This window comes from Lysobacter sp. yr284 (assembly GCF_900107375.1).
GTDB lineage: Bacteria > Pseudomonadota > Gammaproteobacteria > Xanthomonadales > Xanthomonadaceae > Lysobacter.
Window position 1 is genome coordinate 228,492 of the sequence record NZ_FNPT01000006.1, and the last position, 56,446, is coordinate 284,937.

Annotated in this window: 48 protein-coding genes (2 of these 48 only partly in view); 30 read left to right on the forward strand and 18 right to left on the reverse strand. The window is 71.9% G+C overall.

What is annotated here, in order from left to right; translation table 11 throughout:
• From BLV01_RS12475 to BLV01_RS12505, 7 genes are all read left to right on the forward strand, one after another.
• Nucleotides 1–1,164, forward strand: partial view of a CoA-acylating methylmalonate-semialdehyde dehydrogenase gene (locus tag BLV01_RS12475; RefSeq protein WP_091800026.1) — the 3' portion only. The gene continues 351 nt to the left of window position 1, outside the view; 1,164 of the gene's 1,515 nt are visible here — the last part of the coding sequence; the start codon falls outside the window, past its left edge; its stop codon occupies nucleotides 1,162–1,164.
• Nucleotides 1,164–2,354: an acyl-CoA dehydrogenase family protein gene (locus tag BLV01_RS12480; RefSeq protein ID WP_091799685.1), complete on the forward strand. Its 1,191-nt coding sequence runs from the start codon at nucleotides 1,164–1,166 to the stop codon at nucleotides 2,352–2,354. Before BLV01_RS12475 ends, BLV01_RS12480 begins: the two co-directional genes overlap by 1 nt.
• Entirely contained in the window at nucleotides 2,351–3,145 is a 795-nt protein-coding gene (locus BLV01_RS12485) for an enoyl-CoA hydratase (protein WP_091799688.1), read from the forward strand. Before BLV01_RS12480 ends, BLV01_RS12485 begins: the two co-directional genes overlap by 4 nt.
• Entirely contained in the window at nucleotides 3,142–4,347 is a 1,206-nt protein-coding gene (locus BLV01_RS12490; RefSeq protein WP_091800029.1) for an enoyl-CoA hydratase/isomerase family protein, read from the forward strand. Before BLV01_RS12485 ends, BLV01_RS12490 begins: the two co-directional genes overlap by 4 nt.
• Complete coding sequence (gene mmsB / locus BLV01_RS12495; protein WP_091799695.1) at nucleotides 4,344–5,243, forward strand: 3-hydroxyisobutyrate dehydrogenase; 900 nt, start codon at nucleotides 4,344–4,346, stop codon at nucleotides 5,241–5,243. Before BLV01_RS12490 ends, mmsB begins: the two co-directional genes overlap by 4 nt.
• A complete protein-coding gene (locus BLV01_RS12500) occupies nucleotides 5,240–5,932 on the forward strand; it encodes an epoxyqueuosine reductase QueH (protein ID WP_091799698.1) in 693 nt (230 codons plus the stop codon). The genes mmsB and BLV01_RS12500 overlap by 4 nt, the downstream gene beginning before the upstream one ends.
• Before the next feature lie 89 nt (nucleotides 5,933–6,021).
• Nucleotides 6,022–6,555 (forward strand): GrpB family protein, encoded by a 534-nt coding sequence (locus BLV01_RS12505; RefSeq protein WP_091799701.1) that lies wholly within the window; start codon nucleotides 6,022–6,024, stop codon nucleotides 6,553–6,555.
• A gap of 91 nt (nucleotides 6,556–6,646) precedes the next feature.
• Here the strand turns inward: BLV01_RS12505 and BLV01_RS12510 are convergent, their stop codons facing one another.
• Both BLV01_RS12510 and BLV01_RS25445 read right to left on the reverse strand, forming a co-directional pair.
• Nucleotides 6,647–7,072 (reverse strand): hypothetical protein, encoded by a 426-nt coding sequence (locus BLV01_RS12510; protein ID WP_139178655.1) that lies wholly within the window; start codon nucleotides 7,070–7,072, stop codon nucleotides 6,647–6,649.
• Between the two features lie 111 nt (nucleotides 7,073–7,183).
• Nucleotides 7,184–7,543, reverse strand: a complete 360-nt coding sequence (locus BLV01_RS25445) for a hypothetical protein (RefSeq protein ID WP_139178656.1) — start codon at nucleotides 7,541–7,543, stop codon at nucleotides 7,184–7,186.
• A 266-nt stretch (nucleotides 7,544–7,809) separates the two neighbouring features.
• Between BLV01_RS25445 and BLV01_RS12515 the strand changes: the two genes are divergently transcribed.
• A complete protein-coding gene (locus tag BLV01_RS12515) occupies nucleotides 7,810–8,289 on the forward strand; it encodes a hypothetical protein (RefSeq protein WP_139178657.1) in 480 nt (159 codons plus the stop codon).
• A 130-nt stretch (nucleotides 8,290–8,419) separates the two neighbouring features.
• Nucleotides 8,420–9,607 (forward strand): hypothetical protein, encoded by a 1,188-nt coding sequence (locus BLV01_RS12520; RefSeq protein WP_139178658.1) that lies wholly within the window; start codon nucleotides 8,420–8,422, stop codon nucleotides 9,605–9,607.
• 104 nt (nucleotides 9,608–9,711) lie between these two features.
• On the opposite strand, the gene BLV01_RS12525 is transcribed toward BLV01_RS12520, so the two are convergent.
• From BLV01_RS12525 to BLV01_RS12550, 6 genes are all read right to left on the reverse strand, one after another.
• On the reverse strand, nucleotides 9,712–10,647 hold the full coding sequence (locus tag BLV01_RS12525) for a lysylphosphatidylglycerol synthase domain-containing protein (protein ID WP_091799713.1): 936 nt from the start codon (nucleotides 10,645–10,647) through the stop codon (nucleotides 9,712–9,714).
• Complete coding sequence (locus BLV01_RS12530; RefSeq protein ID WP_254782639.1) at nucleotides 10,634–11,842, reverse strand: glycosyltransferase family 4 protein; 1,209 nt, start codon at nucleotides 11,840–11,842, stop codon at nucleotides 10,634–10,636. The genes BLV01_RS12525 and BLV01_RS12530 overlap by 14 nt, the downstream gene beginning before the upstream one ends.
• A gap of 5 nt (nucleotides 11,843–11,847) precedes the next feature.
• Nucleotides 11,848–12,900, reverse strand: coding sequence for a glycosyltransferase family 2 protein (locus tag BLV01_RS12535; protein ID WP_254782630.1), 1,053 nt, complete (start codon nucleotides 12,898–12,900; stop codon nucleotides 11,848–11,850).
• Nucleotides 12,901–12,997: 97 nt separating this feature from the next.
• A complete protein-coding gene (locus BLV01_RS12540) occupies nucleotides 12,998–15,061 on the reverse strand; it encodes a hypothetical protein (protein WP_091799718.1) in 2,064 nt (687 codons plus the stop codon).
• A 273-nt stretch (nucleotides 15,062–15,334) separates the two neighbouring features.
• Nucleotides 15,335–16,765, reverse strand: coding sequence for a sensor histidine kinase (locus BLV01_RS12545; RefSeq protein WP_091799720.1), 1,431 nt, complete (start codon nucleotides 16,763–16,765; stop codon nucleotides 15,335–15,337).
• Entirely contained in the window at nucleotides 16,758–17,438 is a 681-nt protein-coding gene (locus tag BLV01_RS12550) for a response regulator (protein ID WP_091799722.1), read from the reverse strand. The genes BLV01_RS12545 and BLV01_RS12550 overlap by 8 nt, the downstream gene beginning before the upstream one ends.
• A 270-nt stretch (nucleotides 17,439–17,708) precedes the next feature.
• Here BLV01_RS12550 and BLV01_RS12555 point away from each other — a divergent pair, with 270 nt between their 5' ends.
• The 5 genes from BLV01_RS12555 to BLV01_RS12575 all read left to right on the forward strand — a co-directional run bounded on the left by BLV01_RS12555 (nucleotide 17,709) and on the right by BLV01_RS12575 (nucleotide 25,264).
• The gene (locus BLV01_RS12555; protein ID WP_175485910.1) at nucleotides 17,709–18,776 is read left to right on the forward strand and encodes an efflux RND transporter periplasmic adaptor subunit; all 1,068 of its coding nucleotides are present in this window, start codon (nucleotides 17,709–17,711) and stop codon (nucleotides 18,774–18,776) included.
• A gap of 9 nt (nucleotides 18,777–18,785) precedes the next feature.
• Entirely contained in the window at nucleotides 18,786–21,875 is a 3,090-nt protein-coding gene (locus BLV01_RS12560) for an efflux RND transporter permease subunit (protein ID WP_091799726.1), read from the forward strand.
• Nucleotides 21,872–23,107, forward strand: a complete 1,236-nt coding sequence (locus BLV01_RS12565) for a TolC family protein (RefSeq protein ID WP_091799728.1) — start codon at nucleotides 21,872–21,874, stop codon at nucleotides 23,105–23,107. The genes BLV01_RS12560 and BLV01_RS12565 overlap by 4 nt, the downstream gene beginning before the upstream one ends.
• Nucleotides 23,104–23,481, forward strand: coding sequence for a hypothetical protein (locus BLV01_RS12570; protein ID WP_091799730.1), 378 nt, complete (start codon nucleotides 23,104–23,106; stop codon nucleotides 23,479–23,481). Before BLV01_RS12565 ends, BLV01_RS12570 begins: the two co-directional genes overlap by 4 nt.
• A 478-nt stretch (nucleotides 23,482–23,959) precedes the next feature.
• Nucleotides 23,960–25,264, forward strand: coding sequence for a PstS family phosphate ABC transporter substrate-binding protein (locus BLV01_RS12575; RefSeq protein ID WP_139178660.1), 1,305 nt, complete (start codon nucleotides 23,960–23,962; stop codon nucleotides 25,262–25,264).
• An 82-nt stretch (nucleotides 25,265–25,346) separates the two neighbouring features.
• Here BLV01_RS12575 and BLV01_RS12580 read toward each other — a convergent pair whose 3' ends face one another.
• Nucleotides 25,347–26,582: an MFS transporter gene (locus BLV01_RS12580; protein WP_091799734.1), complete on the reverse strand. Its 1,236-nt coding sequence runs from the start codon at nucleotides 26,580–26,582 to the stop codon at nucleotides 25,347–25,349.
• Between the two features lie 470 nt (nucleotides 26,583–27,052).
• Here BLV01_RS12580 and BLV01_RS12585 point away from each other — a divergent pair, with 470 nt between their 5' ends.
• The 3 genes from BLV01_RS12585 (at nucleotide 27,053) to BLV01_RS12595 (ending at nucleotide 30,746) form a co-directional block, all read left to right on the forward strand.
• On the forward strand, nucleotides 27,053–27,697 hold the full coding sequence (locus BLV01_RS12585; protein ID WP_091799737.1) for a hypothetical protein: 645 nt from the start codon (nucleotides 27,053–27,055) through the stop codon (nucleotides 27,695–27,697).
• On the forward strand, nucleotides 27,669–29,018 hold the full coding sequence (locus BLV01_RS12590) for an XVIPCD domain-containing protein (RefSeq protein WP_139178661.1): 1,350 nt from the start codon (nucleotides 27,669–27,671) through the stop codon (nucleotides 29,016–29,018). The genes BLV01_RS12585 and BLV01_RS12590 overlap by 29 nt, the downstream gene beginning before the upstream one ends.
• A 192-nt stretch (nucleotides 29,019–29,210) precedes the next feature.
• Nucleotides 29,211–30,746: a TerC family protein gene (locus tag BLV01_RS12595; RefSeq protein WP_091799742.1), complete on the forward strand. Its 1,536-nt coding sequence runs from the start codon at nucleotides 29,211–29,213 to the stop codon at nucleotides 30,744–30,746.
• A gap of 91 nt (nucleotides 30,747–30,837) precedes the next feature.
• Here the strand turns inward: BLV01_RS12595 and BLV01_RS12600 are convergent, their stop codons facing one another.
• Entirely contained in the window at nucleotides 30,838–31,218 is a 381-nt protein-coding gene (locus tag BLV01_RS12600; protein ID WP_091799745.1) for a hypothetical protein, read from the reverse strand.
• A gap of 366 nt (nucleotides 31,219–31,584) precedes the next feature.
• On the opposite strand from BLV01_RS12600, the gene BLV01_RS12605 reads away from it, so the two are divergent.
• The 13 genes from BLV01_RS12605 (at nucleotide 31,585) to BLV01_RS12665 (ending at nucleotide 46,871) form a co-directional block, all read left to right on the forward strand.
• Entirely contained in the window at nucleotides 31,585–32,391 is an 807-nt protein-coding gene (locus BLV01_RS12605) for a TetR/AcrR family transcriptional regulator (protein ID WP_091799748.1), read from the forward strand.
• Nucleotides 32,392–32,625: 234 nt separating this feature from the next.
• Nucleotides 32,626–33,198: an RNA polymerase sigma factor gene (locus BLV01_RS12610; protein WP_123645490.1), complete on the forward strand. Its 573-nt coding sequence runs from the start codon at nucleotides 32,626–32,628 to the stop codon at nucleotides 33,196–33,198.
• Between the two features lie 141 nt (nucleotides 33,199–33,339).
• On the forward strand, nucleotides 33,340–34,431 hold the full coding sequence (locus BLV01_RS12615; protein ID WP_091799753.1) for a FecR family protein: 1,092 nt from the start codon (nucleotides 33,340–33,342) through the stop codon (nucleotides 34,429–34,431).
• Nucleotides 34,432–34,687: 256 nt separating this feature from the next.
• Complete coding sequence (locus BLV01_RS12620; RefSeq protein WP_217633502.1) at nucleotides 34,688–38,101, forward strand: TonB-dependent receptor; 3,414 nt, start codon at nucleotides 34,688–34,690, stop codon at nucleotides 38,099–38,101.
• Between the two features lie 168 nt (nucleotides 38,102–38,269).
• The gene (locus tag BLV01_RS12625; protein ID WP_091799756.1) at nucleotides 38,270–38,851 is read left to right on the forward strand and encodes a hypothetical protein; all 582 of its coding nucleotides are present in this window, start codon (nucleotides 38,270–38,272) and stop codon (nucleotides 38,849–38,851) included.
• Between the two features lie 215 nt (nucleotides 38,852–39,066).
• Nucleotides 39,067–39,981, forward strand: a complete 915-nt coding sequence (locus BLV01_RS12630; RefSeq protein ID WP_217633503.1) for a hypothetical protein — start codon at nucleotides 39,067–39,069, stop codon at nucleotides 39,979–39,981.
• 56 nt (nucleotides 39,982–40,037) lie between these two features.
• A complete protein-coding gene (locus tag BLV01_RS12635; RefSeq protein WP_091799759.1) occupies nucleotides 40,038–41,027 on the forward strand; it encodes a hypothetical protein in 990 nt (329 codons plus the stop codon).
• Nucleotides 41,024–42,031 carry a hypothetical protein gene (locus tag BLV01_RS12640; RefSeq protein ID WP_091799762.1) on the forward strand — a complete coding sequence of 336 codons (1,008 nt, stop codon included), beginning with the start codon at nucleotides 41,024–41,026 and terminating at the stop codon, nucleotides 42,029–42,031. Before BLV01_RS12635 ends, BLV01_RS12640 begins: the two co-directional genes overlap by 4 nt.
• A gap of 387 nt (nucleotides 42,032–42,418) precedes the next feature.
• Nucleotides 42,419–42,883, forward strand: a complete 465-nt coding sequence (locus BLV01_RS12645) for a roadblock/LC7 domain-containing protein (RefSeq protein WP_139178663.1) — start codon at nucleotides 42,419–42,421, stop codon at nucleotides 42,881–42,883.
• A 110-nt stretch (nucleotides 42,884–42,993) separates the two neighbouring features.
• Nucleotides 42,994–43,353 carry a roadblock/LC7 domain-containing protein gene (locus BLV01_RS12650; protein ID WP_091799768.1) on the forward strand — a complete coding sequence of 120 codons (360 nt, stop codon included), beginning with the start codon at nucleotides 42,994–42,996 and terminating at the stop codon, nucleotides 43,351–43,353.
• 163 nt (nucleotides 43,354–43,516) lie between these two features.
• A complete protein-coding gene (locus tag BLV01_RS12655) occupies nucleotides 43,517–44,464 on the forward strand; it encodes a hypothetical protein (protein WP_139178664.1) in 948 nt (315 codons plus the stop codon).
• Nucleotides 44,461–45,009 (forward strand): GTP-binding protein, encoded by a 549-nt coding sequence (locus tag BLV01_RS12660; protein WP_091799776.1) that lies wholly within the window; start codon nucleotides 44,461–44,463, stop codon nucleotides 45,007–45,009. Before BLV01_RS12655 ends, BLV01_RS12660 begins: the two co-directional genes overlap by 4 nt.
• Before the next feature lie 254 nt (nucleotides 45,010–45,263).
• A complete protein-coding gene (locus BLV01_RS12665; protein WP_175485912.1) occupies nucleotides 45,264–46,871 on the forward strand; it encodes a hypothetical protein in 1,608 nt (535 codons plus the stop codon).
• Between the two features lie 10 nt (nucleotides 46,872–46,881).
• Here the strand turns inward: BLV01_RS12665 and BLV01_RS12670 are convergent, their stop codons facing one another.
• From BLV01_RS12670 to BLV01_RS12705, 8 genes are all read right to left on the reverse strand, one after another.
• Complete coding sequence (locus BLV01_RS12670; RefSeq protein WP_091799782.1) at nucleotides 46,882–47,895, reverse strand: DUF2268 domain-containing putative Zn-dependent protease; 1,014 nt, start codon at nucleotides 47,893–47,895, stop codon at nucleotides 46,882–46,884.
• 99 nt (nucleotides 47,896–47,994) lie between these two features.
• Complete coding sequence (locus tag BLV01_RS12675; protein WP_175485914.1) at nucleotides 47,995–48,837, reverse strand: energy transducer TonB; 843 nt, start codon at nucleotides 48,835–48,837, stop codon at nucleotides 47,995–47,997.
• Entirely contained in the window at nucleotides 48,834–50,342 is a 1,509-nt protein-coding gene (locus BLV01_RS12680; RefSeq protein ID WP_091799789.1) for a surface lipoprotein assembly modifier, read from the reverse strand. Before BLV01_RS12680 ends, BLV01_RS12675 begins: the two co-directional genes overlap by 4 nt.
• A gap of 92 nt (nucleotides 50,343–50,434) precedes the next feature.
• Nucleotides 50,435–51,175 (reverse strand): Slam-dependent surface lipoprotein, encoded by a 741-nt coding sequence (locus BLV01_RS12685; RefSeq protein ID WP_091799792.1) that lies wholly within the window; start codon nucleotides 51,173–51,175, stop codon nucleotides 50,435–50,437.
• A 142-nt stretch (nucleotides 51,176–51,317) separates the two neighbouring features.
• Nucleotides 51,318–54,368 carry a TonB-dependent receptor gene (locus BLV01_RS12690; RefSeq protein ID WP_091799795.1) on the reverse strand — a complete coding sequence of 1,017 codons (3,051 nt, stop codon included), beginning with the start codon at nucleotides 54,366–54,368 and terminating at the stop codon, nucleotides 51,318–51,320.
• A gap of 243 nt (nucleotides 54,369–54,611) precedes the next feature.
• A complete protein-coding gene (locus BLV01_RS12695; RefSeq protein ID WP_091799797.1) occupies nucleotides 54,612–55,622 on the reverse strand; it encodes a FecR family protein in 1,011 nt (336 codons plus the stop codon).
• An 82-nt stretch (nucleotides 55,623–55,704) separates the two neighbouring features.
• Nucleotides 55,705–56,205 carry a sigma-70 family RNA polymerase sigma factor gene (locus tag BLV01_RS12700; protein WP_091800042.1) on the reverse strand — a complete coding sequence of 167 codons (501 nt, stop codon included), beginning with the start codon at nucleotides 56,203–56,205 and terminating at the stop codon, nucleotides 55,705–55,707.
• A gap of 158 nt (nucleotides 56,206–56,363) precedes the next feature.
• Nucleotides 56,364–56,446 carry the 3' portion of a hypothetical protein gene (locus BLV01_RS12705; protein WP_091799799.1) on the reverse strand. It continues 241 nt past the right edge of the window, so the window shows 83 of its 324 coding nt (coding positions 242–324); its start codon lies beyond the right edge, outside the window; its stop codon occupies nucleotides 56,364–56,366.

Consider the following 56,446-nt stretch of genomic DNA (forward strand, 5'->3'; position numbering starts at 1 on the left):
CACGCCGCGGCGATCGGCAACCTGCAATTGGGCGAACTGGCCAACAACGTCGCCGGCGGCGTCGACACCTATACCCTGCTGCAGCCGCTGGGCGTGTGCGCCGGCATCACCCCGTTCAATTTCCCGGCGATGATCCCGCTGTGGATGTTCCCGATGGCCATCGCCACCGGCAACACCTTCGTGCTCAAGCCCTCCGAGCAGGACCCGCTGGTGACCATGCGCCTGTGCGAGCTGGCGGTGCAGGCGGGCATTCCCAACGGCGTGCTCAACGTCGTCCACGGCGGCGAAGCGGCGGTCAACGCGATCTGCGACCACGCCGACATCAAGGCGGTGTCGTTCGTGGGATCGACCAAGGTCGGCACCCACGTCTACCAGCGCGCCTCGCTCGCCGGCAAGCGCGTGCAATGCATGATGGGCGCGAAGAACCACGCCGTGGTGATGCCCGACGCGAACAAGGAACAGACCCTCAACGCGCTCGCCGGCGCCGCGTTCGGCGCGGCCGGGCAGCGCTGCATGGCGGCTTCGACCGCGGTGCTGGTCGGCGCGGCGAACGACTGGGTCGCCGACCTGGTGGCCAAGGCGAAGACGCTCAAGGTCAACGCCGGCACCGAGGCCGGCACCGACGTCGGCCCGGTGATCTCCTGCGCCGCGCGCGAGCGGGTGGAAGGCTTGATCGCTTCGGGCGTGGAGCAGGGCGCCACGCTCGAACTCGACGGCCGCGCGCCGGCGGTGCCGGGCTTCGAGCGCGGCAACTTCGTCGGCCCGACGATCTTCTCCGCGGCCAAGCCCGGCATGCGCATCTACGACGAGGAAATCTTCGGCCCGGTGCTGGTGGTGCTCAGCGCGGACACGCTCGAGGACGCCATCGCCCTGGTCAACGCCAACCCCAACGGCAACGGCACCGCGATCTTCACCCAGTCCGGCGCGGCCGCGCGGCGTTTCCAGGAGGACATCGACGTCGGCCAGGTCGGCATCAACGTGCCGATCCCGGTGCCGGTGCCGCTGTTCTCCTTCAGCGGCTCGCGCGCGTCCAAGCTCGGCGACCTCGGCCCGTACGGCAAGCAGGCGGTGACCTTCTACACCCAGACCAAGACGGTCACCGCGCGCTGGTTCGACGACGACACGCTGGGCCACGGCGTCAACACCACGATCAGCCTCAAGTGATGGCCGCGGTCATGGACTGGCAGGTTCATCCGGCCGCGCCGACCGGACTCAGCGAAGAACAGGCGGCCTACCGCGAAGCCGCGCGCGATTTCGCCCGCGCCCAGCTCGCGCCGTACGCGGCGCAGTGGGACGCGCGCAGCGAGTTCCCGCGCGAGGCCATCGCCCAGGCCGGCGAACTGGGCTTCTGCGGGCTGTACGTGGACGAGGCCGCCGGCGGCTCCGGCCTGGCCCGGCTGGACGCGGCGATCGTGTTCGAGGAACTGGCCGCGGCCGATCCGTCCACCGCGGCCTTCATCAGCATCCACAACATGGCCACCTGGATGTTCGCCGCGCACGCCGCCCCGGCGCTGCGCGCGCGCTGGGGCGCGGAGCTGGCCAGCGGGCGCCGGCTGGCTTCGTACTGCCTGACCGAGCCCGGCGCGGGTTCGGATGCGGCCTCGCTGCGCACGCGCGCGCGCCGCGACGGCGGCGACTACGTCATCGACGGCGCCAAGGCCTTCATCTCCGGCGCCGGCTCCACCGACCTGCTGGTGGTGATGGCGCGCACCGGCGGCGACGGCGCGCGCGGCATCAGCGCGTTCGCGGTGCCGGCCGACGCGGCCGGCATCGTCTACGGGCGCAAGGAAGAAAAGATGGGCTGGAACAGCCAGCCCACCCGCGGCATCGTCTTCGACGGCGTGCGCGTGCCGGCGGACCACTTGCTCGGCGCGGAAGGCGACGGCTTCAAGATCGCGATGAAGGGCCTCGACGGCGGCCGCCTCAACATCGCCAGTTGCTCGCTCGGCGCGGCCCAGGGCGCGCTCGACGCGGCCCGGCGCTACATGGGCGAGCGCCGCCAGTTCGGCAAGAAGCTCGCCGAATTCCAGGCGCTGCAGTTCAAGCTGGCCGACATGGCCACCCAGCTGGTGGCGGCGCGGCAGATGGTCCACACCGCCGCGCGCAAGGTCGATGCCGGCTGCGCCGACGCCACGGTGTGGTGCGCGATGGCCAAGCGCTTCGCCACCGACGCGGGCTTCTCGATCTGCAACGAGGCGCTGCAGATCCACGGCGGCTACGGCTACATCCGCGAATACCCCATCGAGCGGCTGATGCGCGATTGCCGCGTGCACCAGATCCTGGAAGGCACCAACGAAATCATGCGCGTGATCATCGCGCGCCACCTGCTCAACAGCGAAGAGGAATTGCGATGAGTTCGTCCGCCAAGACCTATGCGGGGCTGCAGCTGCGCATCGACGGCCACACCGCGGTGGTGACGTTGAGCAACCCGCCGGCCAACACCTGGACCCGCGGCAGCCTGGCCGCGCTGCGCGACCTGGTCCGCGACCTCGACGCCGACCGCGACGTCTACGCGCTGGTGATCGTCGGCGAAGGCGAGAAGTTCTTCAGCGCCGGCGCCGACCTCAAGCAGTTCGCCGGCGGCGACAAGGCGCTCGCGCGCGAGGCCGCGCGCCGCTTCGGCGAGGCGTTCGAGACGCTCAGCGCGTTCCGCGGCGTGTCGATCGCCGCGATCAACGGCTACGCCATGGGCGGCGGCCTGGAATGCGCGCTGGCCTGCGACCTACGCATCGTCGAGGAACAGGCGCAGCTGGCGCTGCCGGAGGCCACCGTCGGCCTGCTGCCGTGCGCCGGCGGCACCCAGAACCTGCCGCGGCTGGTCGGCGAGGGCTGGGCCAAGCGCATGATCCTGCTCGGCGAGCGCATCGACGCGGCGACCGCGCTGCGCATCGGCCTGGTCGAGGACGTGGCGCCCAAGGGCCAGGCGCTGGCGCGCGCGCTGGAGTGGGCCAAGCAGGCCGAAAAACAGAGCCCGACCAGCGTGGCCGCGTGCAAGGCGATGGTCCAGGCCACCCGCAGCCAGCCGCACGCCACCGCGCTGGTGCGCGAGCGCGAGGCCTTCGTCGACCTGTTCGACAGCGCCGACCAGGTCGAGGGCGTGGCCGCGTTCCTGGAAAAGCGCGCGCCGCAATGGAAGAACGCATGAACGCGCACCTCAGCGACGCGAACGCGCAGGCCGCGGCGCAGGCCGCGCCGGTATTGTTCGAAGAGCGCCAGGGCGCGCACGGCCGCATCGGCGTCGCCACGCTCAATGCGCCGGCCACGCTCAACGGCCTTTCGCTGGAGATGGCGCGCCTGCTCGACGCGCAGTTGCAGCACTGGGCGCAAGACCCGGCGCTGGCGATGGTGTGGCTGCAGGGCGCGGGCGAGAAGGCCTTCTGCGCCGGCGGCGACCTGCACGGGCTGTACCGCGGCATGCGCGAGCGGCAGGCGCGCGGCCGCTGGGACGGCGACGACTTCGCCGACCCGCGCGGCAACGTCCACGCCGAGGCGTTCTTCGAAACCGAATACCGCCTGGACTACCGCATCCACACCTATCCCAAGCCGCTGCTGTGCTGGGGCCACGGCATCGTCATGGGCGGCGGCATCGGCCTGATGGCCGGGGCCAGCCACCGCGTGGTCAGCGAGCGCTCGAAGCTGGCGTTCCCGGAGATCACCGTCGGCCTGTACCCCGATGTCGGCGGCAGCTGGCTGCTGGCGCGCGCGCCCGCGCGCGCCGGCCTGTTCCTGGCGTTGACCGGCGCGCCGCTCAACGCCGGCGACGCGATCCGCGCGCGGCTGGCCGATCACCACCTGCCCGAGGCCGCGCGCGCGCAGGCGCTGGACGCGGCGCTCGCCGCGCCGTGGAGCTTCGACGCCGCGCGCGACCGCGCGGCCTTGACGGTGCTGCTGCAGAGCCTGGCCGAACCGGCGCCGGCGGGACCGCTGCAACAGCACGCCGACGCCGTCGCCGCGCTGTGCGCCGGCGATTCGCTGGAGGAGATCGCGGCCCGCATCGAGGCGATCGACGCCGACGACGCCTGGCTGCAGAACGCGCGCAAGACCTTCGCCGCCGGCGCGCCCGGCTCGGCGCGGCTGGGCTTCGAGCTGCAACGCCGCGCCGCGTCGTTGTCGCTTGCCGATACCTTCCGCCTGGAGTACTGGGTTTCGCTGCACTGCGCCGCGCACGGCGATTTCGCCGAGGGCATCCGCGCGCTGCTGATCGACAAGGACCGCAATCCGCGCTGGAACCCGGCGACGCTGGCGCAAGCCACGGCGCACTGGGCCGACGCCTTCTTCCACGTTCCCGACCCCGCGCGGCCGCATCCGCTGGCCGACCTGGGCGCCGCCACGGAGCCGCGCGCATGAGCCGCATCGCCTTCATCGGACTGGGCCACATGGGCGGCCCGATGGCCGCCAACCTGCTCAAGGCCGGGCACGAACTGCAGGTGTTCGACCTGGTGCCGGCCGCGGTCGAGGCCGCGGTCGCGCTCGGCGCGCGCGCGGCCGCCAGCGCGGCCGAGGCGGTGGACGGCGCGCAGGTCGCGATCTCGATGCTGCCGGCCAGCCGCCATGTCGAAGGGCTGTACCTCGGCGAGGACGGCCTGCTGGCGCGGCTGGCGCCGGACGCGCTGGCGATAGACTGCAGCACCATCGCCCCGGCCAGCGCGCAGAAGGTCGCCGCTGCGGCCGCCGCGCGCGGCGTGGCGATGATCGACGCGCCGGTGTCCGGCGGCACCGCCGGCGCCGCCGCCGGCACCCTGACCTTCATCGTCGGCGGCGACGCCGCAGCGCTGGAGCGCGCGCGCCCACTGCTGCAGGCGATGGGCCGCAACGTCTTCCACATGGGCGCCAGCGGCGCCGGCCAGGTCGCCAAGCTGTGCAACAACATGGCCCTGGGCGTGATCATGGCCGCGACCGGCGAAGCGCTCGCGCTCGGCGCCGCGCACGGCCTGGACCCGGCCGCGCTGTCGCAGATGATGGCGGTCAGCACCGGCCGCAGCTGGGCCACCGAGGTGTGCAACCCGTGGCCGGGCGTGCTGGAGAACGCGCCGGCCTCGCGCGGCTACCGCGGCGGGTTCGGCAGCGACCTGATGCTCAAGGACCTGGGCCTGGCCGCCGAGGCGGCGATGGGCGTGGGCTCGCCGATCCCGCTGGGCGAACTGGCGCGCAACCTCTACGCGCTCAACGCCCGCGCCGGCCGCGGCGGGCTGGACTTCTCCAGCGTGATCCAGCTGCTGGCGCGCCAGGACGCCGACGCGTGAACGCGCCGCGGCCGCCGCTGAGCCTGCCCGACGGCGCCCAGCGGCTGCTGCTGCACTCGTGCTGCGCGCCGTGCTCGGGCGAGGTCATGGAAGCGCTGCTGGCCGCGGGCATCGACTACACGATCTTCTTCTACAACCCCAACATCCACCCGGTGAAGGAATACGAGCTGCGCAAGGACGAGAACGTGCGCTTCGCCGACCAGCACGGCGTGCCCTTCGTCGATGCCGACTACGACACCGACAACTGGTTCGCCCGCGCCCGCGGCATGGAGGACGAACCCGAGCGCGGCATCCGCTGCACCATGTGTTTCGACATGCGCTTCGAGCGCACCGCGCTGTACGCGCACGAGCACGGCTTCGCCGCGATCAGCAGCTCGCTGGGGATCTCGCGCTGGAAGAACATGGAGCAGATCAACGATTGCGGCCACCGCGCCGCGGCGCGTTATCCGGGGCTGGCGTACTGGGACTACAACTGGCGCAAGGGCGGCGGCGCCCAGCGCATGGTCGAGATCAGCAAGCGCGAGCGCTTCTACCAGCAGGAGTACTGCGGCTGCGTGTATTCGCTGCGCGACACCAATCGCCAGCGCAAGGCGCAGGGGCGCGGGCGGATCAAGATCGGCCTGGTCTATTACGGCGACGAGGCCGCGCCGGCCGCAGCGGTCGGCCCCATCGATCAGACGCAAACCTGAGCGCGCCCGCGCCGCCGGCGCGGCGGCGCTATTGACCCGGGCGCCGCGCGCGCTTGAAATCGCGGTTCCGCCGCCGCGCAGGAGCGCCCATGCCGCCGCCGATCCGGGTCGAACTGGTCCCGCACGACCCGCGCTGGGCGCAGGCGGCGCGCGAACGCGCGTCGGCGCTGGCCGCGGCGATCGGGCCGGCGCTGGCCGCGGTGCACCACATCGGCTCGACCGCGATCGCCGGCATCCATGCCAAACCGGTGCTCGACCTGATGCCGGTGGTGCGCGACTTGGCCGCGCTCGATGCGCGTCGCGGCGAGGTCGAGGCGCTGGGGTACCGCTGGTGGGGCGAGTACGGCCTGCCGGGTCGGCGCTATTGCACGCTCAGCGATGCGGCCGGCGAGCGGCGGCTGGTGCATGCGCATTGCTATGAGGCGGAATCGGCGCAGGCCGGGCGCCATCTGGCGTTCCGCGACTATCTGCGCGCGCATGCGCGCGTCGCCGCCGAGTACGACGCGGTCAAGTTGCGTTGCCGCGCGCGCCATCCCGAGGATTCGCACGCCTACAGCGATTGCAAGCACGCGTGGATACAGCGCGCGCAAGCGCGGGCGCTGCGTTGGCGGGCCGGAGAATGAAAGCGCCGATGCAGCGTCGGCGCGCGCGGTGCGGACCCGCGCCCGAGCGCGCGGCGGGCGCCGGCGGGTTCGCCGCCGGCGCGTCGTGCGATTACTTCAGCGCAGCCAGGCCGACCGCGGTGTACAACTCGTTCTGCGCCTTCTTCGCCATCGAGCGCGGCACCTTGACCAGGAAGCCGTCGCCGGACAGGCCGACGTCGCCCTGCACCACCAGGCCGTTGACGCGCACGTAGCTCTTGAACGACCAGCGGCCGTCGTTGCGGTCGATCTCCAGGAACATCGGCGCGGTCAGGAAGCCGGTGCCTTTCTGATAGACGCGCAGGCCGCCTTCGCTGCGCTTGAGCGCATAGCCGTTGCGGCCGGCCCAGCCTTGCGCGAGCGCGTAGACGTCCTGGTCGGAATCGAACTGGACGTAGTCGAACTGGTGTTTGCCGTTCTTGGCGACCAGGGCCATGACGGCGAGGAAACCCAGGCCGCAGAGGCCGCCGAAGATGCCCATTACGATGATGGAAACCATGTCTTTCCTTGAGGCGGACGGACGCCGGGACCGGCGTCCGTGCCGTAGTGCGCCGCGCGGACGGCGGCAGGGGGAGGCCGGCGTTCGCGGGGTGCGGCCGGGCGCGGGATGCTAGCAAGGCGGCGAAGCGGCCGCAATCTCGGCGCCTGTTGGGATTGAATCCGACGTCGTTCGCATCGCTGCATCGCGCGCGTGGGCATCGGCGCGTGGGCAGCGCCGGGCGCGGCGATGCGCCTGGGCGCGCGCGCCGACAGGCGCATCGACGTCGTGCGGCGCGAGTTCGGCGAATGCCCGGCCGGTTATGAAACTCGACGACTCATTGCTTCGCGTCGCGTTCGGCCCGCGCGCGAGCGCGCGATGGGTTTTGGCAAGCGCATCAATCAAATCAAAACGCGAACGCGGCGCGCACCGGGCCATCGATCCGATCGCTGATTGCAGGCGTTTTTTCGCTGGATTTTCTGCTTTGCTCACCTTCGCTCACGGTCGATTTCATCGGAATAACGAGCCCGCGCGAACGCCTGCCCACTTCGGATGAGCCGCGGGTTGCAGTAAGCGAATCCCTGGATTTTTAGCGGCCGCTTTATCGCCCCTTGTCACGTTATTGAGGGTTAGGAAGCGATACAAAGCTTGAAAATACTACGGCGAACATCTGCGATGATCGCCACGTCGATGCAAGTGCGAACGCGCGCCGACGACGTCATCCGAACGAGAAAACGACAAACAGAACAGGGGGATTCATGGCCGCGTCTTCGCGCCTTCCCGTGGCGCTGCTGGGCAGCGCCGTCTTGATTCTCGGCGTGCTGATCTGGAAACCGTGGAGCGCGCCGAGCCGGTCCGCTCCGGCCGCGGCCGGTGCCGCGGGCGAGCAAGCGCTCGGCGCGGCGCCGCAGGCGGCGCAGCCGCAAGCGTTGGGCGAAGCGCCGCAACTGACCGGGCCGCAGCGCCAGGCCGTCGTGGCCGAGACCGTGCGCAGCGCCGCGCCGCAGGCGCAGCCGCCGCAGAGCTACAAGGGCCCCGACGGAAAACAGCACGAGATCGTCTACAACCAGGGCCTGGCGCTGTCGCCGGGCGCGCGCGAGGAACTCAAGCGCCAGCGCCTGCAGCAGATGCGCGACCAGCCCGAGGCGATTTCCAAGATCTACGGCATCGGCAGGGACGAGATCGCCGCCGTCCTCGCCGGCAAGCGACCTTTCCCCGACCGGCTGATCGACCAGTAGCGCCGGCCGCTGCGCAGCAAGGCAACGCATCGCGCGTTGTCCCGGTTCCGGCCCCCAGCGAAACGGGCCGGAGCGTACGCCCATGGGCGCGCGCCCATGGCCTTAGATACGGACGAGAGAGGACTCTGCTATGAAAGCCCGTCGTATGTACTGCCTGTTGGCCGCGGCGTTGCTGAGCGGCAATGCCTTGGCGCAAAGCGCCGATGGTTACGGCACCATCCTGCGCCTGCCGCTGGTGGTGAACAGCTCCACCTACTCCTCCACGATCTTCGTGCGCAACGCCGGAACCGCCACGGCGAGCGTCAAGGTCACCTACTACGGCGCGCCCGGCACGCCGTTCGCCGGCGAGCGCCCTTGCACCACCCTCAGCGTCGCGCCCAACGCGGTGGCATCGGGCACTCTGGCCGACCTGTGCGCGGTGCCGGCGGGCGCCGCCAGCAACTACGGCCAGATCGCCCTGGTCGAACAGAGCGCGGCCAACATCCCGATCACGGCCTATAGCCGCATCCAGTCCTTCGCCGGCGTCGGCTTCTCGGTGGAAGGCTTCAAGATCGGCTCGCTCGGCAGCGGCGCCAACGACTCGATCGTCACCGGCCTGCGCCGGCAGGCGGCGGCGCCGGGCTACCAGAGCAACTGCTTCGTGGCTTCGATCAACGAGCCGGTGCAGGTGACCTGGCAGCTGCGCGACGCCTCGGGCTCGCAGCTGGGCAACCAGCAGGTCACCAACCTCAGCGCCAACGAGACCGTGCGCATCCTCGACGTGTTCAGCGCGGCCGGCGCGCCGGCCGGCGACTACAGCAACGTGCAGGCGACCTTCCGCGGCACCACCCCGACCGCCAACCCGGCGTTCGCGGCGTACTGCACCACTCAGGAGAACGCGACCTTCGACGGCGACTTCCGCATCGCCAAGACCGCCGATCCGCAGGACGACCGCTCCAAGAAGATCGGCACCTCCAGCTCCAGCGCGCTGGGCACCCTGCTCGGCCTGCTGAGCGGCCAGGACCGCTTCGGCCTGTACCTGCAGGCGCCGGACTACGTCAGCTGCCGTCTCGACGGCACCGGCGCGCCGCAGCTGGAAATGCGCCTGGAAGATCCGCAGGGCAACGTCATCGCCGGCGGCAACAACATCAGTTCCTTCCAGAAGGTCTACCTGGGCGAGCGCAGCACCCGCAACAACGGGGTCAACGGGCTGTACGTGCTCAAGGTCGAGTCGCGCAACCTGCTGTCGCTGATGATCAACTACGGCGTCACCTGCGAGACCGGCAACGGCGCCAACCCGCCGCTGTTCATCGGCCACGCGATCGCCGAGGAGTTCTGATCGCGGCGTAGCGGCGCGGCGCCCAGCGCGCCGCCGGCGATGCCAGGGCCGCGTCCGCGCAAGCGGGCGCGGTTTTCTTTTGCCCGCCTCGCCGCGGCCCGCGTTCAGCGCCGGCGCAGCGCGCCCAGGGCGAAGCCGGCGGCGGCGAAGCTCGCTTCGCCGGCGGTGATCGCCAGGCGCCAGGCCAGCGCCAGCATCGCCGCGTTGCCGGCGCCGACCAGCGGCGCCAGGCACCAGAACAGGCCGGCCTCGCGCACGCCGAGCCCGGCCGGCACCAGCACCGCCAGCACGCCGGCCAAGCCGGCCAGGCACAGCGCGGACGAAGACTGCGCCAGGCCCAGCTCCAGGCCGAAACCGGCGACCAGCACGGCGAAGGACGCGCACATCGCCGCGTAAGCCAGCGCTTGCAGCAGCCACACCCGCGCCAGCACCGCGCGCGCGGGCAGGCCTTCGTTCCAGCCGGCCAGCGCCGCCGGCAGCCGCGCGGCCAGCGTCGCCGGCACGCGCCGCCACAGCGCGGCCGCGCTGACCGCGACGGCGAAGCCGAGCAGGGCGAGTTGCAGCGCCAGCCCCGCGCGCGGCGGCAGCGCCGCCGGCGCGATCAGCGCGGCGATCGCCGCGCCGATGCCCAGCGACAGCAACTGTTCGCGCACGAACAGCACGAAGGTCAGCGCGGCGCGGCGCTCGCCGGCGTACAGCGCGCTGCGCGCCACGCCCTGCCAGATCTTGCCGGGCAGGTACTTGGCCGGCAGGCTCTGGGCCCAGCGCAGTTGGTCGGCATACACCTGTCCGCGCACCCAGCGGCCGTGCGCGAACAGGTGCCAGGCCAGGCCGAAGGCGACCTGCATCGCCACGCACAGCGCCAGCGCCAGAGCGATGTCGGCCGCATCCAGGCGCTGCCACAGCGGCTGCCATTGCGCGCGCCGCAGCCACGCCTGCTGCGCGACCAGCGCCAGCGCGGCCAGGCCGAGCAGCCAGCCGGCGGCGCGGCCGGCGCGGCGCCAGCGGCCGCGCGGGGCTGCGGGTTCAACCGAACGCATCGAGCCGTTCGGCGTAGCGTTGCGCCATGCCGCGCCAACTGCAGTGCGCGGCGGCGTGGGCGCGCGCGGCGCGGCCGCGTTCGCGCAGCGCGGCGCGGTCGGCGAGCAGTTCCAGCACCGCCGCCGACCACAGCCCTTCGTCGGCCTGCTCCGGCAGCAGCCGGCCCAGCGCCGGGGCGGCGAGCGCGTCGCGCAGGCCTTCCAGGTCGGCGGCGAGCACGTAGCGCCCGCTCATCGCCGCTTCCAGCGCGACCAGGCCGAAGCCCTCCGGATCGCCGGGCACGCGCCGGTTCGGCATCAGCGCCAGATCGCAGGCATCGAGCCGGCGCGCCTTTTCCGCGTCGTCGACCTCGCCCCACAGCCGCACCCGCGCCTGCAGGCCTTCGCGTTCGATCGCGCGCTCGATCGCGGCGCGGTCGGGGCCTTCGCCGACGATGTCCAGGACGATGCCGCGCGGGTCCGCGCGCAGCCGCGGCATCACCCGTTCGACGAACCACAGCGCGCCCTTGCGCCGCACCAGCCGGCCCAGGATCAGCAGGCGCGGCTCGGCCGCCGGCGGCACCTGCGGCGAGGGTGCGGCCGCGGCGACGCCGGGATGGACCAGCGCGCAGCGCGCCGGATCGACGCCGGCCTCGCCGAGCCGGTCGCGGACGTAGCGGCTGATGCAGAAATAGACGTCGAAGCGGTTCCAGAAGAAACGCCGCAGATAGGCGCGATAGCCGCGATGCGGCCAGGCGATGTCGAGCCCGTGCACGACCACCGCCACCGGCACTCCGGCCCAGCGCGCCGGCAGCGCCAGCGCAGCCAGCACCGGATCGCCGAGCAGCAGCACCCGCACGCGTCCGCGCAGCAGGCCGACGAGCAGGCGCGCCAACGCCCACGGCAGGAACAGCGGCAGGCCCCATTGGCCGCGGCCCCACTGCACCAAGGTCAGCGGCCGCAGCGCCGACAGTTCGCCGGCGATGCGCGCGCTGAGCTGCTGCATGCCGCCGCGCGAGGGCGGGAACTTGCGGGTGAGGTACCAGATCGAGCGCGCGCCGGCGTCGCGCGCGGCGCGGTCGGGCGATGCGGCGTGCGCGTCGCCCGAATGCGCGCCGTGCGTACGCGCGTCGCTGGCCTGCGCGTCGCGCCGTTGCGCGCGGCTGGACTGCACGTCGTTGCGATGTCCGTTGCCGGGCGGCGCGTCCTGGGCCATCGGGCTCAAGCCGGCGGCCGCCATTCCGCGCGGCGGCGGCTTTGCTGCTGTTCTTCCAGCAGGCGCCGGTTGACCACCATCTGGTTGGCCAGCAGGCCGACCGCCGCGCCGACCGTGCCGACCACGATCAGCAGCGCCGACAGGATCAGCGACTGCACGTGGCCGTCGCCGTCGCCGTGGGCGAAGGCGTAGAGGAAGCGCGCGCCGATCAGCGCGCCCAGGCCCATGCACAGGCCCGCGGGAGCCAGGAAGAACTCCAGCGGGCGGTAGGTCAGGAACGAGCGCACGATGGTCAGCACCGAGCGCGCGACGTACTGCGGCACGCTGCGGATCAGCCGCGAGGGCCGGGTCGGCGGATTCACCCCGACCGGCAGGCCCTCCACGCGCAGGCCCGACTGGCCGGCCTGGATCAGCGTTTCCAGGGTGTAGGTGTAGCCCGAATACACGTTCAGCCGCATCGCCGCATCGCGGCTGTAGGCGCGAAAGCCGCTGGTGGCGTCGTCCACGCGCACGCTGGCGGCGGCGCGCACGACCGCGCTGCCGAGCCGCTGCAGGCGCTTTTTCCACCACGGGAAATGGGCGATGCGCTCGATCGGGCGGCAGCCGACGACGATGTCGGCGCGGCCGGCGAGCACGCGCGCGACCAGTTCCGGAATCGCGGCGGCGTCGTACTGGTTGTCGCCGTCGACGTTGACGATGACGTCGGCGCCGCGCCGGCAAGCCGCTTCCAGGCCGGCGCAGAACGCGCGCGCCAGGCCGCGGTTGTGCGGCAGGCGCAGCACCGCGTGGGCGCCGTGGGCGATGGCGACGCCGGCGGTGTCGTCGCTGGAGCCGTCGTCGATCACCAGCCATTCGACCTCGTCCACGCCGGGCAGGCGCCGCGGCAGCGCGGCCAGGGTCGCAGGCAGTTGCTCGGCCTCGTCGCGGCAGGGCAGTTGGATCACCACCTTGATCGGCTTGCGCGCATAGCGCGCGTCGCGCGCCGGCGCGACCTCGGGGCGCAGCGGCCCGCCGGCGAAGACGGGACCCTCGGCGCGGAGCGACCTGCGTGCGTTCATCGGGCGGTCTCCTCTGGGAGGCGGCGGTCCGCCGCCGCAAGCGTTCGGTCGTGGATCCGGTGAGGCAGTGTCGGTACGGTGCGCATCGCGGCCGGCCTCAGCGCGCGATCCGGGTGACGCGCCATTGGCCGGCTTCCTGGTAAGTGCCGTGCGCGAGCGGCTCCAAGGAAGTAACGCGGCGCAGCCGCCGCAGCGGCAAATCCGCTACAGCGACCGCGCCTGCGACGGCGATCGGCTGGACCGTGGGGTGGTGCACCACCCAGCACTCGCCGCGGGCCGGACAGTACCGCGCCGGGTCGTTCCAGGTGTCCGGCGGTGGCTGCACGGCCGGCACGCCGAAGCCGTTGAGCAGGGCGCTGGCCAATTGCGGCTGGCCCAGCACATAGGTGCGGCGGTCGCGCGGCAGGCGCTCGGCGATGGCGCCGATCTGCGCGACCATGCCGGCGTCCTCGCGCAGGCGCAGGGTGTCGCGCTGCTGCCACAGCAGGTGGCCGCCCAGCGCCAGCGCCAACACCGCCGCCAGCGCCTGGGTGCCGCTGCGCGGCAGGCGCCGGCCCAGCCAGGCGGCGGCTAACGCGGCCAGGACGATGCCGGCCGGGAACACCGCCGGCAGCCAGCGCCGCGCGGCCCAGATATGGTCCGGCGAGACCATCGGCCGCCACAGATAGACCGCGGCCGGCACCAGCAGGAACGCCAGGATCCAGGCCCGCGCCGGGCTCAGCCGGCGCATCAGCGCCGCGCGCACCGCCAGCGCCGCGCCGAGACCGGCGGCCAGCACCACCGGCCACGACAGATAGGCGGCCAGGTGGGTCAGGCTGGCTTCGCGATAGTCGCGCTGGCCGTTCAACTGCGGCACCAGCCTGGATTCGATCAGCGCGTACGGCGGCAGGTGCGGACGGATCCACAGCGCATAGACGAACAGCGCCGCGACCGCCGCCGCCGCCGGCCACGCCAGGCGCGCCGCCGCGGCTTCGCCCAGGCGCAAGGCCGGCGTGCGCGCGGCCAGGTGGGCGGCGAATGCGCACAGCGTCGTCGCCACCGCCGCGGCGACCACCAGTTCGGACAGGCCGATCAGGTACGGCTGCACGCACGCCAGGAAATAGCCCATCGCCAACGCGGCGACCAGATAGCAGCCCAACGCGGTCTCGCCCAGCGCCGTCGCCGCGCGCGGCGGCCGGGCGTCGCGGCCCAGCGCGGCGGCGGCGAGCGCGGCGGCGGCTGCGGCCAGCGCGAACACGATCGCGTCGATGCGCACGAAGCAGCCCATCCCGATCAACGCGCCGGCGAGCAGGCCGAGCCGGCGCGAACGCCGCGCGGCGCCGAGGCTGGCGGCGTACAGGCCGACCGCCAGGAACCACGCGCACAGCGGTTCGCTGAGCGTGTTGCGCGACACCCACACCTGCGCCGGCTGCAACGCGAACACCGCCAGCGCCGGCACCGCCCAGGCGCGCGCGCGCGCCGGCAGCAGGCGCCGCAGCAGCACGAAGAACGCGATGCAGTTGGCGGCGCCGATCAGCGCGTTGAAGCGGAAGATGCCCTGCGGGCCGAGCGGCGCGGCGAGCATCGCCATCCACACCGGCGTGGCGGCGGAGAACTGGAACGTCCAGCGCGCGCCGGTGGGATACAGGCCGGGCAGTTCCGGCGCCTTGCCCTGCCGGATCGCCTCGATGCCCGGATCGCCGGCGATGCCGATCGCGGCCAGGTCGATCGCCGAGCCGCCGCTGCGCAGCAGGTGCAGGGCGTGCTGGGCGTAGATGCCTTCGTCGCGTTCGCCGAGCAGGCTTTCCTTGGGATACATCGCGTAGAAGAAGAACGCCACGGCGACGATCGCGGCCGCGGCGAGCGCGGCGCGGCCGTGCCGGCGCGCATCCGCGCGCAGCCGTGCGAGCGCTGCGCCGATGCGCGTCCACACGCGCTCGCGCCAGCACCACGCCGCGAGCAGGGCCCAACCGGCCAGGCCGATCGCGGCCGGAACGAACGCGCCGATCTGGGCCAGCAGCATCAACGCCAACGTCGCCACCGCGCTGCCGGTGGCGAACGCGAGCAAGGGATGGAAGCGAAGACGATGGGCGGGCCCGCCGACGAGGGCCAGCGCGATCGCGCCCAGGGGATAGACCGCAGGCCACACGCCGAGCGATGCCAGCGCCTTCAGATATTCCATCGAATGCCCTCGCTAGGGTTTCGAGTCTACTGAGCGTATTTTTTATGTACTGCGCAGTGGGTCATTCTTACATGCGAATTTTCCGCGGTTCTCGCGCGCGGAAAAAAATTTGCGGCGTGCTTACCGCTGCGGGCGTGGCGAAAAACGCAATGCGGAATCGATGGCGGACACGCTTTGGCGCGCGCGGATGCGCAGTTGCGACGCAGTTCGCGCCCGCGCGCGGCGCGAGCGTGAGGAAGGGTGAGTAAGTGAGCGAGTGTGAGCGAGGACGGATCAGCCGCGCGCGCGCGGATCCTGGGCGGGCAGCAGGATGCTGACCCGCAGGCCGCTGGGATGCGGCGAGGCGCTCAGCGTGAGCGCGCCGCCGTGCAGCGCGGCGATCTCGCGCGCGATCGCCAGGCCCAGGCCGCTGCCCTGCGAATCGGCCTTGCTGCCGCGGACGAAACGCTCGACCACGCGCTCGCGCTCGGACTCGGCGATGCCCGGGCCGTCGTCGGTGACCGCGAAGCGCACCGCCGCGCCGTCGCGGCGCGCCTCGACCTCGATGCGGCCGCCCGGCGGGGTGTAGCGGATCGCGTTGTCGATCAGGTTGGCCAGCAGCTCGTGCAGCAGCTGGCGGTCGGCGTGCAGCGGCGGCAGGTCGGGATCGATGCCGACCTGCAGCTCGATGCGCCGCGCCAGCGCCGCCGGCACCAGCGCGGCGACGGTGTCCTCGACCAGTTCGGCCACCGCCAGGTCGGCGAAGCGGGCCGCGTCGGCGCGGCCGAGTTCGGCCCGGCTCAGGCTCAGCAACTGGCTGGCCAGGCGCGACAGGCGCAGGGTCGCCGCGTCCATCTGCGCCAGCAGCGCGCGCAGCGTCTCGCCGTCGTGGCCGCTGCCGGCGCCGTCGCGAAGGGCGCCGTGGTGGGCGCGCTGGGCCAGCTCGGCCTGGGTGCGCAGCACCGCGATCGGCGTGCGCAACTGGTGGGTGGCGTCGGCGATGAAGTCGCGCTGCATCGACAAGGTGCCGGCCAGCCGCGCCATCAGTTCGTTGATCACGTGCACCTGCTGCTGCACTTCCGAGGGCAGGCCGCGCTCGTCGAGCGGGCTGAGGTCTTCGTGGGTGCGGCGGGCGATGGCGTCGCGCACGCGGTTGAGCGGGGCGATGCCGCGGCCGACGCCGTACCAGACCAGGAACACGATCCCGGCCAGGAACAACAGCTGCGAGCCGAGCATGTACACCATCATCTCGCGCGCCAGGTTCTTGCGCTTGTGCAGGGTCTCGGCGACGCGCACGTACACCGCCAGGCTGCCGTCGCCGCGCATGCGGTACTGCACCAGCCGCAGCGGCGCGCCGTCGGCGTCGTCGAGATAGAAGCGCACCCGCGGCGCGGCCGCGCCGCGTTCGGGCGGCGGCGGCAGCGCGCGGTTGCCGGCGAGCTGGCGCCCTTGCGGGTCGGTGACGCTGAAGTAGATCTGGTCGAATTCGTCGAATTCGAGCATGCGCAGCGCCGGCGCCGGCAGGTTCACGGTGGCGCTGCCGCGTTCGACCCGCACCTGCCCGGCCAGGGTGCGCGCGGTGTCCTCCAGCGCCCAGTCGTAGACGCGGCCGACGAAGTGCTGGGCGATGGCGTAGGTGCCGACGATCCACGCCAGCGTCAGCGCCGCGGTCGAGGGAAGCAGCCACAGCAGCAGGCGCTGGCGCAGCGACAGGCGCTCAAGCATCGGCGTGCGCGTCCGGCGGTTCCAGCAGGTAGCCCAGGCCGTGGATAGTGCGGATGTGCACGCCGTGCGGCTGCAGCTTCTTGCGCAGGCGGTGCACGTAGACCTCGATCGCGTTGGGGCTGATCTCTTCGTCCCACTCGCTGATGCGCTGGGCCAGGCGGTTCTTGATCGCGACCTGGCCGACGCGCTGCATCAGCGCCTCCAGCAGCGCCAGCTCGCGCACCGACAGGTTGAGCCGGCGGCCGTGCACGCTGGCGCTGCGGCCGGCCGGGTCCAGGGTCAGCGGGCCGACGCTCAGTTCGGTCAGCCCGCCGGCGGCGCGGCGGATCAGCGCGCCGACCCGCGCTTCCAGTTCGCGCAGCGCGAACGGCTTGACCAGGTAGTCGTCGGCGCCGGCGGTGAGGCCGAGCACGCGTTCGTCGATGCTGTCGCGCGCGGTCAGCACCAGCACCGGCGTGCGGTCCTGGCGCTGGCGCGCGCGGCGCAGTACGTCCAGGCCGTCGAGTTCGGGCAGGCCCAGGTCGAGCACCACCAGTTCGTAGTCGCCGGCGGCGAGCGCGGCGTCGGCGGCGGCGCCGTCGGCGACCGCGTCGACGCCGTGGCCGGCCTGGCGCAGCGCTTGGAGCACCGTCGCGCGCAGGGCGTCGTCGTCTTCGACGAGCAGGATCCTCATCGTCTTGTCCGTGGCGAACGTGGCAGGGAGGCGTGGATCGGCATGCGCCATGAAAACCGATGCGCGGTGGCGGCGACGTGCAGGCCGCGGCGGCAAGCATCGCAGGAGCGGGCGGCAAAGACAAAAACCGCGGGCGTAAGGACTTCGTAAGCCCGCGCTTCCTACCCTGCGCGGCGCAGGAACGCCCCCTCGGCGTTCGGAGTGGCGGCGATGCATCGGAACACCAGGCCCGGCCGGGGCGGTCGCGCGACAGCGGCGATGACGGCGGCGATGAGCGTGGCGCTGGCGCTGGCGGCGTCGGGCTGCGGCGGCGAGAGCGCGCGTGCGGGCGAGGCCGAGGCCAAGGCCGCGCCGGCGCCGGGCAACGAGTACCTGAAGGTCGAGCCGGTCGGCCGCGCCAGTGCCGCCGCCGGCGCCGCATTGCCGGCGCGGGTGGCGTTCCGGCCGCAGGCGATGACCGCGGTCGGCAGCCCGGTGACCGCGCGCGTGGTCTCCATCGAGGTGCGGCCAGGCCAGGCGGTGTCGGCCGGCGCGAACCTGCTGACCCTGCAAAGCGCCGATGCCGCCTCGGCCAAGGCCTCGCTGGCGCAGGCGCGCGCGCAGACCGCGCTGGCCGAGGACGCGCTGCGGCGCCAGAAGGAGATGCTGGCCAAGGGCGTGGGCCTGGAGGTGGAGCGGTTTCAGGCCGACGTGGCGGTGCGCGAAGCCCGCGCCGAACTGCAGCGCGCGCAACGCGCCGCCGACCTGCTCGGCCGCGGCGACAGCGACCGCTTCGTCCTGCGCGCGCCCGCCGCCGGAGTGGTGCTGTCGGTCCACGCCAACGCCGGCGCGGTGGTCGCCGCCGACGGCGCGGCCCTGGTGGAAATCGGCGATCCGTCGCGCCTGTGGGTGGTGGCGGACGTGGCCGAAAGCGAGGCGGCCGCGATCCGCCCCGGCGCCGCTGCGCGCGTGGTCGTGCCCGACGGCGACACCGAATATCCCGCCGTGGTCGACGGCATCGGCCCGCAAGTCGACGGCGAACTGCGCCGGCTGCCGGTCTACCTGACCTTGGCCGGCGCGCGCGCGCCGGCGCTGACTCCCGGCGCGCTGGTGCAAGTGCGCCTGGACGCCGCCGCGCAGGCCGCGCCCAGCGTTCCGGTCGCCGCGGTGCTGATCAAGGGCGGCAGCGAGCGCGTGGTCTACGTGCAGCGCGGCGACGGCGGCTTCGACGCGCGGCCGGTGCGCACCGGCGTCTCGCGCGGCGGCCGGGTGACCCTGCTCGACGGCGTGAAGCCGGGCGAGAAGGTGGTGGTCGAAGGCGCCTTGCTGCTCGACAGCAAGGCCGAACAACTGCTCTGAGGCCACGCAATGCTGGACCGCATCATCGATGCCTGCGTGCATCGCCGCACCGCCATCCTGGTCATGACCGCGATCGTCGCCCTGTTCGGCGTGCGCGCGTACTTGCAGACCCCGATCGAGGCCTATCCCGACGTCACCAACGTCCAGGTCCAGGTCATCACCCAGATGCCCGGCTACGCCGCCGAGGAAATCGAGCGGCAGGTGACCGTGCCGCTGGAGCGCGCGCTCAACGGCACGCCGGGGATGACGCTGCTGCGCAGCGAGAGCCTGTTCGGGCTGTCGCTGGTGACGCTGATCTTCGACGACGACGTGGATGCGTTCTCCACGCGCATGCTGGTGAGCCAGCGCATGGCGCAGGCGGAGTTGCCGCAGGGCGTGGTGCCGGACCTGGCTCCGGAAGCGACGCCGCTCGGCAAGATCTATCGCTTCCGCTTGGTCAGCGACCGCGCCGACCTCTACCAACTGCGCTCGGAAATGCAGTGGAACGTCACCCGCGTGCTGCGCCAGGTGCAGGGCGTGGCCGACGTGGTGCCGTTCGGCGGTTATCTGAAGGAACTGCAGGTCGAGGCCGACCCGGCGAAACTCTACGCCGCCGGGCTCGGCCTGGGCGATCTGGAAGAGGCGATCAAGCAGGCCAACCTCAACGTCGGCGGCGGCTTCCTGCGCCACGGCGACCAGGAACTGACCGTGCGCGGGGTCGGCTTCATCGATTCGGTCGAGGACATCAAGGCGATCCCGCTCAAGAGCCGCGCCGGCACCGCGCTGACCGTCGGCGACGTCGCCTCGATCAAGCTCGCCGCGACCCCGCGCCGCGGCTCGGTCGCCTACAACGACCAGGGCGAAGTGGTCGAAGGCCTGGTGCTGATGCGCCGCGGCGAGAACCCCTCGCGGGTGCTCGAAGGCGTGCACGAGAAAGTCGCCGAGCTCAACGCCAAGATCCTGCCGGCGGGGATGAAGATCGTCGCCTCGCACGATCGCAGCGTGCTGGTCGGGCATACGCTCTCGACCGTGCACGACAACCTGCTGCACGGCTTCATCCTGGTGGTGGCCATCGTCTGGCTGTTCATGCGCTCGATCACCGGCTCGGCCGTGGTCGCGGTGGTGATCCCGCTGTCGCTGCTGGTGGCCTTCATCGGCCTGCATTTCCTCGGCCTGCCGGCGAACCTGATCTCGATGGGCGCGATCGACTTCGGCATCCTGGTCGACGGCGCGGTGGTGCTGGTGGAGAACGTCATCCACGCGATACGCCACGAGAAACCGCCCAACCGCAAGGCGCTGGTCGCGCTGGTGATCCGCTCGGCCACCGCGGTCGGCCGCCCGACCTTCTTCGCGATGCTGATCATCATCGCCGCGCTGCTGCCGGTGTTCACCCTGCAATCGGTGGAAGGGCGGATCTTCCGCCCGCTGGCCCTGACCTACGCCTTCGCCCTGGTCGGCGCGCTGGTGTTCTCGCTGACCGTGGTGCCGGCGCTGTGCGCGCTGCTGTTCAAGCCCGAGCACGCCAAGCTGGTCGAACCGGGCTGGATCGCCAAGCTGCGCGACGGCTACAAGCGCCTGCTGCAGGCCCTGCTGCAGCGCCGCGCGGTGCCGCTGGCGCTGGCCGCAGCGTTGCTGGTGGCCGGCGGCTTCGCCACCGCGCGGCTGGGCACCGAGTTCCTGCCCGAGCTCGACGAGGGCGACATCTTCGTGTTCGCCGAAATGCCGGCCAGCGTGTCGATGGAGAAAGGCCAGCAGCTGCTGATGGACGTGCACAAGCGGGTGCTGGCGTTCCCGGAAGTCTCGGCGGTGCACACCGAGCACGGCCGGCCCGAGGACGGCACCGACAACGAAGGCGTCAACATGCTCAAGACCTTCGTCAGCCTCAAACCGGACGCGGACTGGCGCGCCGACTGGGACAAGCCGCGCCTGATCCAGGCCATGCGCGAATCGCTGGAGCATATCCCCGGCGTGCGCTTCAACTTCTCCCAGCCGATCAAGGACAGCGTCGAGGAGGCCGTCAGCGGCGTGCGCGGCAAGGTGGTGCTGAAGGTCTTCGGCCCGGACCTGGAGCGCATGCGCGAGACCCTCAAACAGGCCAAGGCCGTGCTGCAGGAGGTGCCCGGGGTGACCGAGCTGGACCTGTACCGCGACGTCTCCAGCCCGCAGCTGCGCATCCGCCTGGACCGCACCGCGCTGGCGCGCGCCGGCATCCCGGTCGAGACCGCCGCGGCCACCATCGAGACCGCGCTGGCCGGCCGCGTGGTCACCGATTACTGGGAAGGCGAGCGGCCGGTGCCGGTGCGGCTGCTGCTGCCGCGGCCCAGCCGCGACGACGAGGACAAGATCGCCGACCTCACCGTGCCCGCGCCGGGCGGCGCGCAGATCCCGCTGCGCCAGTTGGCGACGATCGAGATCGGCACCGGCGTGGCCTCGATCGTGCGCGAGGGCAACATCCGCTTCCTGGCGCTGAAGTTCAACGTGCAGGGCCGCGACATGGGCTCCACGGTCAAGGACGCGATCGCCGCGGTCCAGGCCAAGGTCAAGGCGCCGGACGGGCACTACTTCGTCTGGGGCGGCGAGTTCGAGAACCAGGCGCGCGCGGCGCAGCGGCTCAAGCTGGTGGTGCCGGTGGCGATCGTGCTGGTGCTGGGCCTGTTGTACGCGGCGATGAACTCCGGCCGCAGCGCGCTGGCGATCATGGCGACGATGCCGTTCGCGCTGACCGGCGGCGCGTTCGCGTTGCTGCTGGCCGGCATCCCGCTGTCGGTCAGCGCGGCGATCGGCTTCATCGCCTTGCTCGGCCAGGTCTCGTTGATGGGCGTGCTGGTGCTGTCGGCGGCCGAAGACCGCAGACGCGCCGGCGAAGACCTGCTGCCGGCCCTGCTGGAGGGCGCGGCCGAGCGCCTGCGGCCGGTGCTGATGGCCTCGCTGCTGGCGCTGTTCGGCCTGTTGCCGATGGCGCTGTCCAGCGGCATGGGCAGCGAGACCCAGCGCCCGTTCGCGCTGGTGGTGGTCGGCGGCATGACCACGACCCTGCTGGTGGCGCTGTTCGTGCTGCCGGCCCTGTACAGCCTGATCGCGGCCAAGCGCCTGCAGACGCCGGAGGAGGCCGACGCATGAAGTGGCGATTCGTGTTGAGTGCGATGCTGGCCGCCGCCGCGCTGCCGGCGACGGCGGCGCAGTTGCCGCCCGAATCGGTGGATCTGCCGACGGTGCTGACCCTGGCGCGCGGCGACAGCCCGCGCCTGCAACTGGAGCGCAAGCAGATCGCGCTGGCCCAGGCCGAGCGCGTCAGCGCCGGCGCCTATCCCAATCCGAGCCTGAGTTTCGAGCGCGCGCGCCAGCCGGGGGAGTTGACCAACTTCTCCAGCAAGGTCGCCAAGCAGTGGTCGCTGCAGCAGCCGATCCTGCTGCCGGGCCAGCGCTCCTCGCGCATCCGCGCCGCCGACCTGGGCGTGGACGCCGCGCGCAGCCGCTTGACCGCGACCGCCAACGACCTCACCGCCGACGCCGGCAGCGCCTACGTCGAGCTGCTGCAGGCGCAGCGCAAGCGCGCGGCGCTGGAGCAGGGCATGGCCGACCTGGACCGCCTGCGCGGCATCGTCGCCGGCCGCCAATCCGCCGGCGTGGCCAGCCGCTACGACCTGCTGCGCGTGGACGTGGAACTGGCCGATTGGCGCACGAAACTGGCCGAGGCCGAGGCCGATCTGACCGACAAGCAGGGCCAGCTCGCGGGCCTGCTCGGTTTTCCCGGCTGGCGTCCGCACGGCGAAGGCGAGTTGCGGCCGTTGCGGATGCTGGAGGCGCCCACCGGCGCGGGCGACAGCCCGGCGGTGATCGCCTCGCGCCGGGAGGAGGCCGCGGCATTGGCGCGCGCGACCGCCGCGCGCCGCGACCGCTTGCCGAACCTCTCGCTCAGCGGCGGCCAGTTCTGGACAGTGGCGCCGTACGGCAAGACCTATTCGCTCGGCTTCGAGATCGAAGTGCCGTTGTTCGACACGCGCCGCGGCGCGTACCAGCAAGCGCGCGCGGAGGCCGAATCGGCGAGCCTGCAGCGCACCCTGGCCGAGGCCCAGTCGAGCGCCGACATCGAACGCTACCGCGCGCAAGTGCAGCAGCGCGGCGCCGCGCTGACGCAGTTCGAGCGGCAACTGGCGCCGCGTTTGCCGCAATTGCAGCAGATGGCCGACGACGCGTACCGGCTCGGCCGCAGCACGGTGCTGGAATTGCTCGACGCCACCCGGGTGCGCTACGAAACCACGCTCAGCCGCGACGAACTGACCGCCAACCTGATGCAGGCGCAGCTGCGCCTGCAAGCCGCGCTCGGCGACTTCGCGCAGGCGCGGCCGTGAGCGGGCGCCGTCGCCGGGTCGACGCGCGCGCCTCGCGCGGGTTGGCCTGGGACGCGCTGTACCTGGCGCTGTGCGCGGCGGTGCTGGCCGGCTGCGCGACGGCGCCGCGCGACGGCGCGTTCTCGTCGTGGTGGCGCAAGCCGGTGCTGGCGGTGGCGCCTGCCGCCGAACTGGACGCCGGCATCGACCGGCGTTGCCTGTCGGGCGACGAAGCCGCCGCCGCGGTGGTCGCGTTCCGGGTCGGGCGGGTACCCGCCTATCGCCAGGCGTTCGCCGTGCCGGCCGCGACGGCGCTGCGCGCGGGCGAGGACGTGTGGGTGCGGCCGCGCACCTGCGAGCTGGAAGCGATAGCGACGGATCGCGCCGCGGACTGAGTCTCGCGGCGGGCCGGGCGCACGTTCGCGGCGCGCCGCGCGTCGCGCCCGGCGCCGCGCGTCGCGCCCGGCGCCGCGCGCGCCGCCGCCCGTCGCCGCATGCGCGCGTCGCGCAGATGACAGTTCCAAATTGTCGCAGTCCGCGCCGCGAATCGCCGCGCCGCGCTGTGACGGCGCGCATGCCGCCGCTGTCATCTTCGCCGCCGTAGCGGCGCCGGCGAAACAAAACCTTCGCACGCCGCGTACGCCGGCCGGTGCGGGTGCGCGCGAGGCTTGCCGCGCAAGGCCCGCGCGGCTTGCCGCGCAAGGCCCGCGCGGCTGTCACCGCGCTGGCGCACGGCGGTCGCCGCCCTGGCATCTGCCGCGGCCATGGTGAAACCGCCGCGCCGCGCGCGGCGCATCGATGCGGTTCATCGACGCACCTCATCTCGATCGGATCGACACGCCGCCCCGGCGGCGCCCAACAAGGAGACGTCCCGTGCTTCGTTATCCCCTGGCTTCGTGCTTGTTCGCGTTGCTCGCCGCCGCCGGCGGCCGGGCCGACGCCGCCGATCTGTACGGCGGCGGCGCCGATTCGGCGGCCGTGGCTTATGTCGGCGACGCCTATCTGGCGTCGTCGCCGTCGACGCGGCTGTCGCGCGACCCCGCCATCGCCGTGCCGGCGGTCGCCTTCGGCGTGGCCGCCCTGGCCAACTTGCAACCCGGGCGGACGCCGGTCTTCGCCGACTTCCACAGCCGCTACCCGAGCGATGCGGTGTCCTATTGCCGCACCGGCACGATCTTCGCCAAGAAACTGTTCAACGGCCAGCAGCTGCAGGCCAGCGGTGCCTGCGCGCCGCTCAATTTCGCCGGCGTCAGCGCGCTGGAGCCGCGCCCGGATTTCGTCGGCGCCGATGCGCCGTTCTCCACCGCCGACTACAACGCGTTCTTGCTCGCGATGCAGGCCGAACGCAGTGCGGTCGTGCAGCTCCCGGTGCTGGCGCAGGCGGTGGCGGTGATCTACAACGGCGGCACGGGCGCGCCGTTGGCGTTGAACCTGAGCACCGCGCAGCTGTGCCAGATCTTCGCCGGCGACATCGTCAACTGGGGCGATTCGCGGCTTGGCACGGGGCGGCCGCCGGGACCGATCGCGATCGTCTATCCGAACGCAGGCAGCGGCTCGGCGTTCGCCTGGTCGAGCTACCTGGCGGCGCGCTGCAACGCGTCGTTTGGTCATCAGTTCCGCGCGGACGCCGACTTCGCCGTCGCCGTCGGCGCGGCGATGCAGCGCTACGCCGCGGTCTCGCCGCGATTCAGCGAATCCGATGCCGTCGCCGCGGTGCGCTCCACCGCCGGCGCCCTGGGCTTTTCCGGCCTCGGCGAAGCGCAGGCGCAGGGCGCGCGCTACGCGACCGTGGATGGCTACGATCCGGCCACGCTGCCGCCGTCGCTGAACATCGCGGCGGGCAGCCTGCTGCAGGGCATGGTCCTCGACGGCAACACCGTCAACCAGGCGCCGCCGATGATCCCCTCGGCCATGCGCAACTGCTTGAAGCTGGTCTCGCCGTCGGTGCCGCTGCCGAACCTGTATCCGATCGTCGGCTTCCATTATCTCGACAGTTACTACGCCGGCAACGGCGCCAAGGCGCCCGCGTTGCGCAACCTGCTGCGCCAGTTCCTGCGCCCGACCGCGGCCGGCGCGCCGGACACGCGGGTGGCCCTGCCGCCGGGCTATTCCTACCTGGACGGCAATCTGACGTTGCGTTTCGTGCTGCATACGGCGATCAACAACTGCATCAACTGATCCCGCGTCCCACCGCCGCAGCGGATCGGCGACAGCGCGATTGCGCGAACGCGACGACGGCCGCCGGCGACACCGGCGGCCGTCAGCCCTGCAGCGCCGGCCGCAATCCGCCGCTCTCGCGCGGCGCGCGCGGGAACGCCAGCGCGATCGCCGCGGCCGCCAGCCCGACCAGCATCGAGCCGAGATACAGCCAGGTGTAGCTGCCGTAACGGTCGTACAGCCAGCCGCCGACCACCGGGCCCAGCGCCATGCCCAGGCTCGACAGCAGATTGGCCGCGCCGAGCGCGCCGCCGAGGATGCGCGGGTCGAACGCGTCGCGCGCGAGCGAGGCGTACAGCGGCATGGTCCCGCCGTAGGCCATGCCGAACACCAGCGCCACTGCGTAGAAGCCGTCGAGCTGGTCGACCGCGAGGTACGCGGCGGCTGCCAGCGCCTGCATCAGCAGCCCGCCGACCAGGATCGGCTTGGCGCCGTAGCGGTCGGCGAGCGCGCCGAACAGCAGCCGCCCGCCGAGCCCGGCGGCGCCTTCCATGCTGTAGATGGTGACCGCCGCGGTCACCGGCAGGCCGCAGCCGATGGCGTAGCTGACGGTGTGGAAGATCGGCCCGGAGTGCGCGGCGCAGCAGGCGAAGAACGCCAGCCCCAGCACGATGAAGGCGCGCGAGCGCAACGCCTGCGCCATCGTCGCCGGTGGCGCGCCGACGGCGGCCTGCGCCGGCGCGGCGGCGTGGGCGGCCGGCGCGGCGCGTACGAACCGCACCGCCGGCAGGGTCAGCGCCCAGGCCAGTACGCCGACGATCAGCAGGGTGGTGCGCCAGTCGTAGCGCGTGATCAGCCACGCCACCAGCGGCGACAGCGTCATCGGCGCCACCCCGACGCCGGCGGAGACCAGCGAGATCGCCAGGTTGCGGCGGCGCTCGAACGCCGCCGCGGTGGCGGCGATCACCGGCGCGAAGAACGCCGCCGCGGCCGCGCCGAGCAGCACGCCGTAGGCGAGCTGGAACTGCAACAGGCTGCCGGCGCGGCTGGCCAGCACGCAGGCCAGGCCGAGCAGCAGCGAACCGGCCAGCGCCACCGCGCGCGGCCCGATCCGGTCGCTGAGCAGGCCCCAGCCGAATCCGGCCACGCCCATGCTGAGGAAGGCCAGGGTCATCGCCGCCGACAGGCCGGCGCGCGACCACCCCGTCGCCGCGCCCATCGGTCCCAGCAGCACCGCCAGCGAGAACACCGCGCCGATGGCGACGCAGCCGAGCACCGCGCCGGCGGCGACCAGGGACCAGTTGCGGTCGAGCGCGGGGACGCTGGCGGGGCGGTTCATGGGCGCGATTCCGTGGGGACCTGCCTGTACGACGAATGGGCTGGGACGCGATCGACAAGCGATTCGCGCGATGCGGCAGACAGCACGGCCCCGTTCGCCGCTTCGCACCAGGCCGCCGGAACGGCCGCAGCCCCTTTCTTGCTGGGCTTGCTCGTTATTTTCTTTCCGCCATCGCCGCGTCGCGACGGTGGGAAATCGCCTGGCCGCGATATCGGAAAAATCCTACCCAATCGCGCAGGCACTTTTTCGGCGCCTCTTCGCTGTTCGCGACGCGCCCGGAAAATCGCGGCGCCTGCGCGAAGGAACGCGGACGAGCGTGAATGAGAGTTGCGCATTACGGTGCGGGCCGGATCGGCCGGGATGGAAATTTTCCGCATCGACACGCGCGCGCCGGCGGCGCGACACTGTCGGCCCGGTTCGCATCGCCGCGATGTCCGGGCCTTCGAACCGCACCGCATGGAGCCGCCGCGATGAAAAACGCAACCCTGCTGGCTGGCCTGACCGTCGTCGCGGCGGTCGCCGTGGGTCTGGGTGCCTGCTCGAACGCGGTCAAGGACCCCAAGTACGAACGCAATCCGAATCCGCGGCAGAAGTATGTGGTGACGGCGAAGGTGGAGGGGGCGCCGGGGCCGTTCGAGGCTGCAACGGCGAGCGTGCAGTACGTGATCGGGCCCGACCGACAATGCATGCCGCCCGCGGAGCCGATTTCGGGGGCCTTCCCCACGCCCGATCGCGCAAGCGCGATGTTGCCGGTCAGGAAGATGTCGGGATCAGAGTTTCAGTTCGACGTCTACTTGGACGCGATGGCGGCCAAGGATTACTTCGGCAGGGGCGTGTGCGATTGGCGGCTCGAAGGCGTCAGCTTGACGTTGAAGCCGGCGGGGACGCCGGATGAGCGGACGTTCAAAGCTTACATGAGCGGCACGGATTTGCCCTGGGACGCTCCCCTCGTGCTGTACGCCCGTCGCGAGGCCTACGGAACGCCTCGCAGGGACGCTTACGACGATACGGAAGAGGGATTGAAGAAAGAGTGGTCTGCGACCCGCTATGGAAGCGATCTTTCGAAGCTGTTCGCCATAACGATGGATGCCAGGAAGGCCGGCAATGACCATTAGCAGCATGCATTACGCGGAGCTCAGCGAATTCGCATACAAGCTTCCGTTCGAGGACGCAGATGGAAATCGGTATGCCGAAATCGATGGTGTCAGATACGACGCTCTCGAGATCGTCGACAACAGATCTTCCGGATACCAGGGCGTCATGTTCCGAAGTGCGAAGACGGGCGAAATCGTGGTCGCCCATCGCGGCACCGAATTCAAGGACGAATTCATCGACGATGTCCTGCGCGCGGACGGCGGCATGGTCGCCACGCGAGCGAACCAACAGGCCACGGACGCCTTGGAATTGACTCGGCGGGCGATGACGCGCGCCCAGAGCGAAGGCGTCCCGGTCACGGTCACCGGCCACTCCCTCGGCGGTTGCCTCGCCCAGATCACCGCGGCCAAGTACGGACTGCACAGCGAGACCTTCAACGCCTACGGCGCGGCCAGTCTCGATCAACGCATCCCCGAAGGCGGCCGCGACGTGGTCAACCACGTCATGGCGGCCGACTTCGTCAGCTCCGCCAGCCATCACTATGGCCAGGTCAAGGTCTACGCCAGCCGGCACGACATCGCGACGTTGTCGGGCGCCGGTTACGGCAACAACGAGCGCGCCCTGGATCGCGGCAACCTGCCGGCCGCCATCGCCGTCGGCGCGGTCTCGCACAGCCTGCACAACTTTCGCGACACCGACGGCGTCGAGGCGGACCTGTCGGTGCTGCGCGACCCCGAAACCCGCGTCAACGCCCATCGTTTCGAATCGATGATCGACAAGTTCCGCGACGAGGTCTGGGCCATGCGCGAAGGCGCGTCGCTCGGCGGCGCGGTCCTGCGCGGGCCGCTGGGCATCGCCGAGGAGATCGGCCGCCGGCTTCCGGAAAAGCCGCCGGAAAGTCCGTTCAAGGATGCGCACGGCGCGCTGCTGGCGGGCGGGGCGCGTCCGTTCGATCCGCGCCATCCCGATCATCCCGGCCATTCGATGCACGGCGCGGTGCGGGCAGGCATCGAACGGGTCTACGCGCAGCACGGACGGGCTTATGGCGAGGACGGCGAGCGGACCGCCGCGGCATTGTTCGCCGATGCCCGGCTGAAGGGGCTCGATCAGGTCGATCACGTCGTCGCCGGCCGCGGCGACGGCGCCGGCATCGATGTGTTCGCGGTGCAGGGAGGATTGACCGATCCGGCGCACAAGCGCGCCCAGGTCAATACCGACGCGGCGGCGCAGGTTCCGGTCGAGACCTCCTTCGGCCAGCTCGCCCAGGCCGAGCAGAAGGCGGCCGCGCAGGAACCGCCGCAGCAGGAGCAGTTCCGCGCCCAGGCCGCGCGCACCGCCTGACGGCGCCCGCGTCGCCTGCCGCGGCGCGATCTGTATCCGATCCGCATCCGAACCGCACCCACGCGCCGCGCCGGGCAGGGATGCCGTAAGGTTCCGGCCGCTACGTGAACGCGCTGTAAGGTCTGTGAGCGCGAAGCAACGACGGCCCGTGCCAGAATCGGGCTTCCTTTCGCTGCGGCGCGCGTGTCCCTTATGGAATGGCTTTCCGACCCGACCATCTGGATGGGTCTGGCGACCCTGGTGGTGCTGGAGATCGTCCTCGGCATCGACAACCTGGTCTTCATCGCCATCCTCGCCGACAAGCTGCCGCCGCATCAGCGCGACAAGGCGCGCCTGATCGGCCTGAGCCTGGCGCTGGGCATGCGCCTGATCCTGCTGGCGGCGCTGTCGTGGATCATGCGCCTGACCGCGCCGCTGTTCTCGCTGTTCGGCCACGCGTTCTCCGGCCGCGACCTGATCCTGCTCGGCGGCGGCCTGTTCTTGCTGTTCAAGGCGACGATGGAACTGCACGAACGCCTGGAACCGCCGGCCGACGAGGGCGCCGGCGGCAAGGTCCACGCCGCGTTCGGGCTGGTGGTGCTGCAGATCGTGGTGCTCGATGCGGTGTTCTCGCTCGACTCGGTGATCACCGCGGTCGGCATGGTCGACGAACTGGGGGTGATGTTCGCCGCGGTGATCATCGCGATGGCGGTGATGCTGCTGGCGAGCAAGCCGCTGACCCGCTTCGTCGGCCGCCACCCGACCGTGGTGGTGCTGTGCCTGGGCTTCTTGCTGATGATCGGTTTCAGCCTGGTCGCCGAGGGCCTGGGCTTCAAGATTCCCAAGGGCTACCTGTACGCGGCGATCGCGTTCTCGATCCTGATCGAGAGCTTCAACCAGTGGTCGCGGGTCAACCGCGAACGGCACGCGCGCCGGCTGCCGTTCCGCCAGCGCACCGCCGAAGCGGTGACCCGCCTGCTCGGGGTGCGGCCCAGCGGCGAGCCGGCGCGCGCCGACCGTGGCGGCGACGATGCGGCCGCGGCCGAACCGGGCCTGGAAGCGGCCGAGCACGACATGATCCGCAGCGTGCTGACCCTGGCCGAGCGCTCGGTCGCCAGCGTCATGACGGTGCGCGCCGACATCCAGTGGATCGACGCGCGGCGCGGGCCGGAGCACGCCGCGCAACGGCTGATCGCCACGCCGCACACGCGCCTGCTGGTGTGCGACGGCGAACTCGACCGGCTGCAGGGCGTGGTCGCCAGCCGCGACCTGCTCGCCGGGGTGCTGGAGGGCCGCCCGCTGGCGCTGGCCGAGCACCTGCGCGAGCCGCTGACCCTGCCCGAGTCGAGCACCGCGCTGCGCGCGCTGGAGCGCATCCGCGAGCACCCCATCGCGCTGGCGGTGGTGGTCAACGAATACGGCGGGGTCGAGGGTTTGGTCACCGCCAACGACCTGCTCGCGGCGATCGCCGGCGACCTGGTCGACACCCGCGACGCCGACTTCGGCATCGAGCGCGGCGAGGACGGCGCCTGGATCGTCGACGCCTCGCTGTCGCTGGAGGACCTGTTCCGCGCCACCGGCATCGCGCTGGAACGGCAGGCGTCCTACGTCAGCCTCGCCGGGCTGTTCCTGCACCTGCTCGAACGCCTGCCGGCGGTCGGCGAGCGCGTGCGCAGCGGCGGCTGGGAACTCGAAGCGCTGAGCCTGGAGCGGCGCCGGGTCGGGCGGGTGCGGCTGACGCCGGTGTAAGCGTGCGCCGGCGCGGTCGCGCCGGTGCGCGGCGCGAGCGGCGCGGCCATGCGGAGCCGCGGCGAGGCGCTGGACTCGCGAGCCGCCGGGTTCAGCGGGCCAACGCGGGCGCCGCCTCGGGGCATCTGTGCAAGGTCCAGTCCGCTGCCGGCGCCGCGCCGGCCGGCCGCGCACGCAACACCAGCCGCGCCGGCGTCGCCGCGACGATGCGCCAGGCCCGCGCCGGCGCGTCGCTGTCGAGCGCGTCGACCCGCAGCCCCCCGCGTTCGACCCGGGCGCGGAAGCGGCCTTCGAAGTCGCCGTAGAACGCCTCGCCGTCGATGCCGAACTCGGCCGCGGGCTGGTCGCAATCGCGCCACCACACGCCCTGCACGTCGGCCAGGATGGGCGGCGATGCCGCGCCGGCGGCGCCGGCGAACGCGCCCAGGACGGACAGGAGCAGGCGAACGGGCAGGGACGGCGTACGGGCCATGGCGCTACGGGGGACGAAGTGGCTGCAGCCTACGCGAACCCGACGCGCCGGGGTTCGCCGAAATTTTCCAACGGCGGTCACATCTGCGCGTTGGGGTGCTGCGCGGGCGGCCGCGCCCGGTTTGCGCGCGGACAAGCACAGGCGTTCGCGCCGTCGCCCAATGCGCTATTGAATCAATCCCTTAGCGGGCGCCGCCGCCCCCAGGGCGGCCGCGGCCGCGCATTCATCCGACCGGCATATTGCGTTGCAGCGTGCAGAGGGTAAATTCGCCTGCTTAGGCTAACAGCCGTTTCAATTCCGGTATTCAATCCGCGAGTTGGAGCAAACCTTCGAGTCGCCAGGCGGAGCCGTGTTGGGACATCGGCCTTGAACAATCCCCGAGCCAACTCGAGCGATACCCGCCGGCGCCTGCTCGAGGCCGCCGAAGCGTTGTTCATCCGCCACGGCTACGAAGGCATGCTGCTGCGCCAGATCACCAGCGAGGCCAAGGTCAACCTGGCCGCGGTGAACTACCACTTCGGCAGCAAGGAAGCGCTGGTGCAGGAGCTGCTGTCCTCGCGCCTGGACCGGCTCAACGAAGAACGCCTGCAGCTGCTGTCGCTGTGCGAGGAGCGCTTCGGCGCGGCCACGCTGGACGCGCCCACGGTGCTGGGCATCCTGTTCGTGCCGGCGGTGCGGCTCAGCCGCGACAGCGCCGGCGGCATTTCCTTCATGCGCCTGCTCGGGCGCGTCTACAGCGATCCTTCGCCGTTCGTGCGCGGCTTCCTGTACGAGCATTACCAGCCTATCTACGAACGCTTCTTCGAAGCCTTCGCGCGCGCGCTGCCCCACCAGTCGCGCAACGAGCTGGGCACCCGCCTGCACTTCGCCCTGAAGGCGTTGTCGGGCGTGCTGGCCGGCGAAAACATGGACGAGTTGATCGCGGCGATCTGCGTCGGCGAGGCGGTCAGCGATTCGCTGATGCTGGGCCGGCTGGTCGCCTTCGTCTCGCCGCTGCTGACCACGCCGTTCGACAATCTGGCCCAGGTGCGCCAGGTCGAGCAGGTGATGGGCCTGGCGCCGGCGGCGGCGCAGGCGGCCGATGCGACGCTGCGCGCCGACGGCGAGCCGGCCGCGCGGCGCAAGCCGCGCGGGATCCTGCCGCTGTGGGCGGAAAAGGTGGTGGGGGTGTGAGGATGCGTGGATCCGCAGCACCGTCGGGGGGCGTCGCAGCGCGAGCGCGGCCGCAGCCGCGGCCCGTCTAGGGCCGGGCTGGGGCGGCCGAACGCGCGGCGCGGGCAAGTGCGCTATCGGAACCGTCGTCCGCGGCTGCGGGCGCGGCGCCCGTTCGGGCGTCGCGGCGCGGCCGTCGGCGCCGGCGCCATTCCATTGGGTATGGGTTCCATTGGGCATGGGAAGGACACAGCAATGACCGATCCGGCGTCATGGCCGCACGAGTCCGCGTCGCTCGCCGAATACGGCGAGGACGGCGCCAGCCAGTGGAACAACGTCTCGTTGCGCTACCGCCTGCCCCTGCGCGGCTTCTTCTCCAAGCGGGTCAAGGACGCGGCCGAGGTCGAGGACCTGACCCAGGAGGTGTTCCTGCACCTGATCCGGCGCGCCCGCGGCGGGCCGATCGAGCACGTCGAGCAGTACGTGTTCCAGGTCGCCGCCAACACCCTGCGCGACTGGGGCCGGCGCCGGCGCGCCCGCAACCAGGACGCGCACGAGTCCTTCGACGTCGAAGTGCACGATCCGGCTACGGATATTTCGCCCGAGCGCGTCTTACTGGGTAAGGAGCAGGTGCAACTGGTGACCCAGGTGCTGCGGGCGCTGCCGGAGCGCACCCGCGACGTGTTCGTGCTGCGGGTCATGGAGAAGAAGAAATACGCGGAAATCGCGGCGATGATGGCCATCTCCGTGCGCGCGGCCGAGAAGCACATGGCCAAGGCGCTGGCGCAGTTGGGAGGCATCGTCGATGGAATGGGAGTACAGGACTGAAGGGTCCGCGGCGCCCGCGAGGGCGGGCGCAACCTGTGCGTCCGAACGCGTTCGGCCTGAGCGGGTCGTCACGGATCGGAACATCGGCGGCGCGGCGGTACCCGCGTGCGTCGGCCGGAGCTTGCTGAGAGGTCACACCCGATGAAATGCAAAATCGCGCTGGTGCGGGACGGGTCGGCGGAACCCGGGTCGCGGAGCATCGACGAGGACGCGGCGCGCTGGAGCGAGATCCTGCGCGAGCGCGACGATTCGACGATGCGCGAAGCGTTCCAGGCCTGGCAGGCGCAGTCGCCCGGCCACGCCGAGGCCTACGCGCGCGCCGAGGCGGCGCGGCGGCTGGCCGACCTGCTCGCCGACGAGCCGGAGCTGCAATCGCTGCGCAGCGAGACCCTGGGCCGGGTCGCGCGGCAGGGCCAGGCGCGGCGCAGCCGCCGGCGCAACTGGGCGATGGCGGCCTCGCTGACCGTGGCCGGCCTGCTTGGCGCGCTCGGCCTGAACCTGGGCAATTCCTGGCGCATGGTCGGCGACGCGCGCGACGCGCTGGCCGGCAACGTCTACCGCACCGGCGTCGGCCAGCGCGAGAGTTTCACCCTGGCCGACGGCTCGGTCATCACCCTCAACACCGACAGCCGGGTCAGCACCCATTACCGCGACGGCCTGCGCGCGGTGACGCTGGAGCGCGGCCAGGCCTTGTTCAAGGTCGCCAAGGACCGCAGCCGCCCGTTCGTGGTCAGCGCCGGCGGCCGCCAGGTCACCGCGCTGGGCACCGAGTTCGACGTCTATCTGTCGCCGCGCGCGTTCGAGGTGACCTTGCTCGAAGGCCGGGTCACCGTGACCCGGACCGCCAAGCCCGCGGCCGTCGCCAGCGCCCGCCCGGCCGCCGTCGCCACGCCGCTGGCCGAGCTGCGCCCCGGCGAGCAGTTCGTCGCCCTGGCCAAGGCCGCGCCGCAGGTGCGCGCGGCCGACGTGCGCCGGGTGGTGAGCTGGCGCAACGGCCAGATCGTGTTCGAGAACGAGCGCCTGGGCGACGCGGTGGCCGAGATCAACCGCTACTCGCAGCGCAAGATCGTGCTCGCCGACGCCACCCTCGCCTCGCTCAAGATCAGCGGCGCGTTCAACACCGGCGACACCGGCACCTTCGTCGAAGCGCTGACCGACTACTTCCCGATCGAGCGCGACACGCTCGACAACGACGACATCGTGCTCAAGCCGCGCGCGCCGCTGCGCGGTTGAGGCGCGCGAGTCCGTCGCGCCCGCCTGGGCCGACACCCGCATCCGTCCGTCTGCGCGCCGCATCGGCGCGCAGGCGCGCGCGCGTCCGTCGCGCAGCGCGGTGTTGCGGCGCAAAACAAAACTCGTCGGTACAACAAGATGCGCGACGAAATTAAATCGCGCCGCGAGGTTCGGGTTTGTCGCGGGCGCGCGTCTGTACCTAGGTAACCAGACCGCGGGCACACGCGGCGGGCCCACCGAACGAGGGGAGTAACGAATGCAATTGCGAGACCGGAAACAGTCGTTGCTGAGCGCATCGCGGCGGGGCGTGTTGTTCCTCGCGCTGCTGCCGTGCCTGGCCGCCTATGCCGGCGAGCGTTCCGCGGCGAACGCGCGCTTCGACATCCCGCAGCAGCGGCTGGACACCGCCCTGTCCGAGTACGCGCGCCAGAGCGGGACGCAATTGCTGTACGCGCCGGAGCTGGCCGCGGGCAAGACCGCGCGCGCGGTGCGCGGCGAGAAGAGCAACCGCCAGGCGCTGGAGGAACTGCTCGACGGCACCGGCCTGGGTTACGCCACCAACGCCTCCGGCGCGATCTTGATCAGCAACACCGCCGCCGGCGGCGCCGCCGCGGAGGGCGCGGCCGCCGCGCCGTCCGCCGGGGAGAAACAGGGAAACGCACCGGAGGTCGCCGAGATGGAGCCGGCGGCGGCCTCCCCGCAAGCGCAAGACGACCAACAGGCGCCGGTAGCGACCGCAAGCCCCGCTAGGAATCCCAACGCGACCACGCTCGACACCATCGTGGTGACCGCGCAGAAGAAGGTCGAGAACATCCAGAAGGTGCCGATCGCGATCAGCGCGTTCGGCGGCAAGGACCTGGGCGACCGCAAGATCGAGACCGGCGGCGACCTGGTCACCGCCACGCCCAACGTCACCTTCTCCAAGACCAACTTCGCCAGCTACAACTTCCAGATCCGCGGCATCGGCACCCAGGCGCTGTCGGTGACCACCGACCCGGCGGTGGCGGTGAGCTTCAACAGCACCCCGCTGATCCGCAACCGCCTGTTCGAGCAGGAATACTTCGACGTCGAGCGGGTCGAAGTGCTGCGCGGCCCGCAGGGCACGCTGTACGGCCGCAACGCGACCGCCGGCGTGGTCAACATGATTCCCAGCCTGGCCAGCACCGACGGCTACGAGGCCAACGTCAAGGGCGAGGTCGGCAACTACAGCACCGCGCGCGTCACCGGCATGGTCAACGTGCCGCTGACCGACAGCTTCGCCTTCCGCCTGGCCGGCCAGTACACCAAGCGCGACGGCTTCGACCACAACGAGGTGACCGGCCGCGACGTCAACGACCGCGACCTGCTGTCCACCCGGATGTCGTTCGCGTTCAAGCCCAGCGAGAAGTTCGACGCCAGCCTGGTGTGGGAGCACTTCCAGGAAGACGACCGCCGCGCGCGCACCGGCAAGCAGCTGTGCAACAACGATCCCGGCCCGGTCACGATCGGCTCGACCACGGTCTCGCGGATCGACCGCAACTACATGAGCCAGGGCTGCCAGGACGGCTCGCTGTACGGCGACAGCGCGTTCGGCGTGCCCAACGGCGCCAGCATCCCGTTCGTGCTCGGCGCGCAGAGCACGGCGATCGGCTACCTGCTCGATCCGAACGGCAACTTCATCGACACCGTCTCGATCATCAAGCCCGGCACCAATCCCTACGAGGGCGTGACCCAGTCGCACGATCTGCGCAAGATCGCCACCACCTACGATCCCAAGTTCGAAGCCAAGAACGACATCTTCCAGTTCAACCTGAGCTCGGACGTCGGCGACCACCTGCGCTTCGTCTCGCAGACCCTGTACACCCGCGACAAGTACTACTCGACCCAGGACTACGGCCGGTTCCAGTCCAACCCGATCTTCACCAACACCAACAGCGGCGTGTCGGTGTTCGGCCCGAACGGTCCGGAGCCCGCCTACAACGCGTTCCCCGACGGCAAGTACTGCGATCCGCAGCTGGGTTGCTCGGACCGCCTGCTGATCGTCGACGTGGTCGATTCCTACAGCAAGCAGTGGTCGCAGGAGTTCCGCCTGCAGTCCTCGTACGACGGCCCGTTCAACTTCAGCGTCGGCGCCAACTACCTGGAGTACAAGGTCGACGAGAGCTACTACGTCTTCAGCAACGGCTTCACCGCGCTGGCGGACCTGTTCTTCAACGGCAACGGCGCCGGCACCCGTCCGGGCGCGTGCTCGCCCTCGGGCACGCGCGTGGACCCGAACTTCGGCGAGACCGTGCCCTGCGTGTACATCGATCCCAATCCGCTGGGCTCGATCAACGGCCAGGGCCACAACTACTTCCGCAGCCGCAACCTCGCCGAGACCAAGTCCGCGGCGATCTTCGGCGAAGGCTACTTCCAGCTGCGCGACAACCTGCGCCTGACCGCCGGCGTGCGCTTCACCAACGACCGCAAGATCACCACGCCGTATCCGACCCAGACCCTGCTGGCCGATTCCACCGGCACCGCCGGCGTGCCGCAGCTGTTCGGCGGCTACGTGGGCGCCGGCTATCCGGCGCTGGCGAATATCCGCCAGACCTGGAACGAGCCGACCGGCCGGCTGGTGCTGGACTGGTCGCCGGACCTGTCGTGGACCGACAGCACGATGTTCTATGCCTCCGCCTCGCGCGGCTACAAGGCCGGCGGCACCAACTCGCCCGGCATCGGCGCCAACCCGGCCGCGCTGAGCTTCGAGCAGCGCGATCCCGAGTTCAAGCCCGAGTTCGTCAACGCCTTCGAGCTGGGCATGAAGAACGTCATGGCCGGGGGCAAGTTCGTCCTCAACGGCACGGTGTTCTACAACGACTACAAGGACTACCAGGTCTCGCAGATCCAGGACCGCGCCACCCTCAACGAGAACTTCGACGCCAAGACCTGGGGCGCCGAACTCGAAGCGGTGTGGCGGCCGACCGAGGCGTTCCAGCTCAGCGGCAACGTCGGCCTGCTGCGCACCCGCGTCGGCTCCAACCAGTACTCCATCGACGTGATGGACCGCACCGCCGGCAACGCCGACTGGGTCGTGGTCAAGCCGTGGCTGCAGCTGGCCTCGAACTGCGTCGCGCCGAAGGAACTGGTGGAGGCGGTGCTCAAGGCGCAGTACCAGCTTTCGGCGCCGTTCAACAACGCCGCCAACGTGCTCAACAGCTTCTGCTCGACCAACCTGCCGCTCAACGGCGCCGGGTTCTCGGCGGGCGGCCCCTACGACGGCGTGTTCGGCTTCACCTACGACCCGGCCAAGGACGCGCCCAACGGCGGCGCCGGCTTCGCCAAGAACGTCGGCGGCAACGAGCTGCCCAACGCGCCGCACATCACCGCCAGCCTGAGCCCGCAATACACCTTCATGACCGGCCATGGCGACTTCACCGTGCGCGCGGACCTGTACTACCAGGGGCCGAGCTGGGCGCGCATCTACCAAGACAAGATCGACCGCCTCAGCGACTGGGGCAACGTCAACGTGTCGGTCACCTGGCGCGACATCGAAAGCGATCTGGCGGTGCAGCTGTACGTCAAGAACGCGCTCGGCGGCAAGGCGATCACCGGCACCTTCCTCAACAGCGACGACACCGGCCTGACCAGCAACGTGTTCATCCAGGACCCGCGCATCATCGGTTTGACGGTGAGCAAGGGCTTCTTCTGATCCAGCGCCGCCGCCCGCTCCGGCGGGCCGGCGGCGACGCAGTCGCCTGAAACGCTGCAGACAGGCACCGCAGCTCCCAGGCAGCGCAGCCACGGCGCCGCTTCATCCGTGACAGTCCATGCGGGCCCGCACGCCCGCTTACCTCGACGCCTCACAGGAGACAACGCAATGTCCAAGCTCAAGTATTCGATCCTGGCCCTGGTTTCGGCCGCCGCCATCTGCGGCGCGACCACCGCCGCGGCCGCGCCGGGCACCTTCCTGCTCTGGAACGGCACCTCGTGGGTCAACAACGGCCAGGTGACCTTCACCGGCCGCACCACCGCCAGCTACCTGCAGCTGCAGCTGCCGTGCGACCAGGCGACCTTCGTGGTCGACGTGGTCAACGGCAACGCCAAGGTCAGCGCGGCGACCTTCGCCGGTTCCTCGGCCTGCACCAAGATCGTCGCCCAGAACCTGCCGTGGGCGATGGTGCCCGACACCGTCTACACCGGTTCCAACCCGCCGTTCCCGGGCGCGCCGACCCTCAACGGCCCGCTGTACGGGGTGACCATCAGCGGCATCCGCATCTACCTGCCGCTGCCGCTCAACGTGACCTGCCCGAACGCCACCGGCTCGGGTTCGATCAGCGGCGCGCTCGACTCCTCGTTCCCGGCCAACCGCTTCGCGTTCCAGGGCGCCCTGGGCCCGTGCGGCGTGCAGACCCAGGCCGGCTACTACCTGAGCTCGAGCGTCCCGGTCACGGTGATCTGACCACCCGTCCGCGGCGCACCACCAACCGCGCCCGGCGCGGGCCGCCTGCCCGCCGCGCTTCATGCGTGGCGCGCGCGGGCCGACGGCCCGGCAATGCGCCGGACGCGGCATGAGCCGAGACGGACTTCGGCAAGGGGGAGGAGGCTTTCCTCCCCTTTTTGTCCCGCGATCGCGCAGGGCGCGCGCCGGCGCACCCATTTTCAGGAGGATTCCCAATGCGCAAGACCTCGCTTCGCACGGCCGCACTGGCTGCGGCGCTGACGCTCGCCAGCGCGTCGTCGGCCAACGCCGGCACGCCGTCGGGCCCGTATGCGATGTTCAAGTTCTGCCCGTACACCAACCCCGCGGTCGGCAGCTGCGTAATCAACACCACCACCTCGGGCACGCTCAAGATCGGCAGCACCACCATGCCGATCGACAAGCCCATCGTGATGCAGGGCGGCATCGAGAGCCTCGGCCCGTCGCCGTTCTACGCCGCGGTCGGCGCGCCGACGCTGCAGGCGCCTCCGGGCAAGGTCCCGGGCGGACTGCTCGGCATCGTCAACCCGGCGCCGAACTGGCCGGGCCCGCTGTGGACCGCGTTCTGGGCCATCGTCGGCGCGGTCAACGACGTCAGCGCCACGATCGAACCGGTGCAGGCGGTGCAGACCAACTTCGGCAATGCGCTGTTCCCGCCGGACGACGGCAGCGACCCGACCGTGGCCCGGCTGGCGGTGCGCGTGCACCTGCAGAACCCGTTCCTGGGCGGCGGCTGCTACATCGGCTCGGCGCAGGACCCGATCGTGCTCAAGCTGCAGACCGGCACCACCGCGCCGCCGCCGCCGAACCTGCCGATCTCCGGCAACACCGGCAACGCCTACACGGTGTGGACCGACGAGCCGAACTACATCGGCTACCTGCAGGTGGACGGCAACACCCTGGTCGACAACGCCTTCGCCGTGCCCAAGGCCGGCGGTTGCGGCAATATCGCGCTGGGCCTGCCGATCATCACCCAGGTGCTCGACGCGCTGGTTTCCGGCGCGGTCAACCTCAAGGTCGGCCTGCCGGCGGCCGCCGGCACCAACACCGCGATCATGAACGGCAAGTCCTCGATCGCGGCTTCGCAGTACGTACTGGGCAGCGAGCAGTAAGGGCCATTGGCGACGACACAGCGAACCGGACGCGTTGCGGATGAAGGATGGGACGCATGACCCGTCCTTCCTCCGTCCCGCTCAAGCGCGTGCGGATCGCGGCGGCCATTGCCCTCGCTCTGGCCGCCATCGTCGCCGTGTACCTCATGGGCCGCCACCAGGGACGACTGGCGGCGCATGAGGATGCAGCGGGTCCGGTCGCCGCCGAAGGACGGGCGGCGGCCGACACCCTTGCGCCGGCTGCGGTTGCGCCGCCTGGCGCCGCGCTGCCGCCGCCGGGCGCACCGCTGCGGCGCGGGTTCGCCGCGTTGCAGGCGCGCGCCGACGCCGGCGATGCCGGCGCCGCGACGCGGCTGTACCGCGATCTCAGCCAATGCCGCCGGTTCGTGCGCCTGGAGCGCGATGTGCAGCGCTATTCCGACGAAGTGATGGCGGCCGCGGGCGGCGACGGCGCGGCTGCGCGGTCGCGGCAGGGCTCGCGCGCCGCGCTCGAAGCGGCCGAGGCCAACGAGCGCGTGCTCGACGGCCTGCGCGCGCAATGCGAAGGCGTGGACGCGGCCATGCTCGGCGCGCTCGTTCCGAATCTGCAGAAGGCGGCCTTGCTCGGCGAGCCTTACGCGCGCGCCTGCTACCTCGCGCGCGGCCCCGGCCTCGACGCCGCCGGCCTGCTCGACCATCCCGAACGCCTGTCGGCGTATCGCGGCAACGCCCGCACCCTGATCGAACGCGGCATCGCCGACGGCGACTGGCGGGTGCTCGAGCAACTGCGCGGCGCCTACGAACCCGGCGCCGACAGCCTGCTGGCGGCCGCGGTCGGCGGGGACGCGGCGCAGCGTTATCGTTACCTCAAGCTGTTCCGGCTCGGCGCGCCGGCGCAGCCGGGCGCCACCGACGAGGACCTGGCGACGGCCGCGGCCGAACTCAGCCCGACCCAACTCGCCGACGCCGAAGGCTGGGCGGCGCGTACCTTCAACCAGAACTTCCACGGCCGGCGCATCGACGCCGACGGCCCGTTGTGGGACCCCTGCGTGTTTCCTTCCGAATGAGCACCGAACCGTCTTCGCCGCCGCGTGCGGCCTCCGCCCGGCGTCGCCTGCTGCTCGCCGCCGGCATCGCCGCGGCGCTGGCGGCGGTGGTCGCCGCCTATTTCGCCGGCCGCGCGGGCGCCGGCGGCGGCGCCGCGCGTCCGGACTCGCACGTGCGCATCGCCGCCGGCGAGCCCGGCGCCGATGCCGCCGCGACCGCCGCGCCGCTGCCCACGCCGATCAAGGGCGGCATCCTGCCGGCGCCGGGCGCGCCGCTGAAGGACCACTTCGCCCAACTGCAGGCGCGCGCCAACGCCGGCGATGCCGGCGCGGCGACCCGGCTGGTGCGCGACCTCGACCGCTGCGCGCGGCTGCGCAGCACCCAATGGCGCAACGCCGGCGCCACCGAGGACCTGACCCGGCGCTCCACCGAAGGCATGAGCGCGGCCCAACTGCGCACCTATCAAACGCTGCTGGAAGCCATGGAACTGCGCCAGCAGGCCCAGCGCCAGGACCAGGCGGCCTGCGCCGGCGTCGACGAGGCCATGCTCGCCAGCCTGGTGCCCAACATCGCCCAGGCCGCCCGGCTCGGCGACGAGCAGGCGCGCGCGTGTTACCTGGAACGCGGGCCGCTGTACGACGCGCGCAGCCTGATCCGCCATCCCGACGGCCTGCGCGCCTACCGCGGCACCGCCGCCGCGCTGGTCGAGGCGGGGCTGTCCGCCGGCGACTGGCGCGTGGTCGACCTGTTGCAGCAGGCCTACGAGCCGGGCTCCAAGAGCCTGCTCGCCGGCTTGCTCGGCGCCGATCCGCTGCAGCACTACCGCTATCTCAAGCTCTACCGCCTGGGCGCGGAATCGCACCGCGCCGACCAGCTCGACCGGCAACTGGCGGCGGTGGCCACCGGCCTGAGCCCGGCCCAGCTCGCCGAAGGCGACGCCTGGGCGCAGAACACCCTCGACGCCGGCTTCAAGGGCCGCTCCACCGACGGCACGCCGCCGGGCTGGGAGGCCTGCGACTTCTGAGCGCGCGGCCGGCGCGCGCCGGCCCGGTGCGGCCCGTTCGGGTCGCGGCGTTGGGTCGCACCCGTGTTCCGACGCGTATCCGGCGCATGGTCCGGCGCGCGTGCCGGCGCCTGTTCCAGCGCGCTTTCCGCGCGTTTTCGGCGCCGATGCCTTCTCCCCGGTTTTCCGTCGCGCACCCGCGAAGCGAGCCGCGCTCGACGCCTCCGCCAGGCCCTGCCGTGCCCTGCGCCGCAGCCAATCGCCTCGGGGATAGAACAGACCCTGTAAAAACTGCAACAAACATCACATAAAAAAACGGATATAGTGTGACCAAAGTCGTATTTCTTGACCGGTCCCGGCGCCCAATGGCGTTCTAGCGGGCCGGCGGCCCCGGGGAGCGGAACTCGCATGCAGCGAACGACCATCGACATGTTGCTGGGCCGCCTGGATGCGGCCCCGCCCAGCGAAGGCGCGATACAGGAATTCCTGGCGGCGGAGTTGCAGCGTTGCTGGGAACGGGTGCCCGGAGTGCGCGCGCTGTGCGTGTCGACCGCCGACGGCCGCGCCCTGGCCGAGCGCGTCGACGGCGGCGCCGACGCCCGCCGGATCGCGGCGATGGCCAACTCCTTCCTCACCCTCGGCGAGACCCTGGCGCGCGAGATCGAACTGAGCCAGGCCGACTACGCCACCGTGTGCACCGCGCGCGGCAACCTGGTGCTGTTCCGCATCCACGCCGCCAAGCCGCTGACCCTGCTGGCGATGGCCGGCCCCGACACGCTCCTGGCCGCCTTGCTGGTCGGCGCGCGCGATTGCGCCGCGCGCATCGGCGCGGCCCTGGCCGAACGGCAGGCCGCCGTCCTGGCCGAACGCTAGTCCCCCGATCCACCCGCCCGCCGCGCCCCGCGCGGGCGGCGCCGCGCCCGCGCGGCCGCAACGCCCTCACCGCGATATCCATCGCCGTACCTACGCTCAAGGAGCACGAGATGTCGAAGTTGCAACTGGACGAACTCAACAACCTGGCCGGCTTCGTCGGCGCCGCGCTGGTCGACAGCGACAGCGGCATGTCGCTGGCCACCGCCGGCGGCGGCGGCCTGGACCTGGAAACGGCCGCGGCCGGCAATTCCGAAGTGATCCGCGCCAAGCGCCGCGTCGCCCAGCAGCTCGGCCTCAACGACACCATCGAGGACATCCTGATCAGCCTGGGCAAGCAGTACCACCTGATCCGCCCGCTGGACAGCAACCCGACCCTGTTCCTGTACGTCGCCCTGGACCGCTCGCGCGCCAACCTGGCGATGGCCCGCCACGAGCTGAAGTCGTTCGAGAAGACCCTGGATTTCAAGTGATCGGACTGCAGGCGATCGGGTCCGCGGGCGGGCTGCGCGCGGCTTGCGCGCGTGCGTGCGGCCCGCAGGCGATCGATCTTCCATGACCCGGCTTTGCGCGGCCGCGCCGACGGCGCGGCCGCGTACGCCCGCGCCGCGCCGCCCCCGCGGCGAGGAGGCACTGGTGGCATTCAAGCAGCGCTACGTGGTCGCCAGCATCGACCTCGACAAATCCCGCGACGCCCGCCTGCAGGCCGCGGGCGAGTTGCTGGCCGGCGAGCGGTTCGAGGTCGAACTGCGCAAATGGGACGGCCGGCCCGCGCAGGTGCTGGTGGTGGGCACCGAGACCAGCGCCAGCCGCATGGCGGTCGATACCGCCCTGCGCAGCGGCGTCCCGGTGGTGCGCATCGGCCGGCTGCCGTGGGATCCCGACACGGTGCGCTCGCTCGACCTGTACGCCGAGCCCGGCGAGCTGTCGGCCTGCCTGCGCGAACGCCTCGACGCGCTCGCGCCCGCGGCCGAGCCGATCGACGCGGCGGACGCGCCGTTCCTGCGGCAACTGCTGGCCGCGTCCGCGGACGGCGCCTGCCTGCTCGAGCGCGGCCTGTTCCGGCTGGTGGTCGACTTCGCCGGCGCGCGCCTGCACATGCTGCGGCGCATGCCGTACCCGGCGCTGATCGCCGAGGCGCTGGCGCCGAACTGGTTCGTCACCCCGCTGTCGCCGCGCCGCTACAGCGAAGAATTCGAGCAGGACGTGACCGCGAGCTACCCGCTGGAATCGGTGCTGTGGGACATCGCCCTGTCGCACGACGCGCCGATCGCCGACGTGCCGTCCGACCGGCCGCTGCGCCTGCGCGCGTGGCCGCTGCTGTCGGCCAACGCGTTGCCCACCCATTGGCTGTTGCCGTTGAGTTGCCTGCTCGAACGCCCCTGGGCGCTGCCGCAACTGGCCCAGGCCACCGCGACCTCCGCGCTGGAGCTCGAACGCATGTACGCTGCGGTGCTGGCCAGCGGCCTGGCCGACGCCGAGGCGGCCGCGCCCGAGCGGCGCCGCGCGCACGATGCGCAGGCGCCGGGCCTGTTGCGCCGGCTGGCGCGGCGCTTCGGCTTGAACCTGGGACGCGGGCGATGAACGACCTGATCAAACTGGCCTTCGTCGGCAACATGGGCGCGGGCAAGACCACCGCGATCCGCGCGATCTCCGACGGCGAGCCGATCAGCACCGAGATGCCGGTCAGCCACGCCGGCGAGGGCGGCAAGACCCACACCACGGTGGCGATGGACTACAGCACCATCGAGCTGGACGACGGCGAACTGCTGCACGTCTACGGCGTGCCCGGCCAGCGCTACCTCGACTTCATGTGGCCGCTGGTGTGCGAAGGCGCGGTCGGCATCGTGGTGCTGGTCGCCGCCGACGACGCCGACATGGTTGGCCAGGCCGACGGGCTGCTGCGCGAGTTCGCCCGCATCGCGCCGGCGGCCTCGTTCGCGGTCGGGGTGACCCGCGCCGACCTCAGCGACGACTTCGCCCTGCTCGAATTCCGCGACGCGCTCGGCCGCCGCGGCCACCGCCTGCCGATGGCGCGGCTGGACGCGCGCGACGCGGCGCAGGTGGAGACCTTGATCCGGATGCTGCTGTCGTACCGCTACGCCGAGTCGCGGATCAACGCGGCGTAGCCGGCGGGGCGGATCGCGCCGGCGCGATCCGGCGTCTGCGGCCTGGCGTGGCCGCGCGGCGAGCTGCGAACCGCCTGCAATTCGCAGTTCGCAATTCGCGATGTGCGGGCGCATGCGGCGGCGCGCGCGAACTGCTTCCGCCGGCCCGCTTTGCGCAGCCGCGGCGGTGCTAGGGTCCGCGGTGCCGGACCGATGCCGTCGCTCAGGGTCCGGGACAGGGGCAGTGCGAGCGTCGCCGCCGGATGCCAGGCCGCATGACTTCGCGTTTTCGATCCATCTTCGCGCTCGCCTGCGCGGCGATGCTGTCCGCCGTGGGCGCCGCCGCGCAGGCGCAAATCGCGACGCCGGAAGGCGCGCTCGACCGCGGCTTCGGCGTCGACGGCCTGTTTCTCGACGACAGCGCCGATTACGGCAAGCCCAACGCGTTCGCCGTCCAGCGCGACGGCAAGATCGTGATCGCGGCCATGGCCGGCGGCAGTCCGACCGGCGGCAACTGCCGGGTGTTGCGGTTGCGGCCCGACGGCACGCCCGATCCGGGCTTCGGCGAAGGCGGCAAGACCTGGATCGGCGATCCCGCGGGCTTCTTCGTCTGCCATTCGCTGGCGGTGCGCGCGGACGGGCGCATCGTGATCGCCGGTTACGGCGTCGGCGCGTTCGTCGCGGTGCGGCTGCTCGCCGACGGCTCGCCCGACCCGGGCTTCGGCGACCGCGGCGTCGCCCGCGCCGACTTCGCCGACCTCGGCTACGCCGAATCCGGCGCGCAGGACGCGGCGTTGCAGGCGGACGGCAAGCTGGTGATGGTCGGCGAGGCAGTCGATTACCGCGCCTCGCCGAAACGCACCCGCTTCGCGATCCTGCGCTACGGCGAGGACGGCCGGCTGGACCCCGGCTTCGGCGACGGCGGCCGGGTACTGACCGCGTTCGATGCGGTGTCGCCGACCGGCAACGCATCGGCGCATAGCGTCGCGATCCAGGCCGACGGCGGCATCGTCGCGGTGGGTTCGCTCGGCGGCGTCGCGGCCACCGGATTGGCCCGCTATCTGCCCGACGGCCGCCTGGACCCGAGCTTCGGCGACGGCGGCCGTTACGCCGCCTACAGCGACGAACTCAGGCCCGGCGGACGCTTGCTCGCGGTGCAGGCCGACGGCCGCCTGCTGCTGATACGCGGCACCCGCGAAGGGCAATACCAGACCGTGGTGCGCCATTTGAGCGACGGCCGTATCGATCCGTCCTTCCAGCAACTGCGTTATCTCGAACTGATCGACGCGCTGAAGCAGCAGGCCGACGGCCGCATCCTGGTGGTCGGCAGCAGCGGTTGGCCGGGCCTGCGCCGGCCCGAGCTGCTGCGCCTGAACCACGACGGCACGCGCGACGAAGGGTTCGTGCGCGAACCCTTCGGCTTCGTCGACGGCGGCGACTATTACCAGGGCGCCGCGGTCCTGCCCGGCGGCAAGATCCTGCTGCTGGCCGAATCGTTGCGGCGCGACGGCGGCGGCCGCGGCACCCTCGGGGTGGCGCGGCTGCGGGCGCGGACGCATTGCATCGTCGATGCGTTCGACCCAGGCCGTTTCCTGGGTTTCAGCCCCGAGGGTTGGTTCGCGGCGGCGGGACGCGGGCGCGAGGGCCGCGCGTTCGGCGCGCTCGGCCGCGGCCGCGCGAGCGAAGTGCCGGCGGCCCGGTTGCATCTGTTCCAGGCCCGCGCCGTCGCCGGCGTCGACGCCGATGCGGCGGTGTTCGCCGCCGAACCCGGGCAGGGCTGGGGCCTGGGCCGGGTGCGCGCGGCCGCGCCGGACGCTACGCGATTCGCGATCCTGGACCCGCGCCTGGACGATTCGGCGTGCAGCGCCGGCGGCGGGCGCTGAGCGCGCGGGCTCAGCGCGCGGGCGCTGCGGCCCGCGCGGCGGCGTCGAGTTCGGCCTTGGAATAGAAGCCCGAGCGCTGCACGAACGCCTCCACCGCGGCCTGGTCGGTGCAGTCTAGCTCGACGATCTCGCGCAGCGCGCGCTGCGGATCGGCGGCGCGCGCGTAGTAGTCGCGCACGATCGCATAGCCCATGTAGTAGCCCAGGTCGCGCACGCCGTAGCGCGGGTCGGGCGCGTTGTAGAGCCACTTGTCGTAGGAGGCGGCGTACATCTCGGCGCGGAAGTCGCGCTTGAGCCGGGCCTCGTTGCGCGGGCCGTAGTCGACGTAGTCCAGCGGCGGCAGCCGGCCGGCGACGCGCTCGGCGACGAAATCGGCCGCGCCTTCGTACACCGCCTGCGCCAGCAGGGTCGGCCCCGGGCCTTTCTGCTGGGTGTGCACGTACTCGTGCACCAGCAGCAGCGGCAGGCCCAGGCTGGGGCGGGTGGCGAAATAGCGGCTCAGGTTGCTGCGGCGGGCGTCGGCCATTTCCGAGACATCCGCCTCGGGGCCGCCGCCGGCCAGCTCCGCGCCGATCAGCACCTTGTCGCCGAGCGTGGTGCCGCTGGAGTTGAGGCAGCCGATGGCGAAATAGATCGTCGCCGGCCGCAGCGGCGGATACAGCGCGCGCAGTTTCTCGATCCGCTGCGGGGCGTCGGCGGTCTTGCCCGCCAGCGCCAGGGTGCCGGCGCGAATCGAGGCCCAGAACTTCGGATAGCGCTCGATCGCCTGCAGATAGCACTCCGGCGTATAGCCCTTGGCCTGCATGAACGCCTGCAGGCCGGGCGTGCCGGGCTCGATGTAGTCGCGCAGCAGGATGCGGCGCTGCTCGGCGGGGTCGGCGCTGGCGCGGATCGCGTCGTAGGCGGTCCAGAAGCGGGGAATGTCGGAGGTTTCGAGGCGATGCGCCTGCGCGGCCGCGCTCGGTGTTGCGAGCAGTCCCGCCACCGCGCAGCACAGCGCGGCGCCCCACGTCCTGATGTTCATCGTCCTGCGACTCCCGACCGCACCGCATTCCCGGTTGCGCCAACGATGGTGCCCGCGCCGCGCGCCGCGACGCAGGGCCGGAAGTCATGGCGCGCGGCTTCAGCGCGCGATGTAGAAATCGACCGGCACCACCACCTCGACCGGATCGCCCAGCTCCGCCGGCGGCGCCGGCACCGGGCCGGCGCGCTGCGCGACCGCGAGGGCTTCCTCGTCCAGGCCCGGGTAACCGCTGGACGCTTCGATGCGGGCGGCGCGCACGCGGCCGTCGCCGGCGACGCTCATGCGCAACTGGGCCACGCCTTGTTGGTGCAGGCGGCGGGCCTGGCGCGGGTAACGCTTGAAGCGCTCCAGGTGGCCGAGCAGCAATTGCTGCCAGTGCCGCGGGACTTGCCGGCCGGCGCCGGCGGCGTCTTGAGCGGCGGCGTAGCGCGGCGCCGGCACGGCAGCGACGGTGGGCGGCGCCGATGCGCTGGCGGCGGCCTGGTCTTGCGCGGCGGGTTGTTCGGCGGGCGCGCTGGACGCGGCCGGTTGCGGCGCGCTGGCGGTTTCGCCCAGCGCTTGCGGCGGTTGCGGCAACGGCCGGTCGCGCGCGACTTCGCGCGGCGGCCGCGCGCGGCTCGCCGCGCGTTCGGGCTGCGCCGGCCCTGGCGGCAGGTCCAGCGCCGGCACCGGCGGCGCTTTCGGCAGCAGCGACAGTTCCAGCACCACCGCGGCCGCGGGCGGCGTCGGCGGCAGCGCCGGCGCGGGCGTGCGCAGGTGCAGCAGCGCGGCCAGCAGCGCGGCGTGCACGACTGCGGTGACCGCCACGCCGCCGAGCCAGGGGTCGCGTTCGCGCGCGGCCGGGCGCGGCGCCTGCGCGTGCGGCCGCGCACGATGCAGCGCGCGCGAGCAGGTGCGCGCCGGCCGCGCGGCGGCGGCCGCTTCCAGCGCGGGCGCGCTCAAAACGCGCGCTCCAGCTTGAGGCTGACGCTGTCGCGGTCGTAGGCGTACAGCCAATCGATCGAACTGGCGGTGCGGTTGCGCTTGAAGGTCAGGCTCGGGGTGAAGCCGGCGAACGCCAGCCGCGGCAGGCGCACGATCGCGGTGGCGTTGAATTCGTCGTCGCGGCGGCGGGCCTGGAAGGTCGGGTTCCACTCGTCGTGGGTACGTTTGCGCAGCGAGGCGAACAGCAGCAGCGACACGCCGGCGTCGAACTGCTTGGACAGGCCCAGGCGCGCGCCGCGCTGCAGGTAGGCCTCGGTGTCGCGGCGGGTCTCGCGCCGGGCCAGGTCGAGGCCGCCGAACAGCAGCCACTGCTGCGGCAGCGCGCGCCACAGCGTGGCGTAGACCGCGGTGGTCGGCCCGTCGTAGCCGGCCAGGTCGCTGCGGCGATAGCGCATGCGCTTGTGGTCGCCTTCCAGCTTGAACAGCCAGCGCGGCGAGATCGTCCAGGTCCAGTCCGCGCGCGCGCCCCAGGCGGCGTACAGGCTGCGCTGGCCGAACGCCGAATACTCGAACTGCGGCGCGGCGGTGAACGCGTGGCGCGCGCTGGCGTAGGAATAGCCGGCGCTGGCGCTGGCGGTGGTCTCGTTGTAGCCGCTGTGGCCGCGGTAGGAATAGCCGTACAGCAGCGAGCGCAGGTACAGGCCGTGGTGGCCGCGCAGCGGCTGGCGCCGGGTCAGGCCGGCGTCGAAGTCCAGGCCGCCGCCTTCGATCGCCGCCGGCAGGGTGCGCTCGATCGCGCACTGGCCGTCGGGCGCGGCCAGCAGGCAGGTGCGGCTGGCCGAGGACTGGTTGAGGTTGTCGTTCCAGGTCGGCCCGAGCGCGAAGCTGCCGTGCCAGCCGCGGCGGTTGCGCAAGGCGCGCAGGAAGGTCTCGACCGTGCGGCGCACGCCGGCGGTCTTGGCGTCGCCGGCGTCGAGCGCTGCGGCGATGGCCCCGAAGCGCTGCTCGGCCTCGGGGTCGAGCTGGTTCTCGAACAGCACCCGCGCCAGTTCCAGTTGCGCGGGCAGGAAATCGGCCTGCAGTTGCAGCAGCGCGCGGTAATCGCGTTCGGCGCCGCGCAGGTCGCCGTCGGCGCGCGCCAGCGCGCCTTGCGCATACAGTTCGAGCATGCGGTCGCGCTGCGGCAGCGCGCGATAGCGTTGCAGCAGCGGCCGCGCCTGTGCCCAGCGGCGCGCGCTGACGGCCTGGTAGAGCGCGGCGGCGACGGCATCGGGATCGCCCGGATCGAGATCGGCGAGCGCGGCCGCGTCGGTTTGCGCGGCGTTCTCGTCTTCGAGCAGGGCGCGTTCGCGTTCGGCCTGGCGCTGTTCCAGGCCGTGGTCCAGGCGCAGGCGGGTGTCGTCGCGGTCCTGGGCGGAGTTCTGCGCGGGCGCGGCGAAAGAAAACAGGCACAGCGCCAGGCCGGCAGCGAGGCCGGCGGCGCGCGCGGCGGTCGCGCTGGATACGGTTCGGTAAGGCTTCATCGTCGCCCGCCGGAACCGCGCCGCCGCCTCCCTGCGGCGACGCAGCGGCCCGCGGCCGGCGAACCGGCCGCGGGCCTTCACCGGCGAATCCCTCAGGGATTCTTGGTGCCGCCGAAGGCGGTGTCGTACAGGCGGTCGTCGAAGCGGGTCACGCCGGCCAGCGCGGCCGCGTTGGCGCCGAAGAACTGGCCGCTGACGCCGCCGGTGGCGACGGTGGCGCCGCCGACCGTGGCGCTGGCGCCGCTGCCGCTGAAGCCGGTGCCGCTGATCGCCGCGGTGCCGATGTCGACGGTGAGGGTGCCGTTGCTGAGGCTGCCGCTGAGCTGGTTGGCGCCGAAGTTGGCGTTGAAGGTGCCGTTGAGCTTGTTGGCGCCGTTGTACTGGTTCAGCCCGGCCACGGTGTAGGTGGCGGTGCCGGAGGCCGGTACGGTGGTGCCGGCGTTGTCGCCCGCGTAGTAGACGGTGTGGGTGCCGTCGGTCGGCGCGCTCTGCGACCACTCGCCGAAGTAGACGTTGTGGCCGGCGATCTTGGCGAAGTGGAACACGCCCATGCCGCTGTGGGTCGGCGGGGTGATCGGCGAGACCAGGCTGGAGACGCCGTTGGCGTCGGCCGGGGCGAAGGTCTGCAGCGCCTGGAAGTCGACCTTGCGGTCGGTGCCCATGGTGTACACGCCGATGCCCGGACGGCCGGCGATGTGCGGGCCGGCGTTGACGGTGGACACGCCGGCTTCGACGTAGGTGTTGTCGCTCTGGTCGCCGACCACGGCGGCCTGGGCGACGCCGGCCAGCGAGGCCAGGGCGAGGGCGGACAGGGTGAGGCTCATGCGCTTCATGTGGAACTCCTTTGAATGATTGGAACGAGGGATGAACTTTGGCTAGAGCGCGCGATGCGCCCGGTCGCTCATCCATTGCTTCGTGCGCAACAGATTCGTGGGTGCGCCGTCCCTGGCGCGGCGCGCCGCCGCGGCGGCGTCTTCAGAACTTGGCGGTCAGGCTCAGCTTCAAGGTCCGGCCCGGCGCGGCCATCGCCGAGCGGGTCAGCGGATCGACGTAGTACAGGTCGCCCAGGTTGGTGCCGACCAGCTCCAGCGCCAGCGCGTCGCTGACCCGGTAGTTGACGTAGGCGTCGTAGGTGGTGATGCGGTCCCAGGCCAGCGGCACGTTGAAATACGCGCCCAGGCGCTGTTCCTGGTAGAGGTCGTAGTCGCCGTTCTCGTAGCCGCTGTGGTGGACCACGCGCGCGCCGACTTCCAGCCGGCGCTCGAGGAAACGGCCGCCGAGGGTCCAGTTCGCCGACAGCTTGGGCAGCGCCTGGGTGATCAGATAGCCGCCGACGAAGCCGGCCTGCACGCAGTCGGGCACGCCGATGCGGCCGGTGGGATCGTTGATCGCCGCCACGCTCTCGTCGCAGACCTCGTTCTCCAGATTGCGCGCCACGCTGAGGTCGCTGAAGAAGCGGCCGTTGTCGTAGCGGCCCTGGAATTCCAGCCCGCGCAGGGTCTGCTTGTCGAGGTTGGAGAACTGCAGCTGGCCGCTGCGTTCGATCACGTTGCGGGTCTGGTGGTGGTAGTAGGTCAGCTTGAGGTCGGCGTAGTCGGCGCCCAGCGCGCGGCTGAAGTCGTGCACATAGGCCAGCTCGTAGTTGTAGGCGCGCTCGGGCTTGAGCGGCGCCACCGGCAGCGCGGCGGAGAAGCCCAGCGTGCTTTCGAACATGCTCGGGTAGCGCCGCGCCTGGCTGTGGCGGAAGTACAGCCGCGCGTTGTCGCTGACGTTGAAGGTCGCTGCCACCGTCGGGGTCCAGCCGCTGCCGTCGTGGTGCTGCGCCTGCTGTTGCAGGAACAGCGGCTGCAGCGAGGCGCTGGCGCGGCCGTAGTCGGTGCCGTCGAGGCTGCCGTTGAGGAAGACGTTGTCGGCGCGGCGGAAGCGGCCGTTCGCGTCCGGACGCCAGTCCGGGGCGACGTTGCGCACGGTGTAGGTCGCCTGTTCGATCTGGGTCGCCACCACCTGCGGGGTCCAGCCGAAACGCTCGGCGTTGCGGCGGATGGTCGCGATGCGCGCGTCCAGCGCGGTTTGGCTCATGCGCGGGTCGCGGGTGAAATAGGTCATCGCGTAGCGCTGCGGGAACAGCACCTGGCCCAGGCGGGTGTCGCCCTTGGCCAGCTGATCGGCAAGGAAATCGTCGAACGCCCAGTACGACTGGTGGCGCGCGCCCGCGCTCAGGCTCAGCCGCTCGCTCGCGCGCCAGTCCAGCTTGAGGCTGAAGTCGCGCTCCTCGCGCCGGCCGGCGCGCGGGAACATGCGCCAGCCGTCGGCGACGCCGTTGTACTCGTCGTCCGAGCGCAGCGTCTCGTGCTGGTAGTTGAAGCCGACGGTGAGGTCCAGGTCGGAACGCAGCGCGCTCTTGTTGCTGAAGGTCAGGCCCTTGCGGTCGTGGTGGGCGTTGGCCAGCGCGGTGTTGCGCAGCAGCGGGTCGTCGAAGGTCGCCCAGTTCGGAAAGCCGCCGGCGCTGTAGGTGTCGCTGAGCGTGCGCGTGGTCCACAGGTTGGCGTAGACGTCGAACCAGCGCCCGCCGGGCTGCCACTTGTACTCCAGGTTGTAGGCCTTGGCCTCGACCTTGCTCAGCGGCCACTGCGGCGCGCCGGTGTCGGTGGTGTCGCGCCAGGAGATGCGCGTGGGCAGGATCTCGCCGTAGTCCGAGCGGGTGTCGCGAAACCCGAACTTCAGGGTCTGGCGTTCGCTGGCGCGCAAGGTGGCCTTGAACAGCCACGACTCCATCTCGCTGGAGGTGTTGGGCACCTCGTCGCCGGGATGGTAGAAGCGCGCCAGGCTGGTGATGTAGTTCAGGCTCTTGGCCGGATCGTAGGGCCGGGCGTAGAAATCGCCGCCGTTCTCGCCGGAGAAATGGTTGCCCTTCTTGCGGTAGGCGTAGGCGGCGAGCAGGTCGAAGCGCTCCTCGCGCAGGCCCAGCGCCAGGCGCATGGCGTGGTCGTCGCCGGCGATCGGGTCGTTGCCGCCGCTGCTGCGCACCGGCTTGTACAGGGTGGGGTCGTAGTAGGTCGCCTGCGGATTGCTCGGGAAGCCGGGAATGGTGCGGTAGTCCTGGCCGGTGGACAGCCGCGGCAGGCGCGGGTCGGTCGCGTTGTCGCTGCTCTCGGCCTTGAACTCGCCGCCGAAGCGCTCGCCGGGCTTGAGGATGTCGGCCACGTCGAGGGTGTTGACCACCACCGCGCCGCCGATCGAACTGCTGACGTTGCGGGTGAGGTTCGGCCCCTTGATCACCTGGATGCCGCCGATCAGGTTGGGATCGATGTAGTTGCGGTTGTTGGCGCCGTTGTAGCCGCGCCAGACGGTGAGCGCCTGCTCGGTGCCGTCGATGGTCAGCGGGACCCGGCCCGGGCCCTGGATGCCGCGGATGTTCGGGTCCAGCGCGCCGCTGTTGCGCGCATCGCCGCTGTAGACGTTGAGCATGCCCTTGAACACGTCGGCCGGCGCGGCGCCCTTGTAGCGCTCGATCTGCGCCTTGCCGGCGTAGACGGTGGACAGGTCGAGGTCGTAGACCTGGTCGTAGCCGCGTTCGTCGCGCTGGGACGCGTCGTCGTAGGCGGCCGCGCCGACGCTGAGCGTGTCGGTCGTCAGCGGCGCATCGCCGCCCTGCGCGCGCGCCGCGGCCTTGCGCAGCACCACCGTGCCGGCGCCGCTGCGCTGCGCGCCCAGGCCGGTGCCGGCGAGCAGCGCGCGCAGCGCCTGCGCATCGTCGTAGTCGCCGTGCAGCGGCGCCGAGCGCAGGCCTTCGCCTTCGGCGCTGTCGAACACCACCTGCACGCCGCTGATCCGGCTGTACTGGCGCAGGGCCGCGGCCAGCGGCTGCGCCGGGATCTCGTAGCGGCGCACGGCGGGCGCTAGCTGCGCGGCCGGCGCCTGCGCGCCGGCGACGGGAACGCACAAGCCGGTCAGGGCCAGGTGGATGCAGGCCGCCAGCGCGAGGCGCGCGGACGGCCGCCGGCGGCGGGCCGGGGCGAAGGACATGCAACGAACTCCTCAAGTCGGATCGGAGCCCACTGCCGCGGCCGGAACGATCGGCGCGGATGTGAGCGGCGTTTGGCTTGAGAAGCGATGCGCGTCTCGCGGCTACGAACTACAGGACGACGGCCGTGCGCGCTTACCCAACCCCGCGGCGGGGTTTTTTCGAACGCGGTCGTGCGGCGGGCGTATCTCGACCGGGTCGTCCCAGTCGAGACGGCTCAGTCGAGCCGGTTCAATCGCGCCGGCTCAATCGCGCGGCGGCCGCACCAGCAAGGCGCCGCCCGGCAGCCGTTGCACGCGCAGGTTCGCGCGCTGCGCCACCGCGGCGATGGCCTCGTCGCTGCGGTCGGCGCGCAGGCTGGCGCTGATCCGCGGCGCGCGTTCGAACGATCCCAGCGTCCACACCGGCGCGCTGCGGTAGCGGGCGATGCGGTGCAGCGCCTCGTCGGCGCGCACCGCGTCGAACGCCAGTTCGCCCTGGCGCCAGCCGGCGATGTCGGCCGTCGCCGTCGCCTGCGGCGCCGTCGGCGCGCGGCCTTCGGCGTAGCTCGCCGTCTGGCCGGCGGCGACGCTGACCGGCGCGGCGCCGCCGGAATCGACTTCGACCAGGCCCTCGCTGACCGCGGTGTACACGCCGGTTGCGCGCCGGCTCACTTCGAACGCCGTGCCGATGTCGCGCACGCTGCCGCCGAGCGCGTCGACCCGGAACGGCCGCGCGTCGCCGTGCGCGACCTGGAACCAGGCGTTGCCGCGCAGCAGTTCGATGCGGCGTTCGCGTCCGTCGAAGTCCACCGCGACCGCGGAGTCGGCATCGAGCGCGAGCCGCGAGCCGTCGGCGAGGGTGTAGCGCGCCGCGGCGATGCCGGTGCGGTAATCCGCGCGCAGGCTCAGGGCCAGGGTCGGCGCGGCGGCGACGACAGCCGCCAGGCAGGCGGCGCTGGCCAGGCCCCAGGCCGCGAGGCGCCGGCGCGCTCGCCGCGGGCGCGCGGCGAAGGCAGGACGCGGCGCCGCGGTGGGCGAAGCCGGCGCGGATTCGAACGCGTCGCGCATCGACCCCAGCGCGTGCCACAGCTCGCGTTGCCGCGCGAACGCCTGGCGGTGCGCGGGGGGGCGCCGCCAAATCTCGAAGGCGGCCAGCTCGGCCTCGTCGATCTCGCCCGAGGCCAATCGCGCCACCCAGGCGCGGGCCTGCCCGGCGGGGTCGTCGCTGCCGGGGTAGGGCGGGTCGGTCGGATCGGTGTGCGCGGACGGGGTCATGCGGTGGCGGAAGCTGCCTGGACTTGGATGAGGACGAACGCCGCGCGGCCTTACCCAACCCCCCGCCGCGGCGCCGGCCGGTTCAGCCGCCGCTGCGGGCCTGGTCGAGCAGGCGCAGCGCGCGCTGGATGTGTTTTTCCACCGTGGTCGAGGACACCCCCAGCAATTGCGCGATCTCGCGCTGGGTCAGCCCTTCGAAGCGGTTGAGCATGAAGATGCGCTTGCTCGGCTCGGGCAGCGCGCGCGCCGCGCGCGCGACCCGCTCCAACTCGTCGCGCGCCAGCGCCACCCGCGCGGTGTCGGGGGTTTCCTCTTCTTCCAGGCAGGCCGCCGCAGCCTCGCGCAACTTGCGCCGGCGCGCCTCGCTGCGGCCCTGGTCCACCGCGTGATGGTGGGCGAGGCGATAGAGATAGTTGCGCGCATCCGCGATCGGCGGCTCGCCGGCCACCGCGATGACCTTGAAGTACATCGATTGCAGCGCGTCCTCGGCGGTGGCCCGGTCCAGGTAGCGGCCGAGGTAGCGCAACAGCCGCTCGCGCTCGGTGACCAGCAGCGAGGTGAGGACAGCGGCGTTGGAAGGCATCGTCTCGGCGCGCGGCCGTCGGGCGCGGCCCATCTGCAGGAATCGGAGTCGCCGCGACTCTAGCTCAAATGATAACGATTGTCATTTGCGGCTTTGGTTGGACCGGCGTCGCTTGCCACGCGCTCGCGCGGCCGTACCAGCCCGTGCGAGCGGCTTCTTCAGGCCGCGCGCGCCGCTGCGGGCCAGTCGATCGCAAGTTCCGCGCGCACCGCCTCGCCCTGGCCGCTGAGCCAGCGCGCCA

What these genes read in the sequence shown, in the direction of transcription:
- BLV01_RS12640 (WP_091799762.1), top strand. Translation starts at nt 41,024, where the DNA reads ATGAGCACCGAACCGTCTTCGCCGCCGCGTGCGGCCTCCGCCCGGCGT.
- BLV01_RS12560 (WP_091799726.1), top strand. Translation starts at nt 18,786, where the DNA reads ATGCTGGACCGCATCATCGATGCCTGCGTGCATCGCCGCACCGCCATC.
- BLV01_RS12530 (WP_254782639.1), bottom strand. Translation starts at nt 11,842, where the DNA reads ATGGCCCAGGACGCGCCGCCCGGCAACGGACATCGCAACGACGTGCAG.
- BLV01_RS12645 (WP_139178663.1), top strand. Translation starts at nt 42,419, where the DNA reads ATGCAGCGAACGACCATCGACATGTTGCTGGGCCGCCTGGATGCGGCC.
- BLV01_RS12525 (WP_091799713.1), bottom strand. Translation starts at nt 10,647, where the DNA reads ATGCGTTCGGTTGAACCCGCAGCCCCGCGCGGCCGCTGGCGCCGCGCC.
- BLV01_RS12520 (WP_139178658.1), top strand. Translation starts at nt 8,420, where the DNA reads ATGAAAGCCCGTCGTATGTACTGCCTGTTGGCCGCGGCGTTGCTGAGC.
- BLV01_RS12650 (WP_091799768.1), top strand. Translation starts at nt 42,994, where the DNA reads ATGTCGAAGTTGCAACTGGACGAACTCAACAACCTGGCCGGCTTCGTC.
- BLV01_RS12695 (WP_091799797.1), bottom strand. Translation starts at nt 55,622, where the DNA reads ATGACCCCGTCCGCGCACACCGATCCGACCGACCCGCCCTACCCCGGC.
- BLV01_RS12680 (WP_091799789.1), bottom strand. Translation starts at nt 50,342, where the DNA reads ATGAAGCCTTACCGAACCGTATCCAGCGCGACCGCCGCGCGCGCCGCC.
- BLV01_RS12660 (WP_091799776.1), top strand. Translation starts at nt 44,461, where the DNA reads ATGAACGACCTGATCAAACTGGCCTTCGTCGGCAACATGGGCGCGGGC.
- BLV01_RS12610 (WP_123645490.1), top strand. Translation starts at nt 32,626, where the DNA reads ATGACCGATCCGGCGTCATGGCCGCACGAGTCCGCGTCGCTCGCCGAA.
- BLV01_RS12565 (WP_091799728.1), top strand. Translation starts at nt 21,872, where the DNA reads ATGAAGTGGCGATTCGTGTTGAGTGCGATGCTGGCCGCCGCCGCGCTG.
- BLV01_RS12580 (WP_091799734.1), bottom strand. Translation starts at nt 26,582, where the DNA reads ATGAACCGCCCCGCCAGCGTCCCCGCGCTCGACCGCAACTGGTCCCTG.
- BLV01_RS12670 (WP_091799782.1), bottom strand. Translation starts at nt 47,895, where the DNA reads ATGAACATCAGGACGTGGGGCGCCGCGCTGTGCTGCGCGGTGGCGGGA.
- BLV01_RS12700 (WP_091800042.1), bottom strand. Translation starts at nt 56,205, where the DNA reads ATGCCTTCCAACGCCGCTGTCCTCACCTCGCTGCTGGTCACCGAGCGC.
- BLV01_RS12535 (WP_254782630.1), bottom strand. Translation starts at nt 12,900, where the DNA reads ATGAACGCACGCAGGTCGCTCCGCGCCGAGGGTCCCGTCTTCGCCGGC.
- BLV01_RS12590 (WP_139178661.1), top strand. Translation starts at nt 27,669, where the DNA reads ATGCCAGGAAGGCCGGCAATGACCATTAGCAGCATGCATTACGCGGAG.
- BLV01_RS12630 (WP_217633503.1), top strand. Translation starts at nt 39,067, where the DNA reads ATGCGCAAGACCTCGCTTCGCACGGCCGCACTGGCTGCGGCGCTGACG.
- BLV01_RS12625 (WP_091799756.1), top strand. Translation starts at nt 38,270, where the DNA reads ATGTCCAAGCTCAAGTATTCGATCCTGGCCCTGGTTTCGGCCGCCGCC.
- BLV01_RS12545 (WP_091799720.1), bottom strand. Translation starts at nt 16,765, where the DNA reads ATGCTTGAGCGCCTGTCGCTGCGCCAGCGCCTGCTGCTGTGGCTGCTT.
- BLV01_RS12480 (WP_091799685.1), top strand. Translation starts at nt 1,164, where the DNA reads ATGGCCGCGGTCATGGACTGGCAGGTTCATCCGGCCGCGCCGACCGGA.
- BLV01_RS12555 (WP_175485910.1), top strand. Translation starts at nt 17,709, where the DNA reads ATGAGCGTGGCGCTGGCGCTGGCGGCGTCGGGCTGCGGCGGCGAGAGC.
- BLV01_RS12665 (WP_175485912.1), top strand. Translation starts at nt 45,264, where the DNA reads ATGACTTCGCGTTTTCGATCCATCTTCGCGCTCGCCTGCGCGGCGATG.
- BLV01_RS12585 (WP_091799737.1), top strand. Translation starts at nt 27,053, where the DNA reads ATGAAAAACGCAACCCTGCTGGCTGGCCTGACCGTCGTCGCGGCGGTC.
- BLV01_RS12615 (WP_091799753.1), top strand. Translation starts at nt 33,340, where the DNA reads ATGAAATGCAAAATCGCGCTGGTGCGGGACGGGTCGGCGGAACCCGGG.
- BLV01_RS12540 (WP_091799718.1), bottom strand. Translation starts at nt 15,061, where the DNA reads ATGGAATATCTGAAGGCGCTGGCATCGCTCGGCGTGTGGCCTGCGGTC.
- BLV01_RS12620 (WP_217633502.1), top strand. Translation starts at nt 34,688, where the DNA reads ATGCAATTGCGAGACCGGAAACAGTCGTTGCTGAGCGCATCGCGGCGG.
- BLV01_RS12635 (WP_091799759.1), top strand. Translation starts at nt 40,038, where the DNA reads ATGACCCGTCCTTCCTCCGTCCCGCTCAAGCGCGTGCGGATCGCGGCG.
- BLV01_RS12485 (WP_091799688.1), top strand. Translation starts at nt 2,351, where the DNA reads ATGAGTTCGTCCGCCAAGACCTATGCGGGGCTGCAGCTGCGCATCGAC.
- BLV01_RS12600 (WP_091799745.1), bottom strand. Translation starts at nt 31,218, where the DNA reads ATGGCCCGTACGCCGTCCCTGCCCGTTCGCCTGCTCCTGTCCGTCCTG.
- BLV01_RS12550 (WP_091799722.1), bottom strand. Translation starts at nt 17,438, where the DNA reads ATGAGGATCCTGCTCGTCGAAGACGACGACGCCCTGCGCGCGACGGTG.
- BLV01_RS12690 (WP_091799795.1), bottom strand. Translation starts at nt 54,368, where the DNA reads ATGTCCTTCGCCCCGGCCCGCCGCCGGCGGCCGTCCGCGCGCCTCGCG.
- BLV01_RS12505 (WP_091799701.1), top strand. Translation starts at nt 6,022, where the DNA reads ATGCCGCCGCCGATCCGGGTCGAACTGGTCCCGCACGACCCGCGCTGG.
- mmsB (WP_091799695.1), top strand. Translation starts at nt 4,344, where the DNA reads ATGAGCCGCATCGCCTTCATCGGACTGGGCCACATGGGCGGCCCGATG.
- BLV01_RS12515 (WP_139178657.1), top strand. Translation starts at nt 7,810, where the DNA reads ATGGCCGCGTCTTCGCGCCTTCCCGTGGCGCTGCTGGGCAGCGCCGTC.
- BLV01_RS12510 (WP_139178655.1), bottom strand. Translation starts at nt 7,072, where the DNA reads ATGGTTTCCATCATCGTAATGGGCATCTTCGGCGGCCTCTGCGGCCTG.
- BLV01_RS12595 (WP_091799742.1), top strand. Translation starts at nt 29,211, where the DNA reads ATGGAATGGCTTTCCGACCCGACCATCTGGATGGGTCTGGCGACCCTG.
- BLV01_RS12490 (WP_091800029.1), top strand. Translation starts at nt 3,142, where the DNA reads ATGAACGCGCACCTCAGCGACGCGAACGCGCAGGCCGCGGCGCAGGCC.
- BLV01_RS12685 (WP_091799792.1), bottom strand. Translation starts at nt 51,175, where the DNA reads ATGAAGCGCATGAGCCTCACCCTGTCCGCCCTCGCCCTGGCCTCGCTG.